Below are 57,671 nucleotides of genomic sequence, written 5' to 3' on the forward strand. Positions count from 1 at the left end.
GAGAAAGTCAGCTGGGCACCCTGTTTCACTGTCAGCGTGAAGTTACCGTCGAAATCGGTAACAACTCCGTTTGAGGTTCCTGCCTCCAGTACGCTTACGCCAATGAGAGGCTCACCAGTAGCGTCCAGTACAGTTCCCGACACCTTGTTCTGTGCCAGCATCACTGTACTGCACAACAGAAAGAACACGAAGAACATAGCCTTCTGCGTTCCTTGCTTGAGATTTAGGATCTTTTGCATAATAATAAATTAAAGTTAGTATAATTAAAATAAAAAAACTAATCTTGAGTAAAGTCTGCATTCTCAGTGACAATGGGGAAATTGGCTCCTTCCAACTCCTTCGCACTGACAACGATAAAGCCATCGCCCTTACAAGGACGCTTGTCAAACACGTACTTCTCTACCCTGGGACCAACCAGTCGCACGCGTACATTATCAAAGGATATGTTGTCCACCTTGCCTTCCTCATCACAGCCGATAAAACAGCCGTTCTCAGAGTTAGCAAAGATATTGACGAAGCGGATACGGCTTACCTCACCGCTCTTGCCTTCTATCTGGCCCTTGGGGAATCGCCAGTTGGCATCCTTATGGTTGCCGTTGGCACGAGGATAGCTGGTGACGTAGATAGGCTCGGCCTTTCCCCACCACACATCGCTCCACAGGCGACAGTCCATCTGGATATTAGAGAAGATCACATCCGTCACGGTTCCCTCGTCACGATTCTGGATGCCCAGACCGCGGTTAGAGCCTGTGATGATGCAGTTGTCGAAGACCACATTATAGATAGAGTCTACATTCTCACTTCCAATCTTGATGGCACAAGAACGGCTGGACATCACGCAGTTGGTGACGGTGATATCGTGGCACGAGCCATAGCGCTCTGTCTCACGACGGTTCTTCAGACAGATACAGTCATCGCCAGAGGTGATATGGCAGTTGGCGATGCGCACATTCTTCGAGTGGTCGAGGTCGATGCCATCACCATTACGGATCTTCAGGTTGTTGAGCAGGTTGATGCCCTCGATGACGGCCTCGTTGCAACCCACGAGATGTACGGTCCAGTAGGCTCCCTCCTTGATGGTCACATCACGGATGGTGAGGTTACGCACATTCGTCAGCGTCAGCACATGGGGACGGGGGTCGAAGGTCTGGTCTGCCAGAGGCTTCAACTCATAGCTGTCGCTCAGCTCTGCTCCCATGAAGGCGATGCCATTGCCATGGATGGTGCCCTTGCCTGTAATGCTGATGTTCTCGGCATCGTCGGCCCAGAGCCAGAGCATACCCTCACCTCGATTTTCTCCAAAGGCACTCAGGTGGTAGATGCTCTCATCGGGATTGGCTTTCAGCGTGGCAGTGGCTTCAAGGTACAACTCCACGTTGCTCTTCAACTGGATGGGTCCTGCAAGAAACGTATGATTGCGTGGCAGCAACACTCTGCCACCGCCTTCAGCAGAACAACGGTCGATCACCTGCTGGATGGCCTTGGCATCATCGGTCTTACCATCACCTCTTGCGCCAGCAACAGTTACATCGTAGACTTGCTGAGCAGCTGATGACAGTGCCAACATCCAAAACAAAAAGCTCCACAAAACTGTTCTTCTAATCATTACGTAATTAGTAGTAGCTAATAAATTTGTGGCAAAGTTAGCATATTTTTTGAATAAAACAAAACTTTTAAGAAAAAAATAGTATCTTTGCACAGCAAACTATCGTTATCATCCGTTAAAATGTCGATATAATGACACATATCTGTTGTATTGGTCACATTACGCGTGACAGAATCATCACCCAGAATCCGCCCAACACTGTCCATTGCGCAGGGGGCTCAGCCTACTATATGGCCTGGGCTTTCCAGGCCCTGCCCCATGATGTTGGTTTCCATCTCGTCACCGCTGTCAGTCATGAGGTGATGCCAGAAGTCGAAAAACTCCGCGAAGCAGGTATTCCCGTCACTGCCTTCGACAGTCCTGACAATGTGTTCTTCGAGAACAAATACGGGGTGAACATGGATCACCGTACCCAGCGCGTGCTAGCCCGTTCTGCACCCTTCACGATAGACCAGCTCAAGGATGTGGAGGCCCGTGTGTTCCATCTTGGCAGTCTGATGGCTGACGACTTTGCGCCAGAGGTGGTGGAGTATCTCGCCACGAAGGGCGATGTGTCTATCGATGTCCAAGGCTATATGAGAATGGTAAAAGGCGAGCAGGTGCTATCGACGGAATGGAAGGATAAGCTCAGACTACTGAAACATACTGCCATCCTGAAGGTGAACGAGTGGGAGTGTCAGACGCTGACAGGCATGACAGATCCTTATGTCGCTGCCCAGCAGATTCATGAGTGGGGTGTGCGCGAGGTGATTATCACCTTAGGTGGTGGCGGGTCTGTCATCTATGCTGACGGACAGTTCTTTGAGACACCAGCCTATCCGCCAAGTCGTCTTGTGGATGCTACAGGTTGTGGCGACACCTATAGTGCAGGCTACCTCTATGCCCGAGCCAAAGGGATGTCGTATGCAGAGAGTGGTCAGTTTGCAGCTGCCATGTGTACGCTGAAGCTGGAGCATACAGGGCCTTTTGACCGTACGATAGAGGATGTACGGAGAATCCTGGCGAAGTAACAGTCTTATTGGAAAATAAGCGTAGTCAGACGGTCTGCAGCGAAGAGCTCGCAGGCCGTTTGCTGTATCTGCTCTGCCGTGATGGCGTCGATACGTCGATAAAGGGCATCGAGGTCGCGCTCATGACCATGGTGCAGGTAGCTCTTGCCAAAGTCGAGGGCAAACTGCTCACGATTGTCACAGGCGATGGCTATCTGTCCTTTCAGCTGGCACTTCGCGGCAGTGAGCTGGCGTTCGCTCAGAGGTTTCTGCATCATGCGGTCCAGTTCGGCACGAACCAGACGAAGACAGCGCTTCACGTCGTGGTGGTCACAACCAAAGTAGATGCTCCACAACCCAGTATCGCTGTAGCTGGCCAACGTACTCTCAACCGTATATACCAGTCCGCGACGCTCACGGAGGGAGAGGTTCAGACGGGCATTCATGCCTGGGCCGCCTATCATATTGTTCAATAGGTAGAGTGTCATGCGACGTGGGTCGTCATACCGATAGCCACGAGTGCCGATCATCACATGGGCCTGATGGGTGCCTCGCTGACGGGTAATGGTCTTTTCTGCTCGTGAAGCCTCTGTCAACGGCATCGCCGCACTATCCTGTCTTTTCGACTTCTCTGGGAAGTCCGCATTCTTCAGCGTCCTCACAAGGCGCTTGAAGTCGATGTCGCCATAGACGAAGAAGACGGCATTGGCAGGATGGTAATGACGACGGACGAAACGCAGGGCATCCTCTGTGGTGTAGTTGCGGATATGGTCTGCCTGTCCGAGAATGTTATGTCCGAGGGGATGACCCTCGAAGAGGATATTCTCAAACTCGTCGTAGATGAGTTCCGCAGGCGAGTCGTTGTAGCTCTCTATCTCGTCGCAGATCACCTCCACCTCCTTGTCAATCTCTTGCTGGGGATAAGTACTGTGGAAGACGATATCCGTCAGCACATCGACAGCGTGCATGAAGTGTTCTTTGGAGATGGCTGCATAGAAGACGGTATCCTCCTTATTCGTAAAGGCATTCAACTCGCCACCCACGCCTTCGAGGGCATTGATGACCTGCAGGGCATGGCGGCGCTCAGTACCCTTGAAAGTCATGTGCTCACAGAAATGGGCCAGTCCTTCTTCTCCAGGCAGCTCGTCACGCGTGCCAACAGCCAGCTGGTAGCCACAATAGACCACCTGCGAGGATGAAGGCAGATGAATCACCCGCAGGCCATTGTCGAGGGTAGAAGTGTTATAGCTCGTCATTTTGCGTATTCCGTAGGATCGTCGATACCAGCCTCAGCGAGGGCCTCCTTGCGTTCTACACAGGTGCCACAACAGCCACAATGCTTCTCTTCACCCTTATAGCACGACCAGGTCTCAGCATAGTCGATGCCCAGTGCCTTACCTCGTGCAGCTATCTGCCCCTTCGTCATATTACAATAAGGTGAGAGCAGATGCACCCCATTATAGGTTCCTGCATGGGCTGCACCATCGAAAGCCTCCACAAATTCAGGGCGACAATCCGGGTAGATGGTGTGGTCGCCTCCATGGTTGGCCATCATCACATACTGCAGGTCGTTGCTCTCTGCCATGCCTGTGGCGATGGCCAGCATGATGCCATTACGGAAGGGCACCACTGTCGACTTCATGTTCTCTTCAGCATAATGTCCCTCAGGGATGGCCTCGGAACCTTCCAACAGCGAACTCCTGAAGTACTTGGCCATGAAGTCGAGGGGAATCACCAAGTGCTTGATACCCAGGCGTTCACAGTGCAGACGGGCAAAGGGAATCTCCTTGGCATTATGGTTCGAGCCATAGTCGAACGAGATGGCCAGGGCGATGCGCTCCTGATAGTCGTAAAGCAGCGTTACGGAGTCCATGCCTCCACTTAAAATCAGTATACAGTCTTTCATTCTTCTGAAATTTGGCTGCAAAGTTAGTGCTATTTTTTCAGAAACCTTTTGTTTTTCCAGATTATTTCGTAACTTTGCAACATGAAACGAATAAATAGGATACTAACTACTTGCCTGTGGTGTCTTTCTGCAGTATCGGCCATGGGCCAAATCTGGACGAATGTCGACCCCAAGATCGGGATGGAGGGTGTGGGGCGCACCTTCCCTGGTCCGTCGATGCCTTTTGGCATGTGCAAGCCAGGCCCTGACTGTGGCGTATTGCCCAATGTCGGCTGGGCCAAGATGCCTGAGAAGGTGACGGGTTTCTCGCAGACCCATGTCAGTGGGACTGGTGGAGGTCAGAAGTATGGTAACATCCTGATACAGCCAGGTGTGGAGCCTCAGAAACGAGTCAATGAAGAGATTGCCTTAGGCTATTATGCCACCACCTTCGAGAATGGCATCCGGACGGAGATCACCACCTCTGAGCGATGCGCCTTCTATCGCATCCATTACCCCAAGGACGCCTTGCTGCTGATTGACGTGACCCACTATCTGGGTAAGGACTCCGTACCTGACAAACGCGAGAAACAGCAGTTTGTGGGGGCAGACATCGAGATCATCAACAACCACGAGGTACGGGGTTTTTCGCGCATTCGTGGTGGCTGGAACAATGGCGATGCCTATACGGTCTATTTCTGTCTGCAGTCAGACAAGCCCTTTGAGCAGAAAGGGAAAGACATCGTGGCCTTTGCCGACACGCTGGTGAACATCAAGGTGGGCATCTCGTATGTCAGCGAACAGCAGGCAAAAAGGAATATCCCTGCCAACGATTTCGACACCCAATTAAATAAGGTACGCGAGTGTTGGAATCAACAACTCAGTAAGATTCAGATCAAGGGCAGCGAGAGAGACAAGCGCATGTTCTATACAGCCCTTTACCATACGATGCTGATGCCCGTGGATAAGTCGGGGGAGAACCCCAAGTGGACGGAAAGTCCCTACTACGACGACTACTACGCCATCTGGGACACCTATCGCACCTCCACCCCACTCATCACCCTGCTCGACGAACAGCGAGAGGCCGACATCGTGAACGCCCTGCTGAATATCTACAAGCGAGAGGGATATATGCCTGATGCCCGTAGTGGCGACTGCAATGGACGAACCCAGGGAGGTTCGAATGCAGAGGTGGTCATCGCCGATGCCTTCGTCAAAGGCTTGAAGGGAATCGACTACAACCTCGCCCTCCAGGCCATGCTGAAGGATGCAGAAGTAGACCCAGGGGCTGATCATGAGAAGCATGGACGAGGCGGACTGAAGGAATATACAGAACTGGGCTATATCCCCTATGGCATCGACCGTGCTGGCAACCGTACTATCGAATATGCCTACAACGACTATTGTATCGCACTGGTAGCCAAAGGATTAGGGCGCACAGACATCTACGAGCAATATCTCAAACAGTCGAAAAACTGGAAGAACCTCTGGCGCTCCGACTATGAATGGGATGGGGTGAAGGGGTATATCATGCCCAAGGATGCCCAAGGCCGCTGGCTCGACTCCGTACCCTGGGGCCATTCGAAGGTCTATCATCCACAGATTCCCTATACGCCCATCACAAAGGTGGCGCCCTGGTATCTGCCTTGGTGGAGCACCTTCTTCTACGAGGCCCTCTCGGCAGAATACTCGTTGAGCATACCCCACGATGTGCCAGGACTGATTGAGGCCTGTGGGGGGGCAGAGACCTTCCGCAAGCGACTGGACATGTTCTTCGACCGCAAGCGCTATAACGTGGGCAACGAGCCCTCGTTCCTCACCCCCTGCCTCTACCACTGGATAGGGCGGCCTGACCTGAGTTCAGACCGTGTGCGCGAGATTGTCACCTCGAACTATACCGACCAGCCCGATGGCCTCCCTGGCAACGACGACAGTGGAGCCATGTCCTCCTGGCTCGCCTTCCACATGATGGGCCTCTATCCCAATGCAGGCCAGAGCTACTACCTGCTCCATGCCCCCCTGATTCCAGAGTGGACCCTGCAGCTCTGCAATGGCAAGACCCTGCGAGGCATCGTGAAGGGCAAAGGCACGCACTTCGAGAAGGTGACGCTGAATGGCAAGGTGCTGGACGATGCCCGCCTGGAGCATGCCGACCTGATGGAGGGTGGAGAACTCATGTTTCACGTCTCAACGAAAAAGCCCCAGAAAGCGGCCTCAGACTTTACTCCGAGTAAAGTGGAGGTTTACTCCGGGGAAAGTCCAGGTTTACTCCGAGTAAACCGTCAGTCGTGTACACCCCTCTTTACAGCACAGATATGTTTCACGCTCAATCGGCAATATCGCACATGGCCCCTCGTCTGTCGCTGGCTTGGCGACACATTGGTGGTCAGCTGTAAAGATGCCACCTATCTCACCCCCCGAAGCATCGTGGAGCATGGCAAGGGCTTCTGCTGGGACATCCCCTCAGACGGGGCTGTGTATGAGGCCAAAGGCACCTTCGCCTTCATCTCCCTGGAGGCCCTGCACGATCTGCAGGAGAAAGGCTTCTTCGTCTATGACGGCGTCACCTGGCGCCTCGTGGACCAAGGCGACAGCCTCCATGTACGTGCAGACATCGACCAGACGGAGATGTGGATAGCCCTCAAGGACGACTTGCCCTTCGTCGTGGAAATGCGGAACAACCCATTAGGAATAGACTGGAGAATAGAAGAATAATGAAACGACTATTGACAATTATTGGCTTTTTGACATGGTGGGGGCTACTTTACGCAAGTAACCCTGATGGCAGGGATGCAGAAGAAGCCCTGGCACAGATCGACAACCAGATAGCCCAATACCATCAGAAGGGTGACACAGAGAAAGAGAGTGAGGCCCGATGGCAGAAGATTCAGACCCTCAAGAACTTCTCGATGACAGAGAAACAGGCAGAAGAAGCCCTGATCCAGATGGAATGGTTCCGAAACAACCAGCAGTGGGACAACTATTACCGTAGCTGGCAGCTCAGGTCGAATGCCCTGAGTGCAATGGGAAAGCTGCAGCTGGCACTTCAGGAGACACAACGCATGCTGAGCGATGCCAAGGAGCGCAACAACAAACTGGGACATGCGATGGCCTACAAGCAGATTGGCGTCATCTATCTGAACATGAAACAGACGGAACCAGCCGTAGACGCCTTGCAGCACTATGCCGAACTGATGAAGGACGAAGAGAGTGACATCAGTTCGCTGAGCAATATCTACTACCGCATGGCCAAGGCTTACGACTACGATGAAGCTTACGATAAAGAACTGCAAGTGACAAACGACTGGCAGAGATTCCTTCGTGAAAAGGTAGGCCTAAGGACAGACCCGGAGGCAAGGGAGTGTTACAATGCCTGGTATCTGGCAAAAGCTGCCGCCTACATCGGACTGAAACAATTCGAGAATGCCCGAGAGGCCCTCGACTCAGCAAGCTACCACGCCCACCTGATCAATACGTCACTCAGTCTGCACCACACCTATAAGATGCAGGCCCGTTACTATCTGGCACGAGGCGATGCTGCCAACGCACTGCTCTATACCGACAGCGTCAGACTGGTCACCAATGAGAAAGACGACCATACCAGCGAGATCAGGGCACAGGCGCTGATGATGCTGGACAGGGGTTCAGAGGCCGCAGAGATCTATCAGAGACTTTACCACGAGAAGGATTCTGTCTTCGGACGCGATGCCCGTCAGCACCTCGACGAGCTGAACACGCTGTTCCAGATCGATGAGCTCAAGACTGAACAGCAGCGCACCAAGTTCCGCTACACGCTGATTGCCGCATCCTCCATCGTCCTGGCACTGGTGGTATTACTCATCTTTGGCAGGCGCAACACCATCAGACAGAAGAAGGTCAATGAACAGCTCCGCATTGCCAACGAACGAGCCATCGTATCATCAAAGATGAAGACGGAATTCATCCGTAACATCTCCCACGAGATACGTACGCCACTGAACATCGTCTCTGGATTCACGCAGATACTGACCTCACCAGACATGGAACTGCCAGCAGGCAGCAAACGCGATATCCAGGAAAGGGTGACGGAGAATACAGACCGTATCACCAAGCTCGTGGACCGTATGCTCGAACTGAGCGACGTGAATAACGAAACCCTCATCGATCGAAACGACCAGACCAATGCCCTCAACATCGTGTCGCAGGCCATCGACTACTCTGGCATCGCCCTCCATACGCGTCCTGGCAATGCTGACGCCGCCGTAGTGTTCAATACTCTCGACAACGAAGAGCTCGCCTCTTCCGAGGCGCTGCTCACCAATAGCCGATATGCCGTCCACGCTCTGGCCCAGCTGTTGGAGAACGCAGTAAAGTTCACAAAGGAGGGCAGCATCACGCTGCGTATGACATCATCTGGCACCAAGGTCTGCTTCTCCGTTGAGGATACTGGCATCGGCATCCCTGCAGATCAGACGGAGCACATCTTCGAAGAGTTCGTACAGCTCAACGAGTTTGCCGATGGTGCTGGCATCGGACTGACTGTGGCCCGTTCCATCGCCCAGCGTATGGGCGGCAACCTGTGGTTGGATACTGACTATACTCAGGGTGCACGTTTTGTACTTGAACTACTTAAGTAAAGGTAAAAAGGTAAAAAAGTAAAAAGGTAAAGATATGAACCAGAGAGTTTTTAATATGGTAATAGGTGCGGTAAAAGGTCTTTTGCCCTTTTGCCTTCTTACCTTTTTACCTTTAACGATGTCTGCCCAGACGAATGAGCAGATGGGTGGCGTCTATTACGCCTATCCTGTGACAGAGACAGTGTTGGCAGAAGCCCCCGAGGGCTACAAACCCTTTTATATCTCCCACTATGGGCGTCATGGTTCACGCTGGCTGACGAATGACAACCGCTATATCTGGGTGAACAAGCATTTTGAGGATCAGAAGAACCTGACGAAGCTTGGCTTGGATGTTCGCAAGCGTTTGAATAAGATTTGGAAGAACGCCAAAGGCAATGGCGGACAGTTGACCAAGCTTGGTGGTCGCCAGCATCGTGGTATCGCCAAGAGGATGTATCAGAACTTCCCCCAGCTCTTTACGGCTGAGGCCCATCTGACTGCCCACTCCAGTACAGTAAGCCGTTGTAAGACCAGCATGGAAAATTTCGTGGCAGAGCTGAAGTCCCAGAATCCGTCCATCCTGCTCGACCCCATCACCCGTGAGGAGGATATGGCCTGGATAGCCTATACCTCACCAGAGCAGAAAGCATTGGAGGGTCGCACAAATGTACCTTTGAAGATCTCACCTGACAGATTTGTCAAGGCGCTGTTCAAAGACCCGTCGAAGGTGAAAGACCCAACAAAGCTGCTCATGGAACTACACACCATCGCCTCAGACATGCAGGATGTGGAACTCGACGTCTCGCTCTACGACCTCTTCACCCCAGAAGAGATGCAGGCTGTCTATGCCAAGAACAACGAGAGCATGACCATCGTCCATGGTGACGTGATAGGGAATGAAGGCATCCCAGCCCGATGTGCCATCTCACTCTGGCAAAGGATAGAGGCAGATGCCGAGACAGCCATCGCCTATGGAGGTGTGGGCGCTGACCTCAGATTCGGACACGACTCTAACCTCTTCCGACTGATGACGCTGATGGGGTTGGATATCCAGGGGAAGCCCATGGACGATCTGCTGCCCATGGCTGCTAATCTGCAGATCGTGTTTTATCGGAACACACAGGGAGAGGTGCTTGTGCAGTTTTTGCGAAACGAACGTTCCATGGGTTTCATGACCTGGAAAGAGCTGAAGCAACAAGTGAATGACCGCATCCATCACTTCGGGCATCTGCAACGGCTTTGTGCCCTTAACACGATGGTGGGAACGGCCCCTGCCAATACCAAGACGGCAGGCCTCTTTGGCAAAGGTTCCGAGGAACATGGTCAGACCCTGCCCGCCGTCCTCGTCCCCAATGGTCAGAACTTCTGGACCCCTCAGACTCGCGACACAGAGAAGAAGTGCGTGGCACCTTATTATTATACGGACTCTCTCTTTCAGGGCATCCGCAACAGCCACTGGGTCGTGGGAGGTTGTACACAGGATTACGGCTCCTTTACGCTGGCAGCACTGGGTGGCTCACTCCGTCTCAGACCAGAGGAACGGGCTACGCCTTTTTCCCATTCAGAAGAGGTTTCACATCCCCACTACTATGCTGTACGGCTGCCTGACGAGCATCTGAAGCTGGAGCTGACAGCCACGAGCCATACGGCTATCTTCCGCATCACACCAGAACAAGACGGACCTGTGCATATCGTCCTCAACCACAACAGCGACGAGGGCGAGGGGTATCTGGAAGTGAACAATGTCGATGGCATCGTCTACGGCTATAACCCCGTCCATCGAATCTATCAGGGTTGGGGGGAGCAGGCTGGCATCGACGGACATTATCTGTTGCAGTGTTACGACCCTATTACGGATTATGGCTGCGACAGTCTGTGTGTGTGGCTCACCTTCCAGGGGAAAGCCCATGAGCCGATTATCCTCAAGGCTGCTTCCTCTTTTACCAGCAAGACAGGAGCAGAGCGCAACTTCGCCTTCGAGGCTGAGGGACATGATTTCGAGAGTATGATGCAACAAACGGCCCAGCAATGGATTGACCGTGTGCATACCATAGACGTGGAGGATCAGGATACGGCCAAAGTGAATCAGTTCTATGGCGCCTTGTATCGGGCCTCGTTCCTGCCTCGTGAGATGAGCGATACGGATGGCACCTACCCCAAGTTTGCCAATGGCGAACTCGTAGAAGGAAGTGAGAGAAAGTATTATGGCGACTTCTCCATGTGGGACACTTATCGTGCCCTGCATCCACTCTATACACTGATAGCCCCTAAAGAGTCGGCAGACATGATGCAGTCGTTGGTGACGATGTATGAGGAAGGCGGCTGGTTGCCTATCTTCCCTTGTTGGAACTCCTACACTGCAGCCATGATTGGCGACCACTGCGCAGCCACCCTGGCAGATGCCTATGTCAAGGGTATCAGGGACTTCGATTATGAAAAAGCCTACGAGGGTATGCGTAAGAACGCCTTCGAGACACCAGCCTCGTTCGAAGACTACAAGAACGGCATGGGTCGCAGGGCCCTGACATCATATCTGAAGTATGGTTATATCCCCTTGGAGGATGGGGTGAAAGAAGCCTTCCACCAGGACGAGCAGACCTCACGTACCTTGGAATATGCCTTTGATGACTTCGCTGTTGCCCAGCTAGCCAAAGCTCTTGGTAAGGAGGAGGACTATCAGGAACTGATGCGTCGCTCCGAGAACTGGCGTAATGTCATCAACCCCAAGACAGGCTACTGCGACGGAAGATATCAGACGGGAAAGTTTGAAGACAACACTGACTTCATCCATCGCAAACCATATATCACGGAGGGTGCCACCTGTCACTACACCTGGTACGTGCCTCAGAACGTTGAGGGATTAGTAGGGATGCTGGGTGGCCAGGAAAAGTTCGAGGCCAAGCTGGATTCCCTGTTTACTGAGGGCAGGTACTGGCATGGCAATGAGCCCTGCCACCAGATAGCCTACCTCTATGATTTCGTTGGCAAACGTGAGAAGACCATTGAACGTGTGGCCCATATTCTCGATACTGAGTATAATGATACCCCTGGAGGACTCTCTGGCAATGATGACGCAGGACAGATGTCGGCTTGGTACGTCTTCTCGTCGATGGGTTTCTATCCCGTCTGCCCAGCAACCAGCCGTTATATGCTGGCAGCCCCCCGTTTCCAGAAGGTCACGCTCAATCTGCAGGATGGCAAGCAATATACTATCACGCCTACCTCACTGCCTAAAGACAGGAACTATATTACCCAAGAAGAGATTCTACAGGGAAATTAATGGTGTTTCTCCATGCCCGTCCACTTACGGAGGCGACGGGAGAGGGATTTCCAGATATGGCTGAAGTTACCATAGCGCAGATTCAGCCATAGTTCTTCCAGTGAGTTCTGAACCTTAATCCATGGATGGTTCCAGGCATTGGCTTTATAGAGCCGTTCCAGATAGGCCTTGTTCTCAACAACTGCCGAGGAATGACGCAAGGGGAAGCTGAGTTCATAGCGCTGCATGGTGAACATCCTACGAATACGATGAGGAGTTGTCTTCAGCTCTGCAGAGAAATGGGTGGAGTCCGCCATCAGTCCGATGTTGTTGATCTGGTTCTTCGCAGGCATGATGGCCAACGAATTGTGTAACAGCATGTCTGCCCAATAAATCGTCTCGAAATACTCCTTGCCACTCTGACTGTGATCATGGAACATCTGCATCATATCGCTGCGCAGATGGCGCTCACGGGCTATCTGCTCCAAGTGCTGGCGCTTTTGGGAGTCGCGCATGAATCCATACGTTGGATCCCAGCGCTCTGCCACCCGTCGCCAGGATGCCCAGCCCCAGATAGAGAAGGCGGAGGTGAAGAAATAGCTGTCCTCGCAATCAGGCGACACCTCATCGATATTGAAGCCTGCCACCATCGAGACACGTTCGTCATGCTCATACTTATCGAGCATCTCCTTACAAAAGGGGAAGAACGACTGCGAGGGCACCACATCATCCTCCAACACGATGACCTTATCGGCCAAGGAAAAAGCCCAACGATGGGAACGGAAGCCAGAGGGGTCACAGCCCTCGTTATGGTCGAGGTAGTTGCGATGCACCTCACACTCCCAGTCGATATGCTCATCGCTGACTATCTCCCTGCAAGCCTCGATACCTGCCATATCCTTCTCTCCACGAGGCCCATCCTGATAGAGCAACAGCTTTGAAGGGCGCGCCTGGCGCACGGCCTCAAACACCTGTCGGAAAGTGTCGCTACGGGTAAAGAACAGCATCAATACGGCAATATCTGTCTTGGCGGGGTGCTTCATATGAGTTCTGGCATGATGAATACGGAATGAATCTTCTGCTTCTCCTTCGGAGGAATCTCCATGTAGTTGCGATAGAGATCTGAGAGATAAGCATCAGGATTGGCAGGCGCACTAAACGACCTTCCTTCGAAGGTAATCGTGCTCAAAGGGAATACAGAGTCCTGGCGGTGCATGATGCCATAACCATTATTAATCAGAATGTTGGACATATAGACATTCTTAGGACGCATGGCACACAGCAAATGCCACAAACATTTGTTCCATGCGTATTTGGCACCAAACCAGAAGAACTCTGCAAATGAGCGCAATGAGTAGTAATGGGCCTTGTGCAGGATGGAATAACTCTTCGAGATACCTAAGGTGATACGCTTCACAAGCCCTTTAGGCAATGTGGGGTAATCAATCATGGGGAAGATATCCACATAAAGCCCCTTCTGGTAATCAGCCGCAAAATTGTCAGCTCCCTCCACATAGAACGAGTTCAGGTCTCTCACCTTCACAATAGGCTCCTTAGCCTGAGGCTCATTCTGTGGGGTCTGCAGAAAAAGGCCCTCACGCAGTTCTTTGGGGGCAATGGCTATAAATCGCTCCAAGTCCTCCTGGCGCATGGCGATGTCGATGTCATCGTCCCAAGGAATAAAACCCTTATGGCGCACGGCTCCAAGAAGCGTTCCTCCATCGAGCCAGTAGCCTATCTGATGTTTCCGGCAGATTCGGTCTATCTCCTCAAGGATGGAGAGCTGCTTCAGCTGACAAGCCCTCAGCTGCTGCTCTTTGTATTGTTTCAGATATTGATTCTCCATTTCTTTTGAATAAAGTCCATACTCTCTTTCAGTATCTGGGCACCACATAACCGCATCACACCGAGATAAAGCAAGGCAGCCAACACGACACGACTCAACAGGAGCAGCCACAGGTTATGGAGGCCAGCTGTCACCAATCCTGTCACAACCATCACACCAGCTGCCGCCAAGGCGAAGGGCAAGACGTCCTTCAGGAAGTGCAACAGTCTATAAGTCGTCAGCTTGTGAGCGAAGAAAAACCACACGAAAAGCCACACGAGATTAAGGGCGACATAGGCATGTACCATCGTACCAATACCATAGGGATGGAGCAGGATCAGAGCAACAATTTGACAGACTCCCAATACCAGCGTCGACCACATGAAGATGTCGCTGCGCCCCTTGCTGATAATCAGATCAGCCAACAATGTGCTGATAGGGATGAAGGCACCCGCAATACAGATAATCTGCAGATAGCCAGCACTCGTCAGCCATATCTCGCCCAGCGCCAGCACGATAAACTCCTTGGCCACCAAACCTATACCCAACAACAAAGGGAATGATACGAAGGCGGCAAAGCGGATCATCTTACGGAGCACCATCAGCTGCCGTTCCTGGTCGTCACGTACACTCACCAGCACAGCTTGGTCTACTTGCTTCACCATGTTCTGCACTAGCGAGTATCCCTTGAAGTTCCACTGGTAGGCCTGATTGTACTGTCCCGTTGCCGTAGAGCCGAAATAACGTCCCAACAGGATGTTCATTACATTGTTGTTAATCTGGGTCAGGATCTCGCTCAACAGAATCTTGATACTAAAAGGAAATGTCCTCTTGATGAAACTGAAATCAATGGAGAGGGTTGGCCTCCACTCACTGAAATGCCAGCGTATCAGTGTCGAGATGAGGATAAAAAGGTTCGTCTGTGTGGCAATTGCCCAGTAGGTGAACCCCAGCCACGCCATCACCACGGCAATGCCGCTCGACAGGAGCACGGCGATGATATTAGCCTGTGCCAGTTGCTTGGCACGCAGGTTCTTATAAAGATAGGCTGCCTGAGCCACGCCCCAGCTGGAGAACACAAAACTCAGAAAAGCATAGCGACAGAGCCATACCAAGCGGGGCTCATCGTAATAGCTTGCAATCAGGGGTGAGCAGAAAAAGAGGATGAGGTAGACAACTACGCCCATCCCGATATTAAACCAGAAGACAGCATTGTAGTTGCTGTCTTTCTGTTCCTTTTCATTAATGAGAGCTGTGGAGAACCCACTATTCTGAAGCGCGTTGGCAACGGCAGAGAATACGGTAATCATCGCTACCAGTCCGAAATACTCGGGCACAAGCAGACGGGCCATGATGATACCAAACACGAAGCCCAGCAACTGCTGTATGCCGTTGTTCATGCCTCCCCAAAAGAGGCCTTTTGCTGTTTTCTCCTTCAGCGACTCCTCTTCTCTCAACTCTCAACAATCAATCACCCTACCTGGCTACCAGGTTTCACATCCTTAGTGGTAGTAACGACACTGAGACTCTCATCACTGTCTACGGCAGAGAGAATCATGCCCTGGCTCTCTATGCCCATCATCTGGCGAGGGGCAAAGTTTGCCACGAACAAGATGCGCTTACCAATCAATTCCTCTGGGTTCTCATAGAAAGCAGCGATACCCGAGCAGATGGTGCGATCTGTGCCTGAACCATCGTCGATGGTGAACTGAAGCAGCTTCTTGCTCTTCTTCACCTTCTGACAATCCTTCACCAGACCTACGCGGATATCGAGTTTCTCGAAATCCTCGAATGATACGGTATCCTTGACAGGAGCGGCCTTATAGTTGGCTGCCTCATTGGCCTTCTTGGTAGCCTCCAGCTTGTCGAGCTGTTTCTGGATGACCTCATCCTCAATCTTCTCGAAGAGCAGGGCAGGCTCACCCAACTGATGGCCGGGCTTCAGGAGGTCTGTGCTACCGAGCTGCTCCCACTCGAAAGAGTCGATGGCAAGCATCTCGCGGAGCTTCTTGCTGCTGAAGGGCAGGAATGGCTCAAACGCGATAGCGAGATTAGCTGTGAGCTGCAAGCAGATATTAAGGATGGTCTCACATCGCTTGGGATCAGTCTTCCATACCTTCCAAGGCTCACACTCAGTGATATAGCGGTTACCGATACGGGCGAGGTTCATGGCCTCGAACTGAGCATCGCGGAACTTAAACTGTTCCAGCAACGCCTCTACTTTCTCCTTCACGTCCTTGAACTCTTCAAGGGCTGCTTTATCTACATCGAGCAATTCGCCACAGGCAGGAACCACACCATTCCAATACTTCTTAGTCAACTGGAGGGCACGATTCACGAAATTGCCATAAACGGCTACCAGTTCGTTGTTATTGCGATCCTGGAAGTCCTTCCAAGTGAAGTTGTTATCCTTAGTTTCAGGGGCATTGGCTGTGAGCACATAGCGCAGCACATCCTGCTTGCCAGGCATATCTACCAGATACTCATGGAGCCATACAGCCCAGTTGCGTGAGGTAGAGATCTTATCGTTCTCCAGGTTCAGGAACTCGTTGGCTGGCACGTTATCAGGCATGATATACTTGCCGTGAGCCTTCATCATCACAGGGAAGATGATACAGTGGAACACGATATTGTCCTTACCGATGAAGTGAACCAGACGAGTATCCTCATCCTGCCACCACTTCTCCCAGTTACCCCACTTCTCGGGCTCACGCTCACAGAGTTCCTTGGTGTTGGACACATAACCAATAGGTGCATCGAACCATACATAGAGCACTTTTCCTTCAGCATCCTTCACTGGCACAGGGATACCCCAGTCCAGGTCTCGGGTCATAGCACGGGGCTGAAGGTCCATATCGAGCCAAGACTTACACTGACCATATACATTGGGGCGCCATTCCTTGTGCTCCTCCAGAATCCACTGCTTCAGCCAGTCCTGATACTCATTCAAGGGCAGATACCAGTTTTTGGTCTTCTTCAGTACGGGGGTAGAACCAGAGATAGTCGATTTAGGATTAATGAGTTCTGTAGGCGAGAGATCACGTCCGCACTTCTCACACTGGTCGCCATAGGCACCCTCATTGTGGCAGTAGGGGCACTCGCCAGTCACATAGCGATCGGCCAGGAACTGCTTGGCCTCCTCGTCGTAGAGCTGCTCAGTGGTTTCCTCTGTCAGCTTACCCTCATCATAGAGCTTCTTAAACCAGTCGGCAGCAAACTTATGGTGCGTCTCACTGGTAGTACGGCTATAGATATCGAATGAGATGCCAAACTCCTCGAACGAGTCTTTAATCATCTTATGATAGCGGTCAACCACATCCTGAGGCGTGATACCCTCCTTACGGGCACGAACGGTGATGGGCACTCCATGCTCATCCGAACCTCCGATAAACAATACATCGCGCTTCTTCAGACGGAGATAGCGCACATAGATATCAGCGGGAACATACACACCAGCCAGGTGACCAATATGCACACCACCATTAGCATAGGGCAGCGCCGACGTCACCGTCGTGCGCTTGTAATTCTTGTTTTCCATTCTTATAAATACGTATTTTTTGAATTTGGGTGCAAAGATACGAATAAACAAGCGAAATGCAAAAGGAAAACTCGTTTTTCTTTTCATTTCCGAGTGATAGAAACTTCGACAAAGGTCAAAGTTATGAATAAGTGAGCGAAATACCAAATAGATTGGAGATTTTCCGAAAATGTTAATCTTCCCTAACAATGGCATGAGGCTTTTTTACTTTTTTGATATTGAAACGTCAGAATGAAAAAGTAAAGTGTAAAAGTAACAACCAAACTTAAAACTTATGAAAAAAATTATTCTTTCGTTGATGGCTCTTGCGAGCCTCACAGCAGTGGCTCAGAACCCCACGGTTCCTTCTGTAACTGAAAATGTGGTTGAAGACTTCAAGCCTGCATCAACCAATCAAGACAACAAGCAGTTCCCAATGGTAAACTCACAACGCATGGTTCGTGCACAGATTACAGCACCTCAGGCCTCTTTCGTAGGACTTGACATTGCAGGTAAGATTTATGCGATGACCAAGGACGAGAATGGTGTGTGGACTGGCACATCTGCTCCTCAGGACGAAGGATTCCACTATTATCAGCTTAACATCGACGGTGCTTCTGTTCCCGATCCGGGCAGCAAGTATTATTATGGTGCCAGCCGTTGGGGTAGCGGTATCGACGTGCCTGCCGCCGACGAGGACTTCTACACTGTTAAGAACGTGCCGCAGGGCTCTATCAATGAAGTGTACTACTGGTCATCGGTAACAGAATCCATGCGTCATGGCTACATCTATCTGCCTGCAGAATATTACGCAAATCCTGATAAGAAGTTCCCCGTCTTATATCTGCAGCACGGCATGGGTGAGAACGAGACAGGATGGAGTGCCCAGGGTAAGACTGGCATCATCATGGATAATCTGATTGCAGAGGGTAAGGCCGTACCTTTCATCATCTTCATGGATAACGGATTGAACGCGCGTCGTCCTGGTGAGCAGCCCATGGGCTTTGGTGGTCCTCGTCCTGGTGGCGCCCGTCCTCAGGGTGCTCCTCAAGGAGGTCCTCGTCCACAGGGTGGTGCTCAAGGCCAGCGTCCCCGCATGAGTGGCGCCGACTTTGCCAAGATGGCTCGTCGTATGGGTGGGGCCTTTGAGGAAGTGCTGATTAAGGATATCATCCCTATGGTGGAGAAGAACTACCGCGTGATAGCCGACAGCGAACATCGTGCGATGGCAGGTCTCTCGATGGGTGGTATGCAGACACATGGCATCACGCTTAACAACCCCACCACATTTGCCTATGTAGGTATTTTCAGCGGTGGCACTATTGGTGCTGAAGAGTTGACAGATGTACCTGACTTCAAGAAAACCAACAAGGTGCTCTTTATGAGTGCCGGCGGCAAGGAGACAGGTATGGCCGAAGGAGAAAACAGCGTTGGCAAGGCTGCTGAGGGCATGAAGGCTATCGGCATCAACGCCCATAGCTATATCTCACCAGAGACGGCTCACGAATGGCAGACTTGGCGCAGAAGTCTCTATCAGTTCGCACAGTTACTATTCAAATAAAAACATAAATAATCCCCAGCCAGTTGGTTGGGGATTATTCTGTCTTAGAAATTCTTACGAACACCCTGCCACTCAGGGAACTTCATCTTCAGATACTCATCATCGAGGAAGAGGGCTGATTGTCCCACCCGACCTTTCAACTGCCAATCGAGCCACTTGATAACGGCCTTGGCATAATTACCACCATACTTCTCATAATAGGTGCCGCTATGACCGTCCTTGGAATTCAGCATCACCACGGGGATATTGTCGGCAATGCGCTCATAGTCTTTCTGGGCATTGGCATAGGCGATATCAGCAGGGCCACCAATCATATAAAACATCGGTTGGTGAAGGTTCTTCAAGTTCTCTTTCGTTGCACCCATCATTTCCATATCACCGATACCTGTGTTCAGCATCACGCATGTCTTGATACGGGGATCATAAGCCACACCTAACACCTGGGCACCACCACACGACTGCCCCATCGCAGCCACATGGTCAAGATCCAGACAATGGTAGTATTCAGATCCAGAGGTTGCATTCTGTTCTGTAAGCCAATCAAGTACCTCCAGCAACATCTTAGGATAGGTACTGAAGACAGGGGCTGCAGGTTGCTTCTTGCCCTTCTTTGCATTTTTGAGAGCCTGTTCACGCTGTTTGGCTTGCTGCTCCTCACGGGCTTTCTTTTCTTCGACAGTCAGTGGTAGTATCTTCTCACCATTGGCCATGATGACCTCACCCTTGGTTTCAGGATAGGCAGACTTCAGCACGCCACGCCATTGTGCCATTACGTCGGCCTCATCATAGGGACCGATGGCGGCTGCTACATAACCATAGGAAGCCACCTCACTCAGCAATAGTCGCATCTCCACGTTGTTGTTGAAACAAGCACCGTTAGCATAGACAATTACGGGCAGCGATCCCTTTTGCGCAACCACCTCTTTCAGGTTCTGAGGACGATACACCGTGAAGCCAGGACAGGAGGCATCACCCACCACTTCCGATTTAAAAGGACCTGTACCGCCTTCTTCTACTACTTGTCTTTGAACTGTCTGGGCTTTCATCAGCCCCACACTTGCAGCGAACAACATCGCTGTCATCAATAATTTCTTCATAATGGTTTTGATTTATTAATACGATTGCAAAGATACAACATTTATCATTATCCTCCAAACTTTAAGCTCTTCTTTTTTATCATGATCTCAGATTATTCTGATAAGGGTGGTTCCCAAAGATGTCGCTGCATATCTACATGGCCGTTTGGCTTGAAAGCGACACCCTCTGATTCTAATAAGGTGCGCTGACGGCTCCATCCTGGGGCTGTGCGCCCTTCATTATTTACTACACGGTGGCAAGGCAATAATTCTGCCCCAGGTGTATATCGCAGCGTTCGACCAACCATCCTCGCATGACTAGGCCATCCCGCTAAAGCAGCGATACGACCATAAGTTGTTACATAACCGCAAGGAATCTGACTGACGATGTTCAGCACATCATCACGAAACGTACGCACCTGCTTTGGTGTCATCTTGTCTGGATAATCTTTCATTACCTTGATACATATTGCTTATTTTACGGCCACAAAGTTAGCATAAATTGAACGAAATAATACAAATTAACCCATTTTATTTGATAATTATCAATGGATTCAAATTTTTTTTGTAATTTTGCCAAAAAATTATTCGATAGCAACATTTTAGGTATATGAATAGCACTAAGACTTTTGGATTGAATTGCTTATTTGTCGTGTTGGGGCTCCTCTTCGCAGGTACAGCCCAAGCACAGGATCGGCTGTATGCCGATGAGTTCCCCTTAGGGGATGTCACCTTACTCGACGGACCGCTGAAGAAGGCCCGCGACCTGAACATCAGTGTGCTGATGAAATATGACAACGACCGTCTGCTGGCACCTTATCTCAAGGAGGCAGGACTAACACCTAAGGGAAAGTCATATCCCAACTGGGACGGACTGGATGGTCACGTGGGTGGCCACTACCTGACGGCCTTGGCTATCAATGCCGCTACAGGCAGTAAGGAGTGTCAACAGCGTCTCGACTATTGGATCAGTGAACTGCAAGCCTGTGCCGATGCTAACGCCAAGAACCACCCGGAGTGGGGTAAGGGCTATGTGGGCGGTGTGCCTGGCAGCGATCGTATCTGGTCAGCCTTCAAGAAGGGCGACTTCGGACCCTATTCAGGGGCGTGGGTGCCTTTCTATAATCTTCATAAGATGTACGCAGGCCTGCGCGATGCGTGGGTGTATTGCGGCAACGAACAGGCAAAGGCGCTTTTCCTTGGTTTCTGCGACTGGGCCATCGACCTGACGGCGGGTCTTTCGGATGCCCAGATGGAACGTGCGCTCGATACAGAGCACGGCGGCATGAACGAGGTGCTGGCTGATGCCTATGCTATCACTGGCGAACAAAAATATCTTGATGTGGCTCGCCGTTTCTCCCATCGTCGTCTGCTCAACCCGTTGATGCAGCGTCGCGACTGTCTGGACAATATGCATGCCAACACACAGGTGCCTAAGGTGGTTGGTTTTGAGCGTATCGCCGAACTGGCTGGCGATGAGGCTTATCATACCGCTGGTGCTTACTTCTGGGATATCGTCACAGGTGAGCGCTCACTGGCCTTCGGAGGTAACAGCCGTCGCGAGCACTTCCCCAGCAAGGAGGCTTGCCAGGACTTCGTGACAGACATCGATGGCCCTGAGAGCTGTAACACCAACAACATGCTGAAGCTTACGGAGGATCTGCATCGCCGCAATCCAGAGGCACGTTATGCCGACTTCTTCGAGTTGGCCACCTTCAATCATATCCTTTCCACCCAGCATCCTGAACATGGTGGCTATGTGTATTTCACGTCGGCTCGTCCCCGCCATTACCGCAACTATTCTGCTCCCAACGAGGCCATGTGGTGCTGTGTAGGCACAGGTATGGAGAATCACGGTAAGTACGGTCAGTTTATCTATACCCATGTGGGCGAAGCCCTCTATGTGAACCTCTTTGTGGCCTCTAAACTGAATTGGAAGGCGAAAGGTGTCACGATCCGTCAAGAGACCGACTTCCCCTATGCAGAGACCAGCAAAATCACCATTGCTGAGGGTAAGGGCAAGTTTGCACTCAATGTGCGCTACCCGGGATGGGTGAAGCAGGGGCAGTTCTGCGTTAAGGTGAATGGACAACCCGTGAGCATCGTCACAGGTCCCTCATCGTATGTCAGCATCGACCGTCAGTGGAAGAAGGGTGACATCGTCGAGATGACCTTCCCGATGTACAGTTATGTGAAGTATTTGCCGAACCTGCCGCAGTATATCGCTCTGATGCACGGCCCCGTGATGCTCGCCATGAAGACGGGTACGGAAGACCTGGCACATCTCATTGCCGATGACAGCCGTTTCGGACAGCTCGCCACAGGTAAGAAGCTGCCTACAGACCAGGCGCCTATCCTTATTAATAATAATATCGAGGATATCGCCAACCAGCTAGTGCCTGTCGAAGGCAAGCCCCTCCACTTCACCATCACTACCAAGATGGTTAACGAGATACGCAATGAGCTGATGCCGTTCTTCGATCTCCACGACGCCCGTTACATGATGTACTGGCTCGCCCTCTCGGAGGACAGCTACAAGGGTTATCTCGACAATCTTGCCAAGCAGGAGCAGGAGCGTCAGGCACTCGAAGACCGCACCGTCGATAAGGTGCAGCCTGGTGAGCAGCAGCCTGAGAGCGACCACTTCATGGAGACTGATGACTCGTTCGTAGGCAACTCCAACGATGTGTTCTATCGCGATGCCAGCAACGGTCATTACTTCAGCTACCTGATGCAGACAGGTGGAAAGACTAACCTCAGCCTCCGCCTGAAGTACTGGGGCGTTGGTGAGTGGAAGAGCCACGAGTTTGATATCTTCGTCGATGATGTGTTGGTGACATCAGTTAACAACACAGGCAAATACCGCATATCGAAGTTCATCTACGAGACCTATCCTGTACCAGCTGATGCGCTGAAAGGCAAGAAACAAGTACGCGTGAAGTTCGTGGCCAAACCCAAGAAGCAGGTCGGCGAGATATACGAAGTGAGACTTATACAGGGTGAGTAATTTTGTATCAAGAATCAACTGCGTAATTCTTTAAATATGTTATTTATTATTTTTTCGTCGAAATAATGCGGTTGTTTAAGTTATTATTCGTAACTTTGCCCGCAACTTAAATTAATTAAACAAAACTTATGAATAGACTAACAACTCTTGCTGCCCTCTTGATGGCAGCGACAGCAAGTCTCAATGCCCAGAAGCCGATGACCGCCCCAGCTGGTGGAAAGGCTATCAGCGACGAGCTGATTGGTATTTTCTTTGAGGATATCAACAATTCTGCCGACGGTGGTCTCAACGCCGAACTGGTACAAAACGGCTCCTTTGAATTCTCACCCGTTGAACGCGACGGTTGGGGAGCAGGTACCGCTTGGAAGATGATCCGCCCAGGACACTCCACTGGATGGATTGAGACCCGCATGGACAATCCTGTACATCCCAATAACGCCAATTATATGCGCCTCCACATCGAGCGTGTCAAGGAGTATTTCGACTATCGCGGCTGGAAGGGATTCGGCCTGCAGAACGATGGTTTCGACGGCATCTCTGTGAAGGCTGGTGAGAAATATGACTTCTCTGCCTTCTTCCGTAATATTGGTGACGCCAAGCAGGTACGCGTGGTGCTCGTTGAACAACAGCCAGGATGGCCTCCCAAGGATCCCAAGCTCTTGGCAGAAGCTATCATCGATGTAAAGGATAATGGCTGGAAGAAATATGAGGCTGTGCTGACACCCGATTCTACTTGTCAGAAGGCTTCTCTCCAGATGCTCGTTCTGAACCCTGGTGATTTAGATGTCGACGTAATCTCACTGATGCCAGAGGATACCTATATGGGACACGGAATTCGCAAGGACCTGGCCCAGGCACTGGCCGATCTGCATCCTAAGTTTATGCGCTTCCCCGGTGGCTGTGTAGTACATGGTGGTGGCGACGGCTTCTGGAACACCTATCGTTGGAAGACCACCATTGGTCCAAAGGAGACACGCCGCCAGCTGAAGAACACATGGGGCTATCACCAGAGTGTGGCTCTGGGTTATTTCGAGTACTTCCAGTTCTGCGAAGACCTTGGCATGGAGCCCGTACCCATTCTGCCTGCAGGTGTGAGCTGTCAGGGTGCTAATGGCGGTTGGAACATGTGGCCTACACAAGCTCAGGACGTGGTGCCCATGAGCGAGATGGACGAGTGGGTTGACGAAGTGATTGACCTCATTGAATGGGCTAATGGCGACCCTGCCACCAACAAGTGGGCCAAGATGCGTGCCGAAGCTGGTCATCCCAAGCCCTTCAACCTGAAGTATATTGGTATTGGTAACGAGGAGAAGATCTCTCCAGAGTTCATCGAGCGTTTCAAATATATCTATGAACGCGTGACGAAGGCTCATCCTGAGATTGTCATCGTAGGAACTGCTGGCCCAGGCTCTCATGCAGGCAATCCTGACTATGAAGCAGGCTGGAAACTGGCCAACGAACTCGCCATGCCCATTCTTGACGAGCACTACTACGAGCAGAACGAGTTCTTCTTAAACAAGCGCCAGTATGACAACTATCCTCGCGATGCCAAGACCAAGGTCTACTTAGGTGAATATGCCGCTAAGGACAAGAAGTTAATCGACGCCCTTGCTGAAGGTCTCTATCTGCTTCATGTTGAGCGCAATGCTGATGTGGTAGCCATGACATCCTATGCTCCTCTTTTTGCCCGCAAGAACGGTACCCAGTGGAATCCCGACCTCATCTACTATGACAATGAGCGTCCATTCCTTACCTGCAGCTATTATGTGCAACAGCTCTTCGGACAATCGAGTGGTAACTATTATTATGGTGATTGTGTGAAGTTTGAGGGCGACACCCCCGATGCTGTCCAGCCCATGGAGAATGTACACTACGGTCAGAGCGTCATTCTGAACACTAAGACCCGTCAGCTATTTGTGAAGATTTGTAACGCCAGTGCTGAGGCCAAGAAGGCCAACATCAACCTCTCGCGCTTCGGTGTGAAGAAGGTGGCCACTAAGACGGTGCTTGCTGGCAATCCTAACGATGAGAACAACTTTGATGCTCAGCCCATCGCTCCACAGAAGGAGCAAGTCAAGGCCCAGAAGAAATTCAGCCTCGACATCGCCCCCTACTCGTTCGTGATGCTGCAGTATCAACTCTAATATGAAAGAATGATCCCCCATCGGTGGGGGGGCATCACCTGTTAACCAATTTTACATATCAACCCTAATTATGAACCTTCAAATTCCAGGCTCGGTAAGTTGGGCAGCTTTCCTTGAAATGGGAGCCCGACTCGAGAATTCTCCAAATGCAGGCCTATAAAGGACTGATAAAATGTAATAGAACTATAGAACTAAACAAGGAGCCCCGCCTAACAAGACGGGGCTTTTTGTTGATTTACATAGCGTAACCCTTCCACAAGCCGCCGCCAACGGTCTCTTCGCGGGCACCCCAGTTGTCTTTGAGAATCTCGTCCACCAGGCTACCACAGTACACTGCATAGAATGAAGTGCCGGTAGCTACGTGCAGCGTGGTGTTCGACTGGTATGTAAGGGCCACGATGCTGTTAACACCCCAGGTATTGCGAACACTCTCGAAGTTGCAGTAAGGCACTACCTCGTCACCAATAGAGTGGAAGAAGGTGAAGCCCTTGCCCGGTGTGAAGTCGCCAGCTGTCAGCGCATTCTTGGCCATAGCATTCTCAAGAGCCTTCAACTTGGCCTCAGGAACGTCACCGGAGATGGTACCATTGCGGAAGTATTCGATGACCTCGGGCTTGAGGCACTGATCTACGGTGCAGTAGTTGTAGCCCTTGCCGTTCTCAAGTTCGAAGCTGCGCTTCTTGCCCTTTGAGTCAGTGGCGTTATTCTTGGTGTAGGGAAGGAAACCGTCGTTTGACTGGGCTCTCATCATGAAGCCACCTTCATCACCATTTTCGAATGAATGCTTGAGCAGTGCGGCCTGAATATCGTCGGTTGTCTTATCCTTGGCCTGAATCATCTGAAAGATACCTGTCTGGTAGAATTTATCGGTCACGAAGTCCTCACATTTGCAGCCAAGGGCTATCATGTCGGGGTCGGTGTCGACAGCGCCCTTCAGCAGCAAGGCGGGAGCTACGGGCATATAAAGCTTATCCATCGCGATATAGCGCTTCAACGTGGCCAGGGGATCATAAGGACCGTCACCGCATACGGCACCCTTCAGGCGGAGTGAGGTCTCACCATGCTTCTGACAGTAGCGCAACACGCCTGCTGCTACAGCACCTCCCTGTGAATAGCCGATGGCTACTGAAGACCAGTTGGGGTCCATCTTTGTCACATTTTTCTCATAATAGCTCAGGGCAGCCTTCGCACCTGTTACCACCTGCTCGGCAGTGAGCTCGCGGTTGCAGTAAGGATGGGGGATGCTGGCGGTAGAACCATAACCCTCGTAGTCGGGAACGACAACCAGTGCTTTCTGGCTTAATACGTTGGCAAACAGGGCCAGCATATTGATCTCGCCCAAAGTAGGCAGATTGCTGAAGTTGGAGGGGCACTGGGCATTGCTGGTGATGGTGCTGTGGCAGCCGATGACCAACTGGTTGGCAGTGGGGTTCGTTTCATAAACTACAAGATTGAGATAGGGAAATACCACAAGTTCCGAAAGGTCCTTCTGAGTACCGTCGGCGGTATTGCAACGATAGTTCAGCGTTACCCACTGGTACATTTGGCCGGTGCTCTTGCCGTCACCGTTCTGGAGCATCATCTTGGCCTCTGACTCTGAGACCTGACTTATTTTGATATCCTCGGGATTAAACTCACCGACGTTGCCACGGGTGAGGTTTTTCTTATTTGCCTCAACTTTCATGATACCTGATGCCGTTACCTTGACATCCGATACGGGGTACTCCTTATTATTATTTGTAAAGGTAGGGGTCTGCTCAACGATCTCGTCGTCTGCTGTACATGCTGTGAAACTTACTGCAGCAAAAATGCTGCTGATAATGATAATCACTGATTTCTTAATTGTCTTCATAACTTCTTCTTTTTTACATCTTATTATTACTTCATTTTCTAACTCGGTGCAAAGATAAGACGTTTTTCAGGCACTTTCCAAACTTTTTCCCGTTTTTCATTTGAGGTTATTGCGACTGGCATACGAGAATGCGACAGACCTCAGGAGAGACCCTGAAATCTGTCGCAATCCGATATTATTGTTCACAAAAAAACTCAAACACCCCCACACCCCACCCAAATCTCTCGGAAGCCCTTTATATATTAGGGGTTGAGCAGGGTTGGGTGTTCTCAAACACTCCACCTAACACTCCACCAACACTCCACCAACACCCCACCAACTAGGCAACTTTTACAAGGATACTATTTAATGCCTCCTGAGTCAGCACACGTTAGTAGGGTTTTCAACGATCCAGACAAATTGATTAGTCTCAGGGTGGGGTGTTGGTGTAGTCTTGGTGGGGTGTTGGTAAACACCCCACCACGCTCAAACCCTAGTAAACAGAGGGCTTCCGAGAGATTTGGGTGGGGTGTGGGGTGTTTGAGGCGTTTTATTCTTATTTATAGGGTAGCAAACTGTCCGTTTACAGGGAGTAAACCCAGAGTTCCCACGTTGGGAACTCAGAGAAACTCGTAAGCAAACTCCCAGTAATCCCGTAGCGGACAGTCTCGTTATTAGTATCATTCTACCTGAATGGCTGTGAAGGAGTATGGGGGCAAGGTAAGCTGGGAGCCACTGAGGGAGAGGGACTTGAGTTCTACCTGCTGGTCCTTGGGCTTGCCGCAGAAGGTTTCGGCTTTGGCACCTTCGGGGAGGGAAAGGCCGTTTATTTTCAACACAAGCGGATCGGGCATGGCATTCACGAGCTTCAGATACCGATGGCCTGTCTTCGAGTCGCGCACCAGACTGGCACCAAGGCGATAGCTCACATCGGGCAGGTTCTTTTGCGTGGCGCCAGGCATCTCTAGAGGCTCTATCATCAGCTTAGTGGTGACATAGCGGTCGCCGCCATAGACGGAGAAGAGGCGCTGAACCTCATAGGCAGGCGTGGGACGCACCTCTGTATTGGAGAAGTAGATCATGTCGGGATCCCAATTGTGGTGGCCATCCTTAGCGAGCATGGGAGCATAGGAGGTCATCTCGACAACGTCGCCATTACGCTCCACATCCGTCAGATAGAGAGCCTCAGCAAGGGCTGTCTCCACGTTGGGGCGCTTGACATTGGTAGAGGCAGCATACTCACCTAGGTAGACCTTCGGGCCCTTCCTGTCGTAAGAGTCGTAGTAATCGCGATGGTGCATGAACCAGCCCGTAGACTCATAATAGTGCTCATCGACCATATACTGCAGATCGGGATGCTTCTTCGCAAAGTCCCAACCCTCCAGATAGTCGGCACTGGGAGAGTGAAAGGGGCCTACAGTGCCACAGATCTTGATGTCGGGGTATTTCTCGCGGATGGCCTTGCAGATCATCTCGTAACGCTCCTCGAAGACGGTGGAGATGATATCCTCGTTGCCAATGCCGATATACTTCAGGTTGAAGGGCTTGGGATGGCCTGCGTCAGCACGCATCTTGGCCCATTTCGAGGTGGCGGGGTCGCCATTGGCCCAATCGATCATATCGAGCAGCTCCTGGATATAGGCAGGCATCTGGTCCATCGGGATACCACCCTGCTGACCACCAATGCCATTGCGGTTGTTGTTGGAGTTCTGACAAGGCACACCTGCAGCGAGTACGGGCAGAGGCTCTGCTCCGATATCCTCACAGAACTGGAAGTACTCGAAGAAGCCGAGTCCTCGTGTCTGATGATAACCCCAGATATTGAAATCGGGCTTACGATCCTGCAAGGGACCTACGGTATGGTTCCAATGGTAGATATTCTCCAAGCCCTGTCCATGGCTCATGCAACCACCAGGGAAGCGCATGAACTTGGGTTTCATGGCAGCGATGGTCTCTGCCAGATCCTTACGCAGGCCGTTCTTGCGATGCATGAAGGTTTCTTGTGGGAAGAGGCTTACCATATCGATGCCAGCCTTAGCCTCCTTGAGGCCGATGACAGCAAGGCGCGTCTTATCGCAGGTCTTACTGGCCGTTAACACTGCCTCGTACTGTTTCCAGTCCTTGCCCTCAGTCTTTAGTGTAGTCTTGGCGAGGACCACTCCATTGCTGTCGACGAGCTGGATGAGGAAGTTCTTCTTATCATTATAGTTACGTACGAACATGGAGAAGTCATACTTCTCGCCTGCCTTGATGGCGATACCATCCCAACCATCGTTAAAGATGGTGTCGTTGCCCAATACGGCATAACGTGGATTGTTCTTGCTCAGCGGATCAACCTGCACCACATTGATGGGTTTGCTACTGCTCCACCCTGTCGTGGCTTTCCAACCACGATGGTCTTTGGGCAGATACTCAAAATCGCGGTTCTGGATAAGCTCGGCATAGAGTCCACCATCAGCCGCATAGCTGATATCCTCGAAGAAGATGCCAATGAGCTTGTCGCTGATAGGCTTCTCTTCATTAGTTACCACTAATGTGGCTTTGACGGGCATACGATAGAAGGGGTTCTTGGCATCCTCATACATCCGCTCCTGACTCTTTTCCCTATCAGCAGCCTGTTGCTCGAAATGGCTGACGATGGTCTTCAGTTCACTGGCAGAGAGCTCGAATTTGCAACCTTCCTGCAAAGTCCCGGCAACAGTGGCCGTATCGCGAATCCATGCTGCTTGATCTATGAGGCTTTTCTCGTCCTTCGAGAACTGACGGAAATCATTGGAAGCCGATACCCAGCGCTTGTCGCCACCCTTCGTCTGATAATAGATGTCGAAGGTGCCATTATCGTTGGCAAAGATAACGGGTTTCAAGCACTGGCGGGTGGTCATCATAGGATAATCCTGTGGTCTCCAGGAAACGAGGTCCTTGCTGTAGGCAGCAGCAAACATCGGACTTCTGTCGTTAATCTGGAACACCAATCGCCATGTACCATCCTGGGCACGAGTCACAGAAGGATGGTACATCCGCTTCTCTACTCCCCATGTACCATAGTCAGATGAGCAGAGCTGTCCTAAGTCCTGCCAACCATTGCCAGATTGCTGTGCGATATGCAAGCCAGCTCTCTCTCCAGGGCAATAGAGAAACACCTGCTTGGTGTCTTGTGCGTATACCTCAACCCCTGCTATCAGCAGAAGCAAACCCATTCCAAAACGTATAAGTTTTCCCATAATGATTGTTTTTAGTAATTTATGGGGCAAAGATACGAAAAAAGCCGAAAGCATCAAAACTTTCGGCTTATTTTCTTTATCAGAAGAGGATTACTCTTTGGCGCGAGCCTCAATCTTCTTGTTAATGTCATCTATCACCTCGTCAGTAAGTTCATACTTCGAGATGATGAACATAGCGAGGAGCAACAGGGCTGCAGGGATGACACATACGAGCCAGAGGATACCCTCCTGAGCCTCTGGAGTCTGCTCAATCACCTCGGGATTGTAAGATACGTAAGCCAGGATAGCGGGAGCCACCACACTGCCCAAAGTCATACCGGCCTTGAAGAAGATACCCGTCAAGGCGTTTACGATACCTGCGATGCGCTTGCCGCTGACATACTCACCGTAAGAGATGACCTCAGGCACCAGTGCCCACATGTAACCTGTGGCAACAATCACACCAGTAGACTTCACGAACTGAGCGATGTAGACAATCGTCATGCTGGGCTCTTCCATCTTAGCCGCTACATACAGGAATCCCATACCGATAATGGCGATGCCGAGGAAGATATAGAACATATTCTTCTTACCCACCATCTTCTTGATCATAGGAACAAGGGGCATGAAGATGAACGAAGGTGCTGAACCAAGGCCCATGAAGATTGACAACTGGTCGGGTGAGCCGTGCATGTTACTATTGATGAAATAGGCACCTGCAGCATTACCAATTGACATCATGGCAAAGGCGGTAATGAAGAAGAAGGCGATGATACGCAGCGGACGGTTGTGGAAGAACTCCATCCACAGGTCGCTGATCTTCACGTTGGCAGCCTCGCTGGCATCCATCACCACGCGCTCTTTACACTGGCTGAAGCAGAAGAACAGCAGGGCCAGACCTACAAGGGCGTAGATGGTCATTGTGGTAAACCAGGCAGCAGGATCCTTCGGCAGTCCCTCAGCCTCCTGATCAGTGAAATAGGCGATCAACAGGGGAAGACCAGAACCTACGGCCAGACCACCACAGTTAGCCATGAACATACGGACAGAGGTCAGGATGGTAATCTCATCGGTATCACGGGTGAGTGAAGAGTTCAGGGCACCGTAAGGTACATTGATAAAGGTATAAAGCAGCGTCATGGCGATGTACGTGATGTAAGCGTAGAGCAGTGACGGAGCAAAGCCGTTCCAGAAGCAGAGGATGGCAAAGCCCGTAAGTGGTATACCTACAAAAACCAAGTATGCACGATACTTTCCTAACTTAGGATTGTTCTTGTCAATCAGGGCACCTACGATGGGGTCCCAAATCACGTTTGCCACATTACCTACTGTAAACATCACGGAAACATCAACGGCATCGAGTCCATAGATGTCGGTGTAGAAAAACAGCAGATACATACATGTAGTCTGGAAAATCAGGTTCTGCGCCAGGTCACCGGAACCAAAGCCGATACGCTGGAGCCAAGAGAGCTTATAAAAGCCTTTGTTTTCGTTTGTTGACATAATTGTATTTTTATTTATTAATGATTAATTCGAAGGATGACATAGGGAGTCCGCTTAACGAGCGCACATTAGCCTTGATAGGATTATCCTTCCAGGCATAACGGACTGCATAAATCTTGCTCATGGGATGGAAATCCTGAGGAAGAGTCAGTGTAATCTGATTGCCTGCAGCTGATGCCACGATATTTTGGAAGACCTTATCTCCATCCCAAGCAGCAACCTCAAACTCGTAAACCTCACCAGGCTGTACAGGCTGGTCCAGGGTCAGAACAATACTATTATCGTTTACTTTGGAGGCGACGACCTCTGGAGAGAGTAACACCTTATTATTATATATAAGACGATCGAAGCATTGGCCAACACGTTCTGCAACCTCTTTCTTACGGAGAGGATGGATGTCGACAGTCTCACCTAAGTCATTTATAACTGCCAACTCTGCATAGGAATCTGCCTTGGCAACAATACGCTGGGCTTCGCGCAGGCTGGCCCATCCACTATTCATCGGCTCTATCTGTGGTGTGATGGGGCGTGGGAAACCTGTCTGCTGACGACCATCGTAATTGGCTAGCTGCACGATGACAAACGGCATCTGTTGATTCTGCCAACGGTCGCGCCAACAACCCATCAATTTCTTCAGATAGTCGGCATAAGGAGCAGGATTACCAGTGTTGGATTCACCCTGATACCATACTACACCGCTGACAGCATAAGGAGCCAAAGGATAAAGCACAGCATTATAAAGGGTGGTGGGCAAATTCTGTAATGAGACATCGCCACTGGGACAAGATGGCATCTCCAGACCAACGTGCACTCTCCACTGTTCGCTGAGGGGAATAACATCTTTTGGCATGGGGTTTTGAGAGCATCGATCATCACCGAAGCAAAGCATATAAGGCTTCTCTGGTATGAAATGTACCTGCCCGAACTTATTGATAAAACGCACGGTAATCACATTGTCGCCTTCCTGAAGCAGGCCATCAGGAATATCGTAACGTCGTGGAGGATACTGATAGTAGGTATGCCCCACCTCCTTACCATTCACATATGTAACATCCTGATCGAAGAGGGTGCCAAGGAGCAGACGGGCAGGCTGTCCTGCATGGGCTTTGTCGATGTTGATATGTTGACGCAGCCAAATGGTGCCTGTACCACGCCACCCCCAGTTATATTGATTGATCTGCTGCCATGAGGCATCGTCATACGAGGAAGAGTTCCAACCCTGAAGCATACCGGGATCATTAGTATCGAGAATGGTTTGCCACTGTTTGGAAGCTTCGCCGTTGGCTCGCATCTGCGCCCTAACATAATCATCGTTCTGATAGATTTGCGTCTTCCTGATGAGTTGGGGATAATCCTTTTCAAGGGAATCCTTTGAGATCCAAGCTTCGATGGGAGTTCCTCCCCAACTATTAACAATGAGTCCCTGTGGCACTTTTGTCTTTTCAAACATACGCTTGCCTAGAAAATAAGCAACAGCGGAGAATGGCCATGCATTCTGCTTATTGACAGATTTCCAGTTAACAGAGGTTGGACGAATGTCATCACGGACACCATGGACATCTGTCTCATTCTGCACACGGAACATGCGGATCTGCGGATTCTCGTAGGTATCAATCTCACTGGCATACTGCGGATAGACGCGCTCAATATGCACATCAATATTCGACTGTCCAGAGAGGAGCCACACATCGCCGATGAGGATATTATCAATAGCTTGGTCATTAACCATCATCTGATAAGGGCCTCCGGCTTTCATCTTGGGCAGGTCAACACGCCAACGCCCGTCAGTACCGGCAGTAACTGTATAAACCTTCTTATTAAAAGTAATCGTTACTGTTTCACCAGCTTCGGCCTTGCCCCAGACAGGTATTACCTTGCCCCGCTGGAGCACCATGCCCGACTGAAATAATTGGGGCAATGTGACCTTTGCCTCAGCGAAAGAGGCACCAAGAAGTGCCATCAAACATAATGCAAATTTCTTCATCTATTGTTGTTTTGATGTTGCAAATTTACTAAATAATCCCGTTAAAATAGTCAAAATGTTGTTTTTTCTTATGGAATGAAACATTTTGAAAAGCATCTGTAACAAATTAGAATATGGGATGAGACAAAAATCACTACCTTTGCAGCAGATTTCAATCACAAACATGAAGCAGTTGTCATCAGAGAAAGTGTCATTAGGCGAAAAGCTCGGCTACTCGTTAGGAGATGCCGCGGCAAATCTGGTATTCCAGATGATGATGATCTTTCAGCTGAAGTTCTATACCGATGTGTTCGGTTTGGACGGTGCAGTGGCAGGTAGTGTGCTGATGATTGCCAGCATCTCGGCCATCATCGTCGACCCTACCGTAGGCATACTGACAGACCGCACGAACACCCGCTGGGGAAAATTCCGCCCTTGGGTGTTGTGGACAGCCATACCTTTCTGCCTGTTTTATGTCTTAGCTTTCTATAATCCTGGAATTGAAGATAAAGGGATGGTCGCCACATATGCCACGATTTCATACGTGTTGCTGATGACCGTCTATTCCTTTAACAATGTCCCCTATACATCATTAGGTGGTGTGATGACCAGTGTCATTCGAGAGCGCACCAGCATCACAACTATCCGATTCGTTGTAGTAACCATTGCCCAGTTTATTGTCCAGGGGTTGACTTTACCATTGGTAAGCCAATTCTCAAAAGGCAGTACACTTCAGCATGGCTGGACATGCACTATCGGGCTTTTTGCCTGTGTGGCCTTTATTTTCTTCATCATTACTTTCCTTGTTACAAGAGAGCGCATCCAACCACCTCCTAGACAGAAGATGAGTATTAAGGAGGATGTGAAGAATACTGTTTCGAGCATATCATGGAATGCAATGGCACTTCTGACCTTTGCCATCTTCATTACATTGGCCATGTGGGGATCGGCTATGAACTTCTATTTCCAATACAATGTTGACCAGAAGTCGCTCTACGATTTCCTCTCACATTTCGTCACTATCAGACAGGAAGACGCCTATTCCATTGGCTTCTCGGCTTTCAATATGATGGGTGCCGTCGTACAGTTTATAGGCGTCATTTGTTTCTCGCAGTATCTGGCAAACAAATACGGAAAGAAGAAGACCTTTATTGTCTGTCTCTCACTGACAGCTTTCTTCACAGCTCTTTTCTATATCCCTACGCCAACAGATGTCAGTTTGGTGTTTGTGCTTAACTTCTTGAAGTCGTTGGCATATGCTCCGACCATTCCGCTGCTTTGGGCGATGATAGGTGATGTAGCAGACCATATTGAATATGAGAACCATCGCCGTGCCACAGGTTTCTGTTTCTCTGGCATTGTACTGGCCCTGAAAATTGGACTCGGATTCGGTGGAGCCATTGCAGGCATCATCATCTCGATGTTCGGTTATGTGTCTGGTAACGTATCTGTACAGAATGAGAGTGCGATGGAGGGTATCCGTCTTGTATCGAGTATTGTTCCTGCCCTACTCTTCTGCGTAGGTGTAATGGCACTCTACTTCTACCCGATTACAAAAGAATATAATGAGAATATGCAGGCAGAGCTGGCTGCACGCCGCAGGATGGCTCAAGCTGAAAAATAAAATAAACAACAGTCATTAACTCGTAAAAACAAAACAGTATGAAACCACGCTATCTTTATCCTCAAGATTATTATGCAGACCCTTCTGCCAATGTGTTTAACGGCAAACTATACGTATATCCCTCGCACGACTGGGAGGCTGGTGCCGCTTTCGACGATGATGGTGGACATTTCCAGATGAAAGACTATCACGTTATCTCTATGGAAGATGTTGAGAACGGCGAGATTACCGATCACGGCATGATCCTGCATGTAGACCAGGTAAAGTGGGCAGAAAAACAGATGTGGGATAACGATGTCGTTGAGAAAGACGGCAAATATTATCTGATTTTCTCTGCCAAAGACTATAATGGTGTGTTCCACCTTGGTGTAGCTATTGCTGATAAACCCGAGGGACCATTTGTTCCTCAAGAGCACCCTATCCGCGGTTCGTTCTCTATCGACCCAAGTGTATTCAAGGACGAAGATGGCCAGATTTATTGCTATTTCGGTGGTCTCTGGGGTGGTCAGCTTCAGTGGTATCAGGCTCCTGAGAAGCTCCTAAAAGAGGGAGGTGTCGATCTCGGTCCTGCTGCCGATAAGAAGACTCAGCTCTTTGCTCCTGCTGATGTTCCTGCCCTTTCCAGTTTCGTTGTAAAGATGAGCGATGATGTACTTCAGTTTGCCGAGGCTCCTCGTAGCGTTGTAGTGCTCGATAAGGACGGTCAACCCCTAAAGGCTGGTGATCCTCACCGCTTCTTCGAAGCATCATGGATGCACAAATATAATGGTAAATATTATTTCAGCTATTCTACTGGTGACAGCCACATGTTGTGCTATGCCATTAGTGATAATCCTTATGGACCATTTACCTATCAGGGAGTTATTCTCGATCCCGTTGTGGGTTGGACAACCCATCACAGCATTGTACAGTACAAAGGTGAGTGGTTCCTGTTCTACCACGATTGTGTACCTTCAAATGATATTACTCATCTGCGTTCATTGAAGGTTCAACGTCTGTTCTATAACGAGGACGGCACCATCCAAAAGGTGATAAACGAGTAAACGTTTATCTATCTTTTTCTTGCAATGACATAAATAATGACGGGCGCCCCGATGAGGGGCGTCACGGCATTTAATGGGATGACCCCACTCTCGCCTGGCAGAAAGCAGATAAGGTTGCAGAGAAGTGCCACAACAGCACCACAGAGGAGAGTGGCTGGTAACAACTGACGATGATTATCAGTTGTCAATAGCAATCGTGCGATATGCGGAACAGCCAGACCGATGAAAGCCACAGGGCCACAAAAAGCTGTCACTATGGCTGTCAGGATTCCTGTCACAACCAATAGCCAGTTTCTGACCCTCAGAATATTGACACCAAGATTCTCGGCATACCTGTCACCCAACATGAGAGCATTTAATGGCTTGATAAGTAACAATGCCCCAAGAAGTCCGGCCAAAGTGACGATTGCAAAGACTGGCATATTGGTCATCGACACCCCTCCAAAGCTACCCAGCCCCCACACCATATACGACTTAACTCCTTCGTCTGTAGCAAAGAAATTGAGTAGGGAGATGGCCGAGTTGGAGATATAGCCAATCATAATGCCAATGATAAGCAGCATCACACTATTGCGAACCAAAGTGGAAAAAAAGAAAATGATAGCCATCACGGTCATGGCACCTACGAAAGCAGCTGCCAAAATAGCGGCAAAGCCACTGAGTTGAAGGGAACCAACAGAGAGTCCGCCCCCCAAGAAGAGCATGACAAGAGCAACACCCAAGCCTGCACCACTATTAATACCAAAGACACTTGGTCCTGCCAAAGGATTCCGAAAAGCAGTCTGTAACAACAAACCACTGACGGCAAGGGCTGAGCCGCTGAGCAAAGCTGTCAGAGCCTGAGGAAGGCGTGACTGCAAAACGATGAACTGCCAAGAGGCCCTCTGCGTTTCGTCGCCTAAGAGGATGTGTACAACATCACAAGTTGGAATCGGCACAGATCCCATCAATAGGTTCAAGATGAAAAGCACTACAATCAGCAATGCCAATCCCCAACAATATATGATGCCCTTGTTCATTACTATTTCCTTTTCTGAGTGCAAAAATACAACTTTTTTCATGATATTTGTTATAAACAACAAAAATTGTTGTATCTTTGCACCGAAACCAACAATAACAAAATTAAAATGAGAAAGTTTTACTACTATCTTCTTACAGGAATCCTCTTGTTGACAGCCAGTCCAGGGGAAGCCACTAAGTTCCTTGGACTTAAAGTGATTGACAAAAATTACCTCATGGTTCATTTCCGTGACGGTGAAGTGCATTACCGTGATGACGGAACAGGGCCCAGCGCTTATTTAGGCCACTCCTTTGCTGAGGGTGATGATACCCTTGTGGTATTCGGCGAGCGGCTGAAGACAACTGAAGCACAAAAGGCAGACCTTTGGCAGATCAGTTCTGAAGACGATAAGACTTTCGCAACAGCACAGCCCATAAAAGTCTGGCGCAAGTCTAAACCTATGAATACTGACCATACATTAACAAGCGAATGCGACCATTGGCTTTTCCTCCAATTATCACAGCCCATGAAACAAGGCTGTAACTATACCGTCAGTATCCCCAATGGCATAGGATCAGACCAGCTATCATCCACTATCTGCTTTGATATCTGGAACCAGCAGTCAGAGGCTATACATGTGAACATCATTGGCTATTCTCCGACAGAACAGACCCATGCTGCTGATCTCTACCAATGGTTGGGTGATGGTGGCCAACGCGACTATAAGGCATGGGAGGGCCGTAAGGTGTATCTTTACAATGTAAAGACTAAGAAGAAGCAGAATGTTGGTACCGTGAAGTTCTGGAAGAAGGCTGCCGACTCCAAGAAAGAGGCTGGCGAGAAGAATCTCGTCGGCACTGATGTATGGAATGTCGACTTCAAGTCGGCTACCCCAGGACGCTATCGTCTTGTAGTGGAAGATGTGGGCTGTAGCATGGACTTCGACATCGCCTCCAACATTTATTACCAGCCTTTCCGCTACTCTGTCCGTGGTTATTACTATATGCGTCTTAGCGAACCCAAGGATCCTGAACATGTGTGGCCCATACCCCGTCAGCCTCAGTTCATTCCAGAGACAGATCCCAAGGGATTCACGGTTTATAAGACCGACTTCCACCCCTTCTGTCAGGAATGGCGTGACCTGCATACCGATGTGTGGGATGAACCCCATTTCAAGTCCCTTATGGCATCTCGCTTCTGGCAGCATCGCCTGCCTGGCAATCCTGTGAATACAGAGGTGAAAGGCGGACATTCCGATGCCTTCGACTGGGACCGTCATCTGGCCCATGTCAGCAATATCTACGACATGCTACTGCCCTATATCCTCTCTGGCGGACGCCTCTCCGATGACAACCTGGGCATCCGTGAGAGTGGCAACGGCATACCCGACATTATCGACGAAGCTCGTAATGAGGTCGACTTCTTCCTTAGCATCCGTGATGGTGAAGCCTATTCTCAGGGTGTCACCAACCCTTGTGCCGATTGGAGCGTGATGTTCCAGGCAGGCTGTACCACGATGGCAGCCTGGGCCAATGCCGCCAACTGTGCCATCACTGGTGAGGCCTTCCGTCTACAGGGTAACGACTCACTGCGACAGTATTATACCAACGAGGCCATTAAGGCCTTCCGCTATGCAGAGAAACAGGAGTGGACTCAGCTTGACGACCTGCAGGATATCGGAAGCATGCAGATGCGTGGCCGTGATTTCCGTCAGCTCGCCGCTGCTTTCCTCTATAACCTGACTGGTGACGAACAGTGGGAGAAGATTTTCGCTGAGGAGAGCATGGTCAAGAGCCCTCAGTCACTCATCTTCAGCAAGGGGCGCCACGGATTCTTCGGTGTCGGTGTGATGCATGAGGAGAACAAGAACCTTGTACCTTATAATCAGACATGGGCAGCAGCAGCTTATCTGACCTGTCCCCACCAGCGCCACTTTGCTGACCTCTATAAGAACCTGAAGACCAGCATCAATGCCCAAGCCCTGGAGTACAACATCTCTCATATGACCGAACGCCCATCACGCCGTAGTGCCAACGACAGCCGCTGGCAGGTGTCACAGAACCTTCAGCTCGTCATGCTGGCCCATTACATAGCCGGCAAGGATGATAAAAAGGCTTTGGAACACGCAATGTACACAGAAGCCAGCTGGTCCTTGGGACGTAACCCTGGTAACATTGTAGAGATGACTGGATTGGGCGAACACCATATCACCGATTGCTATACCACTGGCCGTAATGACGGTGCGCCTGAGTCGCATCCAGGACAGACGCCTTTCAACGGCACGGAGACTTGGTCGCCTGGCCATAATGGAGGTGATGCCCGCGTTATCCTGAAATACTGCTATCCCGAATGGAACATAGAAAAGGGGCAGCAGCTTACAAGCTGGCCCCTTCAGGAATCTTATTTCAATCAACGCTATTTCTGGGTGAATGGTGAGTTTACGCCCCGTGAGACCATGCGTGGTAAGATGGCCTTATTAGGATATCTCTATGCTATCAATAAGTAGCCGTGATGACGATACCGCCATTGCACGGTATCGTCATCATAATTTGCTGTTTCTTATTCTGCTTGAGGCTCTTCACACTTCCATTGAGTTGAGCGTCATCACTATAGATGGTCAATTCGGTTCCCTTCTCGAACATCGGGAGGGTTACCATCTTTTTCAGTGGCTGTTCATCAGCATTGATGCCCACAACATACCATTTCAAACCACAGCGACGAGCCATGATGACATACTTACCAGGATAACCATCAATCAGCTTCACTTCGTCCCATGTCGTTGGTACTCGCTTCATGAAGTCAATGGCCCAGGCAGGTGCATCGGTGAGGTTATTAGGGGCTAGGGCAAAGTGTTGAACGGCACTTTGGAAGAGCACAGCCGTAGCCAGAGCATAGACATCTGAAGTCTTGCGCACAGTACCGTGCTGGTTGTCAGCACTATAGCGTTTATTAAGGGCGGAACCACCAAAGTCCATAGAACCAACGGTATTACGCACAAAGGCATGAATGGTGGCGTTACGGGCTTCCGCATCACAGGCACCTTGTCCAAAGTGCAGGTTCTCCGAAGCAAGCACAGCCTCAGAGGCAGCGTAGTTGGGGTACATACGCTCCCAACCACGAGGCAACGTACATCCGTGGAAGATGACGAGCAGTCCGAAGTCATTGGCATCAGCAAGGATATCCTCGTAAAGCTGCATCATCGGCTGTTTGTCACCTCCGAAGAAGTCAACCTTGATACCACGAATACCATTCTCCTGCATCCATCTCATTTCCTCACGACGGATACGACTGTTGTTCATCTTACCGATAGGTGTCTGGAACGCATCGTTCCAACTACCATTGGAGTTATACCAAAGGAAGATGCCTACCCCCTTTTCTTTACCATAGCGGGCAAGCTCTGCCATCTTCTCATAGCCAATCTGCTGATCCCAAAAGGCATCTATAAGCACACTCTGATAACCCATGGCTGCAGAGAAGTCGATATAACGTTTCTGCTCGTCGAAGTTACAGCTGGGATCCATTCCGATGATCCAGCTCCAGGAGCCCTTACCATAGATATAATCCTGTGAGGCCTCATACTTCGGCTGTACAAGGTCAAAGGGTACGGTAGTCTCCATGATGTTCGCCAGAGGACCAACGGTAATGGTACGCCAAGGAGTCTCACCTGGCAGTGACATGGCTGGGGTCACAGAACCCACACCATTCAACTCGCCCTGCTGTGGAAAGCCTATGCGATAAGTGCCACCCGTTTCGTTCAGCAGACGACAGCCTACATAGTCCCCATCAGTACCCGTCTCACTGATAAGCACCCAACCTGCAGGAGCCTTGAAGAGACAAGGAAAGGTATAACCCTCACCCCAGCCATTCTTTCCCATGGCGTCATCAGTAGTATATGGGGTCTCATAACTTGGAGAGGTTCGTGCGAAACCACCCATCGGCTTTGACTGTGGACAAAGGAAGGTTGTCGTACCATCAGGCAATACAAAGCCACTTGTCTCACGCTCTACGACACAGACACGAGCCTCCTTTTTCGGATAGACCTTATAACGGAATGCCACATCACGATTGCTCACACGGAAGATGATATCCATCACGTTTTGCCCGTCTTGCTCATAAGAGGCCACAGCTTCTGTTGCCTCGTAGTCAACGTGGCTCTGCTTAATGTTACGCAGGGCATAGCTCTCTTTCACCGTTTTGGTCACTACGGATTTCTGCGCGAGACCCTGACTATAGTCGCCAATATTGGTCACAAGTCCAAGGGCAGAAGGGGCAATAACGGTCTGCCCGTCATAGGCCACCTGATAGGCAGGCTGTCCATTGTCCAGACACAGCGTCAGGATGACTCTTCCATCAGGACTGGCAATCTTCTCATCAGCCTGTACTGTAGTCAGGTACAACAATGACAGGCATAACAAACATATTTTTTTCATATACTTTTGGTTTTAGAATTACATAACTGGTGGCAAAGATACAAAAAAATTTGCAAATATGAAAGAATATGATTATCTTTGCACGGATTTTATGATATAACTAACAATGACCAAACAAAACTTGATATGAAAAGAAATCTTTTATTGGTAGTCTTCGGACTGATTATTGCAAACGCTTTTGCACAAAAACCTGCCATCCCCCGCGATGCGGCCCTGGAGGCAAAGATTGAGAAAACCCTCGCCAAGATGACGCTCGACGAGAAGATCGGACAGATGCTCGAGCTGAATCTCGATGTGATGGGTAACATGAAAGTAAAGAACGCGAAAGTTGATCGTGAGAAGGTGCGCTCCGTACTCCAGCAGTATGGCAGATCAGATTCTGAGATTGACGCGATGGTGAAGATGACTGATCAGGAGATTATCGATAAACTCGGCAACTTCCCTATCGACATCTATAAGGGTGAGACACAACGCGAATGGCAACTCAACGAGGCAATGCTCGACACACTGATTTCGAAATGGAAGGTAGGCTCTATCCTGAATGCTCCTGGCACTCGTGCCCCAAGTGTAGAGCAATGGCAGAAATGGATCCGCCTGATTCAGGAGAAGTCGATGAAGTATTTAGGCATTCCTGATATCTACGGACTCGATCATAATCATGGCGTGACTTATACACAAGGTGGAACACTCTTCCCCCAGCCCATCAACCTGGGTGCTACATTCAATACCGATCTGGCTTTCAGAGGCGCAGAGATTACAGCCTACGAGAGCCGTGCCGCTAACTGTCCTTGGGTATATAATCCTGTGGTAGACCTGAGTCGCGATCCCCGTTGGCCTCGTGTCTATGAGAGCTTTGGCGAGGATGCCATCGTAAACGCCAAGATGGTAGCTGCTGAGATTAAGGGCTATCAGGGTGAGGACAATAACCACATCGATCGTTTCCACGTAGGTACCAGCACGAAGCATTATTTTGCCTATGGCGCACCTTGGACTGGTAAGGATCGTACCCCTGCCTACCTCAATCCGGCCATCATCCGCGAGAAGTATTTCGAGCCCTTCAAGGCAGCTGCCCTTGCTGGCACGCTGACCATGATGGTCAACTCAGCATCTGTCAATGGTGTACCCTTGCATGCAAGCTATGAGTATCTTACCAAGTGGCTCAAGGAGGATCTGCAATGGGATGGATTCTTAGTAACCGACTGGGCTGACATCAACAACCTCTTCTCTCGCGAGAAGGTGGCCAAGGACAAGAAAGACGCTATCCGCATTGCCATCAATGCTGGTATCGATATGTCGATGGATCCCTATAGCGTGGAGTTCTGCATCCTGCTGAAGGAACTGGTCAACGAAGGTAAGGTGAAGATGGAACGTATCGATGATGCCGTTCGTCGTATCCTCCGTGCAAAGTATCGCCTGGGCCTCTTCGACGAGCCTAACACTGGGGGCAAGGGCTTCGAGAAGTTTGGCTGCGATGAGTTTGCCAAGGCTTCACTCCTGGCTGCTGAAGAGTCAATGGTTCTTCTGAAGAACGAGGGAAATATCCTGCCCCTCGCCAAGGGCAAAAAGATCCTGTTGACAGGTCCTAACGCCAACCAGATGCGTTGTCTGCATGGTGGTTGGAGCTACACCTGGCAGGGTTCGAAGGCCGAAGACCTCTCAGAGAAGTACAACACCATCTACGAGGCGCTCTGCAATAAATATGGTAAGGAGAATATCATCCTAGAGCAGGGTGTGACCTACAATGAGAACGGTGCCTATTACGACGAGAATGCCCCAGAAACCGACAAGGCTGTGGCTGCTGCCGCCAAAGCAGATATGATTATCGCTGTCATTGGTGAGAATTCTTACACAGAGACTCCTGGTAACCTCACAGACCTCTGGCTTTCTGAGAACCAGCGCAATCTGGTGAAGGAACTCGCCAAGACGGGCAAACCCATCATCCTCGTGCTGAATGAAGGTCGTCCACGTCTGATTGCTGACATCGAGCCGCTGGCTAAGGCGGTGGTAGATATCCTCATCCCAGGCAACTATGGCGGCGATGCTCTGGCTAACCTGCTGGCTGGCGATACTAACTTCTCTGGCAAGATGCCCTACACCTATCCGCGTGAGATCAACTCGCTGAATACTTATGATTATAAGGTGTCTGAGGAGGTTGGCACTATGGCTGGCGCCTATAACTACGATGCCAAGGTGAGTCTGCAATGGCCCTTCGGCTATGGCCTCAGCTACACCACCTTCGAATACTCGAACCTGAAGGTTGACAAGGCGCAGTTTACCGCTGACGACATTCTTACCATCAGCGTGGATGTGAAGAATACAGGCAGCAAAGCCGGTAAGGAGGCTGTATTACTTTATTCGAGTGATCTCATTGCCAGCATCGTACCAGACAACAAGCGTCTGCGCGACTTTACGAAGATCTCTTTGGAGCCAGGAGAGACCAAGACTGTTACCTTCCAGCTCCCAGCCAAGAAACTCGCCTTCGTTGGTGCTTGTGGCAAGTGGACCCTCGAAGAGGGTGACTTCATCCTGAAGGTAGGCAATCAGACTGTTCCCACCGCCTGCACCCAAACCAAGATCTGGGACGAGCCGAATATCTGAATCCTAAGAGATATATAACCAGAATTGCCACCTTTAGCTTGGGTGGCATTTTTGGTTTACCCGGAGTAAAGTCCAGGTTTACTCGGAGTAAAGTCCAGGTTTACTCGGAGTAAAGTCCAGGTTTACTCGGAGTAAAGTCTGTCTAAGTATAAGCATACACAGCATCCAATACGTTAATAAATCAAAAATCTTTCGGAATCCGTGCAAAGTTTCTGAGGTTCGTGGGTTCTATCTATAGAAATGTTTAATGGGTTTTGCGATGAAACAGATAATAGAAAATATTCTGATGACGCTGGTAATCATCATGATAGCAGCGCTGATGGGTACGATGATGACAAGTTGTACGAGTGATGACGATGCTGTGGAATCTCTCTCGGGCTCTGACGATGAGCTCTATGCTATCATCGTTGACCCCAATGAGCAATTGATAGATATCACGCATCAGGATTATGTGCTGACACTCAACGACATCGTGGCCTATAACCCTGAAAATGGCGAGATGAAAATAAAGGGAGGCGAGCGAATCAGCGAAAAGGCATTCCCTGTACCAAAACAATGGAGTATCCAGTTCTATTCCAAAGATAAGTTGCTCTTTAGCGCCAATCTGAACTCAATCATTTCCAACATAATAGGCGGACCAGGATTGACATTCGAACACTGGTGGGGGCCTGATAAGGATGGCTACAGCCGTTTTAAACTTGACATCATCCGTATCGTAGATGAAAAGGGCCGTGTGCTGGAGGGCGATCTAAGCAATAGCGAGAAGGCTGGCTTGGCACAATTTGAACAGATATTGAAAACCTACGGGAAAATCAACAAGGATATTACTTGGAATTCGGAAAACTTACTTTAAGAAACAAGAATGCCACCCAGAAGATTGGGTGGCATTCTTGTTATTCTTTTAGTCATCTGCGAAGGCGGCAGCCTCAGCTTCGGCTATGATTTCCTCACGCGATTTCTCTTTGTGAGTGACGTCGGAGAGGTCGTAGTCTACCAAATCGCTCCGTTTGGCCAGGAATTCATCGTTTAAGGCGTCTTCCCCGTTGGAAGACACAGATGTCTGCTTGGACTTGCGATTCCGCTTAGGAGCAGGGTTTGCGGGCTCCTCAGCGGGCGATTCCTTTGGCTCCTGCTCGATGATGAAGTTCTGTTCCTGTTCTGTGTCAGGAACGGCCATGGCGGGCTCTTCCTCCATCTTCGTACGATCAGTCTTGGCCTGGAAGATAGCATCCACAAACTGAGGCTCGCGTTTCAAGCGCTGAAGCGTATCCTTGGAAGCCAACTGCTGGGCTTCCTTCTTGGAGTAGCCCGTGCCTCGCTCGCCCTCGATGCCCTCAAGCATCACCTGAAAACTGAAGATAGGACTTCCATTCTCATCCTTCTTCTGCTTCAGCATACGGAAATCCATTCGTACACGATTCTTCTGACTCCACTCGAGGAGCTTCGACTTAAAATTGACTTCCTTGAAGGCCACCTTGTCGATGTCGACATAACGGCCCAAAACGCGCTTCTCAAAGAACTCGAGACAAGCCTCGTAGCCACGATCGAGATAGATGGCACCTACAAGGGCTTCGAAGGCATTGCCCTCGACATAGCTGTTGTGAGAGGTGCTGTGACCTGCAGAAAGTAAGAGATTGCCCAGACCCATCTCGTTGGCTATCTTGCCCAACGTATCGCGTGATACGAGCTTAGAACGCGTATTGGTAAGGAATCCTTCGCGCTTACCCTCATAGTGGCGGTATACAATGTATCCTACCGCAGCATCGAGTATGGCATCACCCAAGAACTCCAGTCGCTCATTGTTGAGCGGCTTGCCCTTGTCATTGCGCTTGCGGATGCTCTTATGCATCAGCGCCATCTTGTAATACTCGATGTTGTGGGGATAGAACCCCAGTATGGTGTAAAGAGCAGAAAAAAGCTCCTTCTCCTTGCGGAAAGGGAGCTTGATTCTATCAATAATGTCGTTAAGCTTCATACTTCTTGAATACCACACAAGCATTATGACCACCAAAGCCGAAGGTATTGCTGAGACCAGCACGAACCACGCGCTTCTGAGCCTTGTTGAAGGTGAAATTCAGATTGTAGTCGATCTCAGGATCGTCATCGCCTTCCTCGTGGTTGATAGTGGGAGGAATGATGTCGTTCTGGACAGCCAGAACAGTAACCATAGCCTCAACGGCTCCAGCGGCACCCAGCAGATGGCCCGTCATCGACTTCGTAGAAGAGATGTTCAGCTTGAAGGCTGCATCACCAAATACCTCCTTGATGGCCTTAGCCTCAGAGATATCACCCACATGGGTAGAAGTTCCGTGAACATTAATATAATCGATGTCCTCGGGCTTCAACTGTGCATCCTCCAGGGCATTCTTCATCACAAGCTTAGCTCCAAGTCCCTCAGGGTGAGAAGCGGTGATATGGTGAGCATCAGCGCTCATGCCAGCACCTACCATCTCAGCATAAATCTTGGCACCACGGGCCTTAGCATGCTCCAGTTCCTCAAGAATCAGACAGCCAGAACCCTCAGCCATGATAAATCCATCGCGGCTTGCACTGAATGGACGGCTAGCCTTCTCAGGCTCATCGTTACGGGTAGAGAGGGCATGCATAGCATTGAAGCCACCAACACCTGTAGCGCAGATAGCAGCCTCAGCACCACCAGCAACGATAGCATTAGCCTTACCCAGACGAATCAGGTTAAAGGCATCAGCCAAAGCGTTAGAAGAAGAGGCACAAGCAGAAGCTGTGATGTAGTTGGGACCATGGAAGCCATACATAATGGAAATCTGACCAGCAGCGATGTCAGCAATCATCTTCGGAATGAAGAAAGGATTGAACTTAGGACCATCGGCTTCATGGACACCATAATACTTTACTTCGTCCTCGAAGGTCTTAATTCCACCGATACCAACGCCATAGACCACACCGATGCGGTCTTTGTCTTCAGTCTCCAAATCCATCTTACTGTCCTCAACAGCCTGCTTGGCAGCAATCAGGGCCAGCTGTGTGTAGCGGTCCATCTTACGTGCCTCTTTACGGTCCAAAAAGTCGTTTACGTTGAGGTTCTTAACCTCACAGGCAAACTTTGTCTTGAATAAAGTTGTATCGAAATGTGTAATAGGTGCGGCACCGCTAACTCCGTTGAGCAGGTTTTTCCACATCTCTTCAGGAGTGTTGCCAACGGGAGTAACGGCTCCCAGACCTGTTACAACTACTCTTTTTAATTCCATAAGCAAATATTAAAACATAAGGGTTGCTTCTGTCTTGAAGCAACCCCTTATGTTATTCTTCATATTTATTTTGCGTTCTCCTCGATGTAAGCGATAGCGTCACCAACGGTACCGATCTTCTCAGCCTTGTCATCAGGAATAGAGATACCGAACTCCTTCTCGAATTCCATGATCAACTCAACGGTATCCAGTGAATCTGCGCCCAGATCATTTGTGAAGCTGGCCTCAGCCTTTACTTCTGCTTCATCAACACCGAGTTTGTCTACGATAATTGCCTTTACTTTGCTTTCAATTTCTGACATAATTGTAATACTTTAAAATGTTAATAATGATTTTGCTATCTTGAAAAATACGGCCTTTTGCCGAAATCGGGTGCAAAGTAACACATTTTCTTTCACTTACGCAAATTTTTTTAAGAAAAACTGACTTTCTTTTGCACAAAAGGGGGTTATGTGTGCATAAATTTGGCTCTTTTTATATGTTTCTCGACATAAAATTGAAAAATTTGATGAAAAACTTCACTTTTAGTTGGTCAATTGAAAAACTTTCTGTAGTTTTGCGGAATAAAACGAATAGAAATGTCATTTACAGAGCAAGCTAACCAAATTTTCAATCGGGTAATAGCGGATTATCATCTCACGGATGATGTCAATACCCCGATTAAGAATCCGTATCAGAAAGATACGATTGAATACAGTCTTTATTTGAAGTGTTGGATTGATACTGTCCAGTGGCACTATGAAGATATCATTCGTGATCCTCATATTGATCCCATAGAGGCCCTCGCCCTGAAGCGCCGTATTGACCGCAGCAATCAGGACCGTACTGATCTGGTAGAAGAGATTGATTCTTATTTCCGTCAGTTTTACAGTGATGTTGTGCCTGGTCCGGGTGCCCGTCTGAATACGGAGAGTCCTGCCTGGGCTGTAGATCGCCTAAGTATTCTCGCCCTGAAAATCTATCATATGCAGGAACAGGTGGATCGTAAAGATGCCGATGCAGAACATATTGCCCGTTGTAAGGCTAAGCTCAACGTATTGTTGGAGCAGCAGAAAGATCTTTCATTGGCCATCGACCAGTTGTTGGAAGATATTAGTGCTGGACGTAAGTACATGAAGGTATATCGACAGATGAAGATGTACAACGATCCCACCACTAATCCAATACTCTATAAGAAGTAAGAAAGGATGAAGAAAGAGCATATACTTGTGATACGATTCTCAGCTTTAGGCGATGTGGCCATGACTGTACCTGTGGTATGGGCTTTGGCTACCCAATACCCTGATATTCGCATTACAGTGCTCAGCAGGAAATTTGCGCGTCCGCTTTTCGATGATCTGGCTCCTAATGTCAACTTCATGGAAGCCGATTTAAAGCAGGAGTATCATGGTGTAAGGGGACTTAACGCATTATATCGCCGTTTGGTTGCCAAACAGTTTACTAAGATTGCTGATTTGCATAGTGTGCTTCGTTCCGATTATCTCCGTATGCGTTTCAACTTGGGCAGATATCGTGTAGAGCATATCAACAAACACAAGAATCAGCGCAGAAAACTTATCTCCTATAAGAATAAGGTACGTAAGCAACTACCCTCTTCTTTTGAGAATTATGCAGAAGTATTTGCCCGCTTAGGTTATCCTGTTGACATCCGACAATTCCATAGTATCTTCCCTGAAGAAGGTGGTAACCTCAATCTGTTGCCAAAGGAAGTGGGACCTAAGAAGAGTTTTGAGACTTGGATAGGTATTGCACCTTTTGCTGCCCATCAAGGAAAAATATATCCTCCAAAACTGATGGAACAAGTTATCTTCAAACTGATTCAGCAACAGCCCAACGTGCGTATCTTCCTTTTCGGAAAGGGTGAAGATGAAGACAAATACTTCCCTTTGTGGAATGCTCAATACCACCAATGTCTTATTGTCAATAAATGCTGCGAAAGCATGTATCAAGAGCTTATTTTGATGAGTCATCTGAATGTCATGCTTTCTATGGATTCTGCCAATATGCATTTGGCTTCATTGACGGGTGTACCTGTTGTCAGTGTTTGGGGAGCCACCCATCCCTTGGCGGGTTTCCTTGGCTTCAACCAAAATACCGATAATGCCATACAACTTGACCTTGAGTGTCGCCCCTGTAGTATTTTTGGCAATAAACCTTGTCAGCGTGGTGACTATGCTTGTCTACAGAACATTCCGCCTGAGCGGATTGTTGAGAGAATAACAACCCTCATTAATAACTAAAACTTTCTTAATTATGAAGTATGTATGTGAAGTATGCGGCTACGTCTATGACCCCGCAGTAGGTGATCCTGACAGTGGCATCGAGCCAGGAACAGCATTTGAGGATATCCCCGATGATTGGGTATGTCCCATCTGTGGTGTAGGCAAAGATCAATTCAAGCCTGAGTAAGAAATAATAAGGTGGCAATCGTTTTGCCACCTTATTTATATATAAGAGCCTTAGCGAAGTGCCAGATGATTATACCAGCTGTTACAGATACATTCATGGAATGTTTGGTACCAAATTGAGGTATTTCCAAACAACCATCTGATGCATCTATCACTTCCTGATGGACACCTTTTACCTCATTTCCTAAAATCACAGCATACTTAGTATTATTAATAGGTGTAAAAGTCTGGAGCTTAGTTGAGCCATGAGCCTGTTCTACGGCATAGATCTCATACCCATTTTTTCTTAATGCCTCAACGGCTTCCATAGCCGTCGGATAATAATGCCAAGTCACACTGTCTTCTGCACCAAGAGCCGTCTTATGAATCTCTGTACTGGGAGGTGTTGAGGTTATACCGCACAAATAGACAGCCTCGATACGGAAAGCATCACCTGTCCGAAATACGCTACCTACATTATGCATTGAACGTACATCATCAAGTACTACTACTAAAGGTAGTTTTTCTGCCTCCTTAAACTCCTCTACAGAGAGGCGCTGCATTTCTATTGTCCTCAGTTTCTTCATATCAGCTGCAAAGGTACGAAAAAGATATGAAAAGCGAAAAGTAATAAATAAAAAGTTGTGGATAAACCTGTTGATAACTATGTGGAAAACATGGTGGATTATAAACAAAATACCATCTTAAGCCAGGAATTAGTGGATATCAACACACTTATTATTGTCATTTAAACAACTTTTCCACCATTTTTTGCTGAAAAAAGATATAAACTTATTAATTTTGCACCGAAAATAGAAATTGTGGATAAATAACGTTAGGTATTCATTATCAAGCAATAACAATTCACAGCAGTAGTTAATAGTGTATGTTTTACAGTTTATAAGTTATCTCACAAGAAAAAGAGAGAAAAGTTATCAAGATATTAACGGCATATCATACTACTTATTCTTTTTTAGAAAGAAAAAATAAAAGAAAATAAATATATTGTAATGTTGAAAACTGAAGCATTGAAAGCGGAAATCCGTCGTTTATGTAAAGAGAAGGATGCCATTATCCTGGCTCACTATTATACAATTGGCGATATTCAGGATATTGCTGATTTTGTAGGTGATTCATTAGCTTTGGCAAGAAAGGCTGCAGAGACAGATGCCAAGATCATGGTGATGTGTGGTGTTCATTTCATGGCAGAGACGTGTAAACTGCTATCTCCTGATAAGATGGTACTTTGTCCTGACCTTGAAGCAGGATGCAGTCTGGCAGACAGTTGTAAAGCTGAGGATCTGAAAAAGTTTAAGGAAGAACATCCTGGTTATCAAGTCATCAGTTATGTGAATACTACAGCAGCGGTGAAGGCTTTAACTGATGTAGTTGTAACCAGTGGTAATGCCAAGAAAGTAGTAGATCAGTTGCCAAAGGATGCTAAGTTAATATTTGGTCCTGATTATAATCTTGGCAATTATATCAATGAGGTAACAGGTCGTGAAATGTTACTTTGGAATGGTGGTTGTCATGTACACGAACGTTTCTCTGTAGAAAAAATCATTGAATTGAAGAAACAATATCCTGAGGCTGTAGTGATGGCTCATTTAGAGTGTAAGGCTCCGGTATTGGCTGCAGCTGACGTAAAAGGAAGTACGGCAACGATGCTGAACTATGCTCAGCAGAGTGACAAGAAGCAGTTTATTGTGGCTACAGAGGCTGGTATTCTTCACGAGATGCAGCGAACTTGTCCAGATAAGGAATTTATTCCTGTGCCTCCTGAAATCAGCGAGAGCGGCCTGGAATGCAGTTGTAATGAATGTCAGTATATGAAGATGAATACACTTGAGAAAGTATACAACTGCTTAATGAATGAAAATCCTCAGATAGAGATAGATCCTGAGATAGCCAAGGAGGCCGTAAAACCCATAGAGAGAATGTTGGAGTTGAGTTAATCACTCCAACATTTTTAGTTGATGACAGCTATCTTACAAACCGTTCCTTTCTTTCCATTACTGGTGGCTGTAACAACCATATAAATACCACTGGCCACTCTCCTACCCTTTTTATCACATCCATCCCAGGTAAACATACCACCATTACTTCGTCCTTCAGCTATCAAGGCACCATTAGAAGACGTAATCTTCACATCAGCATCATAGGTCAAGCCAGTAACTGTAATCAATCCTGAGTACTCTGGAGTCACAGGATTAGGATAGGCCCAGACATTATCTTTATTCATTTCTTCATTTGGTTCTGTAGCATCTGATTGGTAAGAGCAGAGTCCTTCGTCTGAGAGAAAGAATACTTCTCCCGAATGATGATTGATAGAAATGGAGGTGATATTATCACTAATCAATTTGGAATTTGCTTTCGTAAAGTTATGGATCTGCTCCATATTATCCGCACTAATCAGAAAAGCACCAGCTCCATTCGTAGCAAACCACTTACGATTACCTCCATCAATAGCTATACTGTTGATACTGACACCACTAAGCAGATAATCCGCATAACTCGTACCATCGTTGCGAGGCACTTTGATTTGTTGGAAGGTAACACTCTCCTTCCCTACTTCTGACTTCTGAATCATGAAGGGTCCAACATCTGTGCCTACCCAGATATTATTCTCTTTATCCTCAGTGACACAATAAACTACTGTCACCTCGTTTTTCACCCCATCTTGATTGATAAAGGTATCATATCTCAGCATGATGTCGTCCTGCATATCGTAACAGAAAAGTGACGGCTTCTGCCAGTTGCTATTGACAAACCAAAGGAGCCCACGACTGTCAATCATCATATTACGAAGTCCTGGAAGTGCGTTTCCAGCGTCGTCTGTCAATTGTGTTTGATGATGATCAATCCATTGGTGATCTGATGTTAGTTCAAGCAAACTGACATCTTTTGCCATACTGTTGAGTACCCAAAGATGACCTTGACTGTCGAATTTAATACCAAGAATCAGTAGATAGTCATTACCTAGTTCTGTACCTCTGTCGTTAGCGCCCTTTAGCGGACTGTTATCCTTATTATAATAAGCTACGAGTTCTCCATCATTAAACTCATAGAGTCCGCATCTGCCTCCTGCAAAGACATGCTTTTCGTTGGTCGGATCAACATCGATACAGCAAATGTCTAAATAAGGATATCCAGTAATCTGACTAATTTGCTCCTCATAGAGTTTCCAGTCATTACCATCAAATACCTGAATAATACCAGGAAGTTGGTTATCTGGCATATTCGGCAGAAAATATCCTCCTGTGGTATACAACTTATCATCCAGCATTTTTGCCTCATAAAAGCAATTATAAGCCGGACCTCCAGGGTTGAGTGTCGATACGGTAGCAATATATTCTTCGTAGTTGTCCTGATACTTTGGTAGATCTGTGGGAAAGTCGGGCATCTGAGGTGTATAGGTATCTGAAATCTCAGTTTTCTGCATATTCACTTTCACGATACCAAAGTCGCAATGCAGATAAGCATAGATACCGTCAATGCTGATATCGGTGACAGTCTTGTCGCCTGTTATCGTTTTATTGTAAAGTGCAGAGATATTGATGATATCACCATCAGTCTCTATCAGATCGATATTGGCATTCTTATAGACGGCTATAAGTCGTTTAGCCTGCTGGCACCAAGCAATATGGGTGATATGGGTGTCACTAAGGCCATTTACCTTATCGTAAGTTAGAATGCTCTGGTCGTTGAGATTATACTGATATAATCCGTTAGAAGCCAGTACGAAGAGTTCATCGCCAGCCTTGCAGATACTCTGCACCTGGTGATATGCAAGATGGTTTTTCCAAGTGGCCACTTGGGCATTCAGAGGTAATAAGATATGAGGGTAAAAAAGTGAAAAAGTAAAAAGGTAAAAAGGTAATAACCATTTTACCGATTTTTTTCTATTGAATAATAGAACTTTCATTTTTTACCCTTTTACTTATTTACGTTTTCAACAGAAAGTCTGCAAGTTTCTGCACGGCTCTGGCCCTGTGGCTAATCTGATTCTTTACATCGAAACCTATCTCTGCAAAGGTCTTGTTATAGCCTTCTGGTTGGAATATAGGATCGTAGCCGAATCCCTCACCACCACGCTTCTCACGAATAATCTCACCATTGACGATACCATCAAAGGTATTGACCTTACCATCGATAATCAAAGCAATGACAGTACGGAAACGGGCTTTACGATTATCTACATTATCGAGTTCGTGAAGCAATTTCTTCATGTTAGCTTGTGAGTCATGCCCCACTCCACCAGCATATCTGGCACTATAGACACCAGGCGCTCCACCAAGGGCATCGACCTCAAGACCTGTATCGTCAGCAAAGCAATTCACATGGTACTTATCATACACATATTGTGCTTTGATGAGTGCATTTTCTCTCAGTGTCTGTCCTTTCTCAGGAATATCTTCTTTACAACCTATATCTGATAGTGACATCACTTCGAACTGATTGCCCAAAATCTTCTTCACTTCACTGAGTTTATTCTGGTTATTTGTTGCAAAAACGAGTTTCATTTTCTTCTTTTTATTACTTTTGATCTTCACTTTCATCTCATCAAAGCCTTCGCCATAGACGCCGATAACAGCACTCTGAGATACGAAAGCCTGAGGATCAATCATCTTGATCAGACGGAACATATTGATGCTCTCGTTCTTCTTGGCCAGAATACAGAGCACCTTCATATCTTTTCCTGTATACCACCCATGACCATCGAGAATGGTTACACCATGATTCATCTTCGTACCAATGGCATTGGCTATCTCCTGCCATTTCTTTGTGAAGATAAAGAACTGTACAGACTGTCGACGGGCATTCATCACATAGTCGAGTGTATAGTTCTCCATTGCCATCACGCAGAAGCCGAACATCACCTTATGAGCTCGTTCTGTATAGGAACCAAACTGTGGGAAGAACATACAGGAGCCAATGATACAGAAGTCGGCAGCAATAAGAACATTACCCAAAGAGACGTTGGGATGAAACTTATTCACTGAGGCAGCAATGATATCTGTGCCACCAGTAGAACCGTTATGTGTAAATACAGTAGCCAAAGCAATACCCGTAATCACACAACCAATAATCATCGACATGAAATCCTGTCCCTCACCCATCAGTTTGAAAGGCAGTCCGTTCGCTTGCTTAGGCAGTATATCCTGTGCGAACATCAGCATGAAGTAGAGGGTGAAGATAGCGAAGATGGTCTTCATCATGAACTTGAAGCCAAGAATCTTCAGGGCCACCATCAGCAGGATGCCATTGATGATGATATAGGTATTCTCCAAATGGAATCCCGTAGCATAGTAGATAATAGCCGAAAGACCTGTCACACCTCCTGCCACAATCTGGTAAGGCATCAGGAATACGGTAAAGGCTATGGTGTAAAGAAAGAGACCAAGGGTTATAAATAAATAATCCTTGACCTCATTCCAGATGATTTTGTGATTGACTGTCATTTATTTCTTCAGAACAATGTTCACCATACGCTTAGGGACGATGATAACCTTTGCTACCTGGAAACCTTCGAGGTACTTCTGAGCACGCTCGTCTGCCAGCACAGCATCCTGAATGGTCTGGTTGTCTGCATCAGCAGGGAACGACATCTCAAAACGTGCCTTACCATTGAAGGCGACACCCAGCTTCACCTGACTCTCCACCAGATACTCTTCATTCCATGTAGGCCACTTGGAATCGCAGACACTACCCTGCTCGCCCAGCATCTCCCAAAGTTCCTCAGCAATATGGGGAGCAAAAGGAGCAATCAGGATCACGAGCGTCTTCAGCATCTCCTTGTTCTTGCACTTCTGCTGAGAGAGTTCGTTTACACAGATCATGAAGGCAGAGATAGAGGTGTTATAACTGAAGGTCTCGATATCGCCGGATACCTTCTTGATGAGCTTATGCACACTCTTCAGATTGTCTGCCGTAGCCTCACCCTCATCGAAACCATTCTGGAAGAGGTTCCAGAACTTACGCAGGAATCTGTGGCAACCATCGATACCATTGGTATCCCAAGGCTTCGACTGCTCAACAGGACCCAGGAACATCTCATAGAGACGCAGGGTGTCAGCACCATACTTCTCGACGATCATATCCGGATTAACCACATTGAACATCGACTTCGACATCTTCTCAATAGCCCAGCCACACTTGTACTGTCCATTCTCGAGGATAAACTCAGCGTTCTCATACTCAGGACGCCAAGCCTTGAAGGCATCGATATCGAGGATATCAGCCGAAACGATATTCACATCTACGTGGATGGGAGTTGTGGTGTATTGATCCTTCAGACCAAAGCTGACGAACTTACCCTTGTCGGCACCCTCGTCTTCAATACGATAAACGAAGTTAGAGCGACCCTGAATCATTCCCTGATTGACGAGTTTCTTGAAGGGCTCATCCTCGCAAGAGTAGCCAGAGTCATAGAGGAACTTATTCCAGAAACGAGAGTAGATCAGGTGACCAGTAGCGTGCTCCGTACCTCCTACATAGAGGTCAACATTACGCCAATACTCATCGGCATCACGACTCACAAGAGCCTTCTCGTTCTTTGGGTCCATATAGCGCAGATAGTAAGCTGAACTTCCTGCAAAACCAGGCATCGTGTTCAGCTCCAAGGGGAAGACAGTCTTGTTGTCAATCTCATCCTTCGATACCACCTTGTCGAACTTGGTATCCCAAGCCCACATCTTAGCACGACCCAATGGGGGCTCACCTGTCTCCGTAGGCTTGTACTCATCAATCTCAGGCAACAGCAGCGGCAGACACTCCTTGGGGATCATATAGGGCATATCGTCCTTATAGTAAACAGGGAACGGCTCACCCCAGTAGCGCTGACGAGAGAAGATGGCATCGCGCAGACGATAGTTCACCTTCACACGACCCAAGCCCTGTTCTGTTACGAACTTCTTCGTGGCAGCGATAGCCTCCTTAACAGTCAAGCCATTGAGGCTGAACTTGCTGCTAGCAGAGTTACACATGATACCTTCCTTGGCATCATAGCTCTCCTCGCTGACATCGGCACCCTCAATCAGAGGAATGATAGGCAGACCAAAGTGCTTGGCAAAGGCATAGTCACGAGAGTCGTGAGCAGGTACAGCCATGATGGCACCAGTACCATAACCAGCCAACACGTATTCTGCAATCCAGATGGGGATTTTTTCATCTGTAAACGGATTGATGGCATAGCTGCCAGAGAACACACCAGTCACCTTGTGGTCCATCTGGCGATCACGCTCTGTGCGCTTCTTCACGTAGTCCAGATACTTTTCTACCTCAGCCTTCTGCTCAGGAGTGGTGAGTTCAGCTACGAGGTCACTCTCAGGAGCCAGTACCATGAAGGTGACACCAAACATCGTATCAGCACGAGTGGTGAAGATGGTGAAGTGCTTGTCT

Annotated in this window: 39 protein-coding genes (2 of these 39 only partly in view); 16 read left to right on the forward strand and 23 right to left on the reverse strand. The window is 48.8% G+C overall.

What is annotated here, in order from left to right:
• Window positions 1–239: the 5' portion of a SusC/RagA family TonB-linked outer membrane protein gene (locus BMY16_RS07430; RefSeq protein WP_091841307.1), read on the reverse strand. The gene continues 2,752 nt to the left of window position 1, outside the view; 239 of the gene's 2,991 nt are visible here — the first part of the coding sequence; it begins with the start codon at window positions 237–239; its stop codon lies off the left edge, out of view.
• Between the two features lie 38 nt (window positions 240–277).
• Window positions 278–1,606, reverse strand: coding sequence for a glycoside hydrolase family 28 protein (locus tag BMY16_RS07435; protein ID WP_091841309.1), 1,329 nt, complete (start codon window positions 1,604–1,606; stop codon window positions 278–280).
• Between the two features lie 131 nt (window positions 1,607–1,737).
• Here BMY16_RS07435 and BMY16_RS07440 point away from each other — a divergent pair, with 131 nt between their 5' ends.
• Window positions 1,738–2,616, forward strand: a complete 879-nt coding sequence (locus BMY16_RS07440; RefSeq protein WP_091841310.1) for a PfkB family carbohydrate kinase — start codon at window positions 1,738–1,740, stop codon at window positions 2,614–2,616.
• Between the two features lie 5 nt (window positions 2,617–2,621).
• Here the strand turns inward: BMY16_RS07440 and BMY16_RS07445 are convergent, their stop codons facing one another.
• Together BMY16_RS07445 and queC are read right to left on the reverse strand one after the other, a co-directional pair.
• Window positions 2,622–3,851, reverse strand: a complete 1,230-nt coding sequence (locus BMY16_RS07445) for a M16 family metallopeptidase (RefSeq protein WP_091841312.1) — start codon at window positions 3,849–3,851, stop codon at window positions 2,622–2,624.
• Window positions 3,848–4,501, reverse strand: coding sequence for a 7-cyano-7-deazaguanine synthase QueC (gene queC / locus BMY16_RS07450; RefSeq protein WP_091841313.1), 654 nt, complete (start codon window positions 4,499–4,501; stop codon window positions 3,848–3,850). The genes BMY16_RS07445 and queC overlap by 4 nt, the downstream gene beginning before the upstream one ends.
• 141 nt (window positions 4,502–4,642) lie before the next feature.
• Here queC and BMY16_RS07455 point away from each other — a divergent pair, with 141 nt between their 5' ends.
• From BMY16_RS07455 to BMY16_RS07465, 3 genes are all read left to right on the forward strand, one after another.
• Window positions 4,643–7,195: a GH92 family glycosyl hydrolase gene (locus BMY16_RS07455; RefSeq protein ID WP_244512978.1), complete on the forward strand. Its 2,553-nt coding sequence runs from the start codon at window positions 4,643–4,645 to the stop codon at window positions 7,193–7,195.
• Entirely contained in the window at window positions 7,195–9,096 is a 1,902-nt protein-coding gene (locus BMY16_RS07460) for a sensor histidine kinase (protein WP_091841317.1), read from the forward strand. Before BMY16_RS07455 ends, BMY16_RS07460 begins: the two co-directional genes overlap by 1 nt.
• Window positions 9,097–9,214: 118 nt before the next feature.
• Window positions 9,215–12,355, forward strand: a complete 3,141-nt coding sequence (locus BMY16_RS07465; RefSeq protein WP_091841318.1) for a GH92 family glycosyl hydrolase — start codon at window positions 9,215–9,217, stop codon at window positions 12,353–12,355.
• On the opposite strand, the gene BMY16_RS07470 is transcribed toward BMY16_RS07465, so the two are convergent.
• The 4 genes from BMY16_RS07470 to metG are packed head-to-tail and all read right to left on the reverse strand — an operon-like array spanning window position 12,352 to window position 17,697.
• A complete protein-coding gene (locus BMY16_RS07470; protein ID WP_091841320.1) occupies window positions 12,352–13,377 on the reverse strand; it encodes a glycosyltransferase family protein in 1,026 nt (341 codons plus the stop codon). The two genes, BMY16_RS07465 and BMY16_RS07470, sit on opposite strands and share 4 nt — an antisense overlap.
• Window positions 13,374–14,180, reverse strand: coding sequence for a LicD family protein (locus tag BMY16_RS07475; protein ID WP_091841322.1), 807 nt, complete (start codon window positions 14,178–14,180; stop codon window positions 13,374–13,376). The genes BMY16_RS07470 and BMY16_RS07475 overlap by 4 nt, the downstream gene beginning before the upstream one ends.
• Window positions 14,162–15,616: a lipopolysaccharide biosynthesis protein gene (locus BMY16_RS07480; RefSeq protein ID WP_262987324.1), complete on the reverse strand. Its 1,455-nt coding sequence runs from the start codon at window positions 15,614–15,616 to the stop codon at window positions 14,162–14,164. Before BMY16_RS07480 ends, BMY16_RS07475 begins: the two co-directional genes overlap by 19 nt.
• A 14-nt stretch (window positions 15,617–15,630) precedes the next feature.
• Window positions 15,631–17,697 carry a methionine--tRNA ligase gene (metG, locus tag BMY16_RS07485; RefSeq protein WP_091841324.1) on the reverse strand — a complete coding sequence of 689 codons (2,067 nt, stop codon included), beginning with the start codon at window positions 17,695–17,697 and terminating at the stop codon, window positions 15,631–15,633.
• A 274-nt stretch (window positions 17,698–17,971) separates the two neighbouring features.
• Here metG and BMY16_RS07490 point away from each other — a divergent pair, with 274 nt between their 5' ends.
• Window positions 17,972–19,237 carry an alpha/beta hydrolase gene (locus BMY16_RS07490; protein ID WP_091841325.1) on the forward strand — a complete coding sequence of 422 codons (1,266 nt, stop codon included), beginning with the start codon at window positions 17,972–17,974 and terminating at the stop codon, window positions 19,235–19,237.
• A gap of 44 nt (window positions 19,238–19,281) precedes the next feature.
• Here BMY16_RS07490 and BMY16_RS07495 read toward each other — a convergent pair whose 3' ends face one another.
• Window positions 19,282–20,334: an alpha/beta hydrolase gene (locus BMY16_RS07495; protein ID WP_091841327.1), complete on the reverse strand. Its 1,053-nt coding sequence runs from the start codon at window positions 20,332–20,334 to the stop codon at window positions 19,282–19,284.
• 92 nt (window positions 20,335–20,426) lie between these two features.
• Entirely contained in the window at window positions 20,427–20,768 is a 342-nt protein-coding gene (locus BMY16_RS07500; protein ID WP_091841328.1) for an MGMT family protein, read from the reverse strand.
• Between the two features lie 155 nt (window positions 20,769–20,923).
• On the opposite strand from BMY16_RS07500, the gene BMY16_RS07505 reads away from it, so the two are divergent.
• Both BMY16_RS07505 and BMY16_RS07510 read left to right on the forward strand, forming a co-directional pair.
• On the forward strand, window positions 20,924–23,320 hold the full coding sequence (locus BMY16_RS07505; protein ID WP_091841330.1) for a glycoside hydrolase family 127 protein: 2,397 nt from the start codon (window positions 20,924–20,926) through the stop codon (window positions 23,318–23,320).
• 128 nt (window positions 23,321–23,448) lie between these two features.
• Window positions 23,449–25,464, forward strand: coding sequence for an alpha-L-arabinofuranosidase C-terminal domain-containing protein (locus BMY16_RS07510; protein WP_091841331.1), 2,016 nt, complete (start codon window positions 23,449–23,451; stop codon window positions 25,462–25,464).
• A gap of 235 nt (window positions 25,465–25,699) precedes the next feature.
• Here BMY16_RS07510 and BMY16_RS07515 read toward each other — a convergent pair whose 3' ends face one another.
• The 4 genes from BMY16_RS07515 to BMY16_RS07530 all read right to left on the reverse strand — a co-directional run bounded on the left by BMY16_RS07515 (window position 25,700) and on the right by BMY16_RS07530 (window position 33,982).
• A complete protein-coding gene (locus BMY16_RS07515; RefSeq protein ID WP_091841333.1) occupies window positions 25,700–27,316 on the reverse strand; it encodes a lipase family protein in 1,617 nt (538 codons plus the stop codon).
• Between the two features lie 659 nt (window positions 27,317–27,975).
• Entirely contained in the window at window positions 27,976–30,516 is a 2,541-nt protein-coding gene (locus BMY16_RS07520; RefSeq protein WP_091841335.1) for an alpha-L-arabinofuranosidase C-terminal domain-containing protein, read from the reverse strand.
• Window positions 30,517–30,606: 90 nt separating this feature from the next.
• Window positions 30,607–31,998, reverse strand: coding sequence for an MFS transporter (locus BMY16_RS07525; RefSeq protein ID WP_091841337.1), 1,392 nt, complete (start codon window positions 31,996–31,998; stop codon window positions 30,607–30,609).
• Between the two features lie 10 nt (window positions 31,999–32,008).
• Window positions 32,009–33,982 (reverse strand): sialate O-acetylesterase, encoded by a 1,974-nt coding sequence (locus BMY16_RS07530; RefSeq protein WP_091841338.1) that lies wholly within the window; start codon window positions 33,980–33,982, stop codon window positions 32,009–32,011.
• A gap of 163 nt (window positions 33,983–34,145) precedes the next feature.
• Between BMY16_RS07530 and BMY16_RS07535 the strand changes: the two genes are divergently transcribed.
• Both BMY16_RS07535 and BMY16_RS07540 read left to right on the forward strand, forming a co-directional pair.
• Window positions 34,146–35,585 (forward strand): MFS transporter, encoded by a 1,440-nt coding sequence (locus BMY16_RS07535; RefSeq protein ID WP_091841340.1) that lies wholly within the window; start codon window positions 34,146–34,148, stop codon window positions 35,583–35,585.
• A 38-nt stretch (window positions 35,586–35,623) separates the two neighbouring features.
• Entirely contained in the window at window positions 35,624–36,628 is a 1,005-nt protein-coding gene (locus BMY16_RS07540; protein WP_091841341.1) for a glycoside hydrolase family 43 protein, read from the forward strand.
• An 8-nt stretch (window positions 36,629–36,636) separates the two neighbouring features.
• Here the strand turns inward: BMY16_RS07540 and BMY16_RS07545 are convergent, their stop codons facing one another.
• Window positions 36,637–37,647, reverse strand: coding sequence for an iron ABC transporter permease (locus BMY16_RS07545; RefSeq protein ID WP_091841343.1), 1,011 nt, complete (start codon window positions 37,645–37,647; stop codon window positions 36,637–36,639).
• A 108-nt stretch (window positions 37,648–37,755) separates the two neighbouring features.
• Between BMY16_RS07545 and BMY16_RS07550 the strand changes: the two genes are divergently transcribed.
• Entirely contained in the window at window positions 37,756–40,134 is a 2,379-nt protein-coding gene (locus BMY16_RS07550; protein ID WP_091841345.1) for a glycoside hydrolase family 9 protein, read from the forward strand.
• On the opposite strand, the gene BMY16_RS07555 is transcribed toward BMY16_RS07550, so the two are convergent.
• Complete coding sequence (locus BMY16_RS07555; RefSeq protein WP_091841346.1) at window positions 40,124–42,058, reverse strand: glycoside hydrolase family 97 protein; 1,935 nt, start codon at window positions 42,056–42,058, stop codon at window positions 40,124–40,126. The two genes, BMY16_RS07550 and BMY16_RS07555, sit on opposite strands and share 11 nt — an antisense overlap.
• A gap of 126 nt (window positions 42,059–42,184) precedes the next feature.
• Here BMY16_RS07555 and BMY16_RS07560 point away from each other — a divergent pair, with 126 nt between their 5' ends.
• The gene (locus BMY16_RS07560) at window positions 42,185–44,656 is read left to right on the forward strand and encodes a glycoside hydrolase family 3 N-terminal domain-containing protein (protein WP_091841508.1); all 2,472 of its coding nucleotides are present in this window, start codon (window positions 42,185–42,187) and stop codon (window positions 44,654–44,656) included.
• A gap of 259 nt (window positions 44,657–44,915) precedes the next feature.
• Window positions 44,916–45,509, forward strand: coding sequence for a hypothetical protein (locus BMY16_RS07565; protein ID WP_139207164.1), 594 nt, complete (start codon window positions 44,916–44,918; stop codon window positions 45,507–45,509).
• 48 nt (window positions 45,510–45,557) lie between these two features.
• Here BMY16_RS07565 and rnc read toward each other — a convergent pair whose 3' ends face one another.
• From rnc to BMY16_RS07580, 3 genes are all read right to left on the reverse strand, one after another.
• The gene (gene rnc / locus BMY16_RS07570) at window positions 45,558–46,631 is read right to left on the reverse strand and encodes a ribonuclease III (protein WP_091841349.1); all 1,074 of its coding nucleotides are present in this window, start codon (window positions 46,629–46,631) and stop codon (window positions 45,558–45,560) included.
• Entirely contained in the window at window positions 46,621–47,883 is a 1,263-nt protein-coding gene (fabF, locus tag BMY16_RS07575; protein ID WP_091841351.1) for a beta-ketoacyl-ACP synthase II, read from the reverse strand. Before fabF ends, rnc begins: the two co-directional genes overlap by 11 nt.
• Window positions 47,884–47,948: 65 nt before the next feature.
• Window positions 47,949–48,185: an acyl carrier protein gene (locus BMY16_RS07580; RefSeq protein ID WP_013065488.1), complete on the reverse strand. Its 237-nt coding sequence runs from the start codon at window positions 48,183–48,185 to the stop codon at window positions 47,949–47,951.
• 276 nt (window positions 48,186–48,461) lie between these two features.
• Between BMY16_RS07580 and BMY16_RS07585 the strand changes: the two genes are divergently transcribed.
• Genes BMY16_RS07585 through rd form a run of 3 tightly spaced genes read left to right on the forward strand, consistent with a single transcriptional unit; the run spans window position 48,462 to window position 50,292 of the window.
• Window positions 48,462–49,064, forward strand: a complete 603-nt coding sequence (locus BMY16_RS07585) for a DUF4254 domain-containing protein (protein ID WP_091841353.1) — start codon at window positions 48,462–48,464, stop codon at window positions 49,062–49,064.
• A gap of 6 nt (window positions 49,065–49,070) precedes the next feature.
• Entirely contained in the window at window positions 49,071–50,123 is a 1,053-nt protein-coding gene (locus tag BMY16_RS07590) for a glycosyltransferase family 9 protein (RefSeq protein ID WP_091841355.1), read from the forward strand.
• Window positions 50,124–50,133: 10 nt separating this feature from the next.
• Window positions 50,134–50,292: a rubredoxin gene (gene rd, locus BMY16_RS07595; protein ID WP_091841356.1), complete on the forward strand. Its 159-nt coding sequence runs from the start codon at window positions 50,134–50,136 to the stop codon at window positions 50,290–50,292.
• A 31-nt stretch (window positions 50,293–50,323) separates the two neighbouring features.
• Here the strand turns inward: rd and BMY16_RS07600 are convergent, their stop codons facing one another.
• Window positions 50,324–50,857 (reverse strand): RNA methyltransferase, encoded by a 534-nt coding sequence (locus BMY16_RS07600; protein ID WP_091841358.1) that lies wholly within the window; start codon window positions 50,855–50,857, stop codon window positions 50,324–50,326.
• Window positions 50,858–51,280: 423 nt separating this feature from the next.
• Here BMY16_RS07600 and nadA point away from each other — a divergent pair, with 423 nt between their 5' ends.
• Complete coding sequence (gene nadA, locus BMY16_RS07605) at window positions 51,281–52,225, forward strand: quinolinate synthase NadA (RefSeq protein ID WP_091841359.1); 945 nt, start codon at window positions 51,281–51,283, stop codon at window positions 52,223–52,225.
• 14 nt (window positions 52,226–52,239) lie between these two features.
• Here nadA and BMY16_RS07610 read toward each other — a convergent pair whose 3' ends face one another.
• The 3 genes from BMY16_RS07610 to leuS all read right to left on the reverse strand — a co-directional run.
• Complete coding sequence (locus tag BMY16_RS07610) at window positions 52,240–54,084, reverse strand: type IX secretion system anionic LPS delivery protein PorZ (protein WP_244512975.1); 1,845 nt, start codon at window positions 54,082–54,084, stop codon at window positions 52,240–52,242.
• 130 nt (window positions 54,085–54,214) lie between these two features.
• Window positions 54,215–55,732, reverse strand: coding sequence for a non-canonical purine NTP diphosphatase (locus BMY16_RS15925; RefSeq protein WP_091841361.1), 1,518 nt, complete (start codon window positions 55,730–55,732; stop codon window positions 54,215–54,217).
• A protein-coding gene (gene leuS / locus BMY16_RS07620) for a leucine--tRNA ligase (protein ID WP_091841363.1) crosses the window boundary here: on the reverse strand, window positions 55,733–57,671 show its 3' portion. The gene runs 881 nt beyond the window's last position; the window shows 1,939 of its 2,820 coding nt (coding positions 882–2,820); its start codon lies off the right edge, out of view — the gene reads right to left on this strand; the stop codon is at window positions 55,733–55,735.

It is taken from the genome of Prevotella sp. ne3005 (assembly GCF_900110085.1).
GTDB lineage: Bacteria > Bacteroidota > Bacteroidia > Bacteroidales > Bacteroidaceae > Prevotella.

What these genes read in the sequence shown, in the direction of transcription:
- BMY16_RS07435 (WP_091841309.1), bottom strand. Translation starts at nt 1,606, where the DNA reads ATGATTAGAAGAACAGTTTTGTGGAGCTTTTTGTTTTGGATGTTGGCA.
- BMY16_RS07510 (WP_091841331.1), top strand. Translation starts at nt 23,449, where the DNA reads ATGAATAGACTAACAACTCTTGCTGCCCTCTTGATGGCAGCGACAGCA.
- BMY16_RS07530 (WP_091841338.1), bottom strand. Translation starts at nt 33,982, where the DNA reads ATGAAGAAATTTGCATTATGTTTGATGGCACTTCTTGGTGCCTCTTTC.
- BMY16_RS07460 (WP_091841317.1), top strand. Translation starts at nt 7,195, where the DNA reads ATGAAACGACTATTGACAATTATTGGCTTTTTGACATGGTGGGGGCTA.
- BMY16_RS07495 (WP_091841327.1), bottom strand. Translation starts at nt 20,334, where the DNA reads ATGAAGAAATTATTGATGACAGCGATGTTGTTCGCTGCAAGTGTGGGG.
- BMY16_RS07470 (WP_091841320.1), bottom strand. Translation starts at nt 13,377, where the DNA reads ATGAAGCACCCCGCCAAGACAGATATTGCCGTATTGATGCTGTTCTTT.
- BMY16_RS07500 (WP_091841328.1), bottom strand. Translation starts at nt 20,768, where the DNA reads ATGAAAGATTATCCAGACAAGATGACACCAAAGCAGGTGCGTACGTTT.
- BMY16_RS07580 (WP_013065488.1), bottom strand. Translation starts at nt 48,185, where the DNA reads ATGTCAGAAATTGAAAGCAAAGTAAAGGCAATTATCGTAGACAAACTC.
- BMY16_RS07520 (WP_091841335.1), bottom strand. Translation starts at nt 30,516, where the DNA reads ATGGGAAAACTTATACGTTTTGGAATGGGTTTGCTTCTGCTGATAGCA.
- rnc (WP_091841349.1), bottom strand. Translation starts at nt 46,631, where the DNA reads ATGAAGCTTAACGACATTATTGATAGAATCAAGCTCCCTTTCCGCAAG.
- BMY16_RS07465 (WP_091841318.1), top strand. Translation starts at nt 9,215, where the DNA reads ATGTCTGCCCAGACGAATGAGCAGATGGGTGGCGTCTATTACGCCTAT.
- nadA (WP_091841359.1), top strand. Translation starts at nt 51,281, where the DNA reads ATGTTGAAAACTGAAGCATTGAAAGCGGAAATCCGTCGTTTATGTAAA.
- BMY16_RS15925 (WP_091841361.1), bottom strand. Translation starts at nt 55,732, where the DNA reads ATGACAGTCAATCACAAAATCATCTGGAATGAGGTCAAGGATTATTTA.
- BMY16_RS07555 (WP_091841346.1), bottom strand. Translation starts at nt 42,058, where the DNA reads ATGAAAAAAATATGTTTGTTATGCCTGTCATTGTTGTACCTGACTACA.
- BMY16_RS07565 (WP_139207164.1), top strand. Translation starts at nt 44,916, where the DNA reads ATGAAACAGATAATAGAAAATATTCTGATGACGCTGGTAATCATCATG.
- BMY16_RS07445 (WP_091841312.1), bottom strand. Translation starts at nt 3,851, where the DNA reads ATGACGAGCTATAACACTTCTACCCTCGACAATGGCCTGCGGGTGATT.
- BMY16_RS07455 (WP_244512978.1), top strand. Translation starts at nt 4,643, where the DNA reads ATGGGCCAAATCTGGACGAATGTCGACCCCAAGATCGGGATGGAGGGT.
- BMY16_RS07525 (WP_091841337.1), bottom strand. Translation starts at nt 31,998, where the DNA reads ATGTCAACAAACGAAAACAAAGGCTTTTATAAGCTCTCTTGGCTCCAG.
- BMY16_RS07490 (WP_091841325.1), top strand. Translation starts at nt 17,972, where the DNA reads ATGAAAAAAATTATTCTTTCGTTGATGGCTCTTGCGAGCCTCACAGCA.
- BMY16_RS07600 (WP_091841358.1), bottom strand. Translation starts at nt 50,857, where the DNA reads ATGAAGAAACTGAGGACAATAGAAATGCAGCGCCTCTCTGTAGAGGAG.
- fabF (WP_091841351.1), bottom strand. Translation starts at nt 47,883, where the DNA reads ATGGAATTAAAAAGAGTAGTTGTAACAGGTCTGGGAGCCGTTACTCCC.
- BMY16_RS07550 (WP_091841345.1), top strand. Translation starts at nt 37,756, where the DNA reads ATGAGAAAGTTTTACTACTATCTTCTTACAGGAATCCTCTTGTTGACA.
- BMY16_RS07560 (WP_091841508.1), top strand. Translation starts at nt 42,185, where the DNA reads ATGAAAAGAAATCTTTTATTGGTAGTCTTCGGACTGATTATTGCAAAC.
- BMY16_RS07475 (WP_091841322.1), bottom strand. Translation starts at nt 14,180, where the DNA reads ATGGAGAATCAATATCTGAAACAATACAAAGAGCAGCAGCTGAGGGCT.
- BMY16_RS07545 (WP_091841343.1), bottom strand. Translation starts at nt 37,647, where the DNA reads ATGAACAAGGGCATCATATATTGTTGGGGATTGGCATTGCTGATTGTA.
- BMY16_RS07590 (WP_091841355.1), top strand. Translation starts at nt 49,071, where the DNA reads ATGAAGAAAGAGCATATACTTGTGATACGATTCTCAGCTTTAGGCGAT.
- BMY16_RS07505 (WP_091841330.1), top strand. Translation starts at nt 20,924, where the DNA reads ATGAATAGCACTAAGACTTTTGGATTGAATTGCTTATTTGTCGTGTTG.
- BMY16_RS07535 (WP_091841340.1), top strand. Translation starts at nt 34,146, where the DNA reads ATGAAGCAGTTGTCATCAGAGAAAGTGTCATTAGGCGAAAAGCTCGGC.
- BMY16_RS07540 (WP_091841341.1), top strand. Translation starts at nt 35,624, where the DNA reads ATGAAACCACGCTATCTTTATCCTCAAGATTATTATGCAGACCCTTCT.
- metG (WP_091841324.1), bottom strand. Translation starts at nt 17,697, where the DNA reads ATGGAAAACAAGAATTACAAGCGCACGACGGTGACGTCGGCGCTGCCC.
- BMY16_RS07585 (WP_091841353.1), top strand. Translation starts at nt 48,462, where the DNA reads ATGTCATTTACAGAGCAAGCTAACCAAATTTTCAATCGGGTAATAGCG.
- queC (WP_091841313.1), bottom strand. Translation starts at nt 4,501, where the DNA reads ATGAAAGACTGTATACTGATTTTAAGTGGAGGCATGGACTCCGTAACG.
- BMY16_RS07440 (WP_091841310.1), top strand. Translation starts at nt 1,738, where the DNA reads ATGACACATATCTGTTGTATTGGTCACATTACGCGTGACAGAATCATC.
- BMY16_RS07515 (WP_091841333.1), bottom strand. Translation starts at nt 27,316, where the DNA reads ATGAAGACAATTAAGAAATCAGTGATTATCATTATCAGCAGCATTTTT.